The sequence below is a fragment of the Kitasatospora sp. NPDC028961 genome, from assembly GCF_055564815.1.
On the sequence record NZ_JBVHVO010000016.1, the window covers coordinates 42,269 to 96,562 of the forward strand.

Annotated in this window: 38 protein-coding genes and 1 pseudogene; 31 read left to right on the forward strand and 8 right to left on the reverse strand. The window is 74.0% G+C overall.

The window, feature by feature from the left end:
- Positions 1–158: 158 nt before the first annotated feature.
- Entirely contained in the window at positions 159–857 is a 699-nt protein-coding gene (locus ACZ4UX_RS24790) for a class III extradiol dioxygenase subunit B-like domain-containing protein (RefSeq protein WP_329489826.1), read from the forward strand.
- 49 nt (positions 858–906) lie between these two features.
- On the opposite strand, the gene ACZ4UX_RS24795 is transcribed toward ACZ4UX_RS24790, so the two are convergent.
- Entirely contained in the window at positions 907–1,176 is a 270-nt protein-coding gene (locus ACZ4UX_RS24795) for an antitoxin (RefSeq protein ID WP_380393505.1), read from the reverse strand.
- Between the two features lie 169 nt (positions 1,177–1,345).
- Here ACZ4UX_RS24795 and miaA point away from each other — a divergent pair, with 169 nt between their 5' ends.
- From miaA to hflX, 5 genes are all read left to right on the forward strand, one after another.
- Entirely contained in the window at positions 1,346–2,296 is a 951-nt protein-coding gene (miaA, locus tag ACZ4UX_RS24800; protein WP_465708271.1) for a tRNA (adenosine(37)-N6)-dimethylallyltransferase MiaA, read from the forward strand.
- A 246-nt stretch (positions 2,297–2,542) separates the two neighbouring features.
- Positions 2,543–3,052, forward strand: coding sequence for a hypothetical protein (locus ACZ4UX_RS24805; protein WP_329489829.1), 510 nt, complete (start codon positions 2,543–2,545; stop codon positions 3,050–3,052).
- Positions 3,053–3,124: 72 nt separating this feature from the next.
- Entirely contained in the window at positions 3,125–4,045 is a 921-nt protein-coding gene (gene dapF / locus ACZ4UX_RS24810; RefSeq protein ID WP_465708272.1) for a diaminopimelate epimerase, read from the forward strand.
- A gap of 180 nt (positions 4,046–4,225) precedes the next feature.
- Complete coding sequence (locus tag ACZ4UX_RS24815) at positions 4,226–6,601, forward strand: RelA/SpoT family protein (protein WP_465708273.1); 2,376 nt, start codon at positions 4,226–4,228, stop codon at positions 6,599–6,601.
- Between the two features lie 151 nt (positions 6,602–6,752).
- Entirely contained in the window at positions 6,753–8,261 is a 1,509-nt protein-coding gene (gene hflX, locus ACZ4UX_RS24820) for a GTPase HflX (protein WP_329489832.1), read from the forward strand.
- A 78-nt stretch (positions 8,262–8,339) separates the two neighbouring features.
- Here hflX and ACZ4UX_RS24825 read toward each other — a convergent pair whose 3' ends face one another.
- Together ACZ4UX_RS24825 and ACZ4UX_RS24830 are read right to left on the reverse strand one after the other, a co-directional pair.
- Positions 8,340–9,479: a trypsin-like serine peptidase gene (locus tag ACZ4UX_RS24825; protein WP_465708274.1), complete on the reverse strand. Its 1,140-nt coding sequence runs from the start codon at positions 9,477–9,479 to the stop codon at positions 8,340–8,342.
- Between the two features lie 38 nt (positions 9,480–9,517).
- Positions 9,518–10,714, reverse strand: coding sequence for a trypsin-like serine peptidase (locus ACZ4UX_RS24830; protein WP_465708275.1), 1,197 nt, complete (start codon positions 10,712–10,714; stop codon positions 9,518–9,520).
- 331 nt (positions 10,715–11,045) lie between these two features.
- Between ACZ4UX_RS24830 and ACZ4UX_RS24835 the strand changes: the two genes are divergently transcribed.
- From ACZ4UX_RS24835 to ACZ4UX_RS24855, 5 genes are read left to right on the forward strand one after another with little or no spacing between them, the layout of a single operon-like run.
- Positions 11,046–12,881, forward strand: a complete 1,836-nt coding sequence (locus ACZ4UX_RS24835; RefSeq protein ID WP_465708276.1) for an IucA/IucC family protein — start codon at positions 11,046–11,048, stop codon at positions 12,879–12,881.
- Positions 12,878–13,585, forward strand: coding sequence for a GNAT family N-acetyltransferase (locus ACZ4UX_RS24840; protein ID WP_465708277.1), 708 nt, complete (start codon positions 12,878–12,880; stop codon positions 13,583–13,585). Before ACZ4UX_RS24835 ends, ACZ4UX_RS24840 begins: the two co-directional genes overlap by 4 nt.
- 57 nt (positions 13,586–13,642) lie before the next feature.
- Complete coding sequence (locus ACZ4UX_RS24845) at positions 13,643–15,097, forward strand: lysine N(6)-hydroxylase/L-ornithine N(5)-oxygenase family protein (protein ID WP_465708278.1); 1,455 nt, start codon at positions 13,643–13,645, stop codon at positions 15,095–15,097.
- Complete coding sequence (locus ACZ4UX_RS24850; RefSeq protein ID WP_465708279.1) at positions 15,075–16,898, forward strand: IucA/IucC family protein; 1,824 nt, start codon at positions 15,075–15,077, stop codon at positions 16,896–16,898. Before ACZ4UX_RS24845 ends, ACZ4UX_RS24850 begins: the two co-directional genes overlap by 23 nt.
- 12 nt (positions 16,899–16,910) lie before the next feature.
- Positions 16,911–19,031, forward strand: coding sequence for an ATP-dependent DNA helicase (locus ACZ4UX_RS24855; protein ID WP_465708280.1), 2,121 nt, complete (start codon positions 16,911–16,913; stop codon positions 19,029–19,031).
- 102 nt (positions 19,032–19,133) lie between these two features.
- Here the strand turns inward: ACZ4UX_RS24855 and lexA are convergent.
- Positions 19,134–19,805 (reverse strand): annotated as a pseudogene (gene lexA / locus ACZ4UX_RS24860) (transcriptional repressor LexA); the annotation flags it as partial.
- 551 nt (positions 19,806–20,356) lie between these two features.
- On the opposite strand from lexA, the gene nrdR reads away from it, so the two are divergent.
- The 15 genes from nrdR (at position 20,357) to ACZ4UX_RS24935 (ending at position 40,120) form a co-directional block, all read left to right on the forward strand.
- The gene (gene nrdR / locus ACZ4UX_RS24865) at positions 20,357–20,854 is read left to right on the forward strand and encodes a transcriptional regulator NrdR (protein WP_329489838.1); all 498 of its coding nucleotides are present in this window, start codon (positions 20,357–20,359) and stop codon (positions 20,852–20,854) included.
- A 235-nt stretch (positions 20,855–21,089) separates the two neighbouring features.
- Positions 21,090–23,981 (forward strand): vitamin B12-dependent ribonucleotide reductase, encoded by a 2,892-nt coding sequence (locus ACZ4UX_RS24870; protein WP_352294728.1) that lies wholly within the window; start codon positions 21,090–21,092, stop codon positions 23,979–23,981.
- Between the two features lie 223 nt (positions 23,982–24,204).
- Positions 24,205–24,450 carry an RNA polymerase subunit sigma-70 gene (locus tag ACZ4UX_RS24875; RefSeq protein ID WP_329489840.1) on the forward strand — a complete coding sequence of 82 codons (246 nt, stop codon included), beginning with the start codon at positions 24,205–24,207 and terminating at the stop codon, positions 24,448–24,450.
- A 3-nt stretch (positions 24,451–24,453) separates the two neighbouring features.
- Positions 24,454–25,020: a Clp protease N-terminal domain-containing protein gene (locus tag ACZ4UX_RS24880; protein ID WP_465708281.1), complete on the forward strand. Its 567-nt coding sequence runs from the start codon at positions 24,454–24,456 to the stop codon at positions 25,018–25,020.
- 229 nt (positions 25,021–25,249) lie between these two features.
- Positions 25,250–27,034, forward strand: a complete 1,785-nt coding sequence (locus tag ACZ4UX_RS24885) for a sensor histidine kinase (protein WP_465708282.1) — start codon at positions 25,250–25,252, stop codon at positions 27,032–27,034.
- Entirely contained in the window at positions 27,034–27,486 is a 453-nt protein-coding gene (locus ACZ4UX_RS24890; RefSeq protein ID WP_352294721.1) for a roadblock/LC7 domain-containing protein, read from the forward strand. Before ACZ4UX_RS24885 ends, ACZ4UX_RS24890 begins: the two co-directional genes overlap by 1 nt.
- Positions 27,483–27,851: a DUF742 domain-containing protein gene (locus ACZ4UX_RS24895; protein ID WP_329489844.1), complete on the forward strand. Its 369-nt coding sequence runs from the start codon at positions 27,483–27,485 to the stop codon at positions 27,849–27,851. Before ACZ4UX_RS24890 ends, ACZ4UX_RS24895 begins: the two co-directional genes overlap by 4 nt.
- Entirely contained in the window at positions 27,832–28,542 is a 711-nt protein-coding gene (locus ACZ4UX_RS24900) for a GTP-binding protein (protein ID WP_329489845.1), read from the forward strand. Before ACZ4UX_RS24895 ends, ACZ4UX_RS24900 begins: the two co-directional genes overlap by 20 nt.
- Positions 28,539–29,783, forward strand: a complete 1,245-nt coding sequence (locus ACZ4UX_RS24905; protein ID WP_329489846.1) for a cytochrome P450 — start codon at positions 28,539–28,541, stop codon at positions 29,781–29,783. Before ACZ4UX_RS24900 ends, ACZ4UX_RS24905 begins: the two co-directional genes overlap by 4 nt.
- Positions 29,784–29,953: 170 nt before the next feature.
- Complete coding sequence (locus tag ACZ4UX_RS24910) at positions 29,954–31,159, forward strand: cytochrome P450 family protein (protein ID WP_465708283.1); 1,206 nt, start codon at positions 29,954–29,956, stop codon at positions 31,157–31,159.
- Positions 31,160–31,404: 245 nt separating this feature from the next.
- Entirely contained in the window at positions 31,405–32,787 is a 1,383-nt protein-coding gene (locus ACZ4UX_RS24915) for an ABC transporter substrate-binding protein (protein ID WP_465708284.1), read from the forward strand.
- Positions 32,788–32,926: 139 nt separating this feature from the next.
- Positions 32,927–33,934 carry a carbohydrate ABC transporter permease gene (locus ACZ4UX_RS24920; RefSeq protein ID WP_359806465.1) on the forward strand — a complete coding sequence of 336 codons (1,008 nt, stop codon included), beginning with the start codon at positions 32,927–32,929 and terminating at the stop codon, positions 33,932–33,934.
- Complete coding sequence (locus tag ACZ4UX_RS24925; protein WP_465708285.1) at positions 33,931–34,965, forward strand: carbohydrate ABC transporter permease; 1,035 nt, start codon at positions 33,931–33,933, stop codon at positions 34,963–34,965. The genes ACZ4UX_RS24920 and ACZ4UX_RS24925 overlap by 4 nt, the downstream gene beginning before the upstream one ends.
- 97 nt (positions 34,966–35,062) lie before the next feature.
- Positions 35,063–38,209: an Ig-like domain-containing protein gene (locus ACZ4UX_RS24930; protein WP_465708286.1), complete on the forward strand. Its 3,147-nt coding sequence runs from the start codon at positions 35,063–35,065 to the stop codon at positions 38,207–38,209.
- A 198-nt stretch (positions 38,210–38,407) separates the two neighbouring features.
- Positions 38,408–40,120, forward strand: coding sequence for a DUF4153 domain-containing protein (locus tag ACZ4UX_RS24935; protein ID WP_465708287.1), 1,713 nt, complete (start codon positions 38,408–38,410; stop codon positions 40,118–40,120).
- 240 nt (positions 40,121–40,360) lie between these two features.
- Here ACZ4UX_RS24935 and ACZ4UX_RS24940 read toward each other — a convergent pair whose 3' ends face one another.
- Positions 40,361–41,908, reverse strand: a complete 1,548-nt coding sequence (locus ACZ4UX_RS24940; RefSeq protein ID WP_380390945.1) for an MFS transporter — start codon at positions 41,906–41,908, stop codon at positions 40,361–40,363.
- Positions 41,909–42,068: 160 nt separating this feature from the next.
- On the opposite strand from ACZ4UX_RS24940, the gene ACZ4UX_RS24945 reads away from it, so the two are divergent.
- The 3 genes from ACZ4UX_RS24945 (at position 42,069) to ACZ4UX_RS24955 (ending at position 44,560) form a co-directional block, all read left to right on the forward strand.
- The gene (locus tag ACZ4UX_RS24945) at positions 42,069–42,887 is read left to right on the forward strand and encodes a TetR/AcrR family transcriptional regulator (protein WP_465708288.1); all 819 of its coding nucleotides are present in this window, start codon (positions 42,069–42,071) and stop codon (positions 42,885–42,887) included.
- Between the two features lie 178 nt (positions 42,888–43,065).
- Positions 43,066–43,776: a ribonuclease HII gene (locus ACZ4UX_RS24950; RefSeq protein WP_465708289.1), complete on the forward strand. Its 711-nt coding sequence runs from the start codon at positions 43,066–43,068 to the stop codon at positions 43,774–43,776.
- Positions 43,777–44,032: 256 nt separating this feature from the next.
- Entirely contained in the window at positions 44,033–44,560 is a 528-nt protein-coding gene (locus ACZ4UX_RS24955) for a hypothetical protein (protein WP_329489855.1), read from the forward strand.
- A 145-nt stretch (positions 44,561–44,705) separates the two neighbouring features.
- On the opposite strand, the gene ACZ4UX_RS24960 is transcribed toward ACZ4UX_RS24955, so the two are convergent.
- Together ACZ4UX_RS24960 and ACZ4UX_RS24965 are read right to left on the reverse strand one after the other, a co-directional pair.
- The gene (locus tag ACZ4UX_RS24960) at positions 44,706–45,314 is read right to left on the reverse strand and encodes a hypothetical protein (protein ID WP_465708290.1); all 609 of its coding nucleotides are present in this window, start codon (positions 45,312–45,314) and stop codon (positions 44,706–44,708) included.
- Between the two features lie 534 nt (positions 45,315–45,848).
- Positions 45,849–48,083 (reverse strand): RecQ family ATP-dependent DNA helicase, encoded by a 2,235-nt coding sequence (locus ACZ4UX_RS24965; protein ID WP_465708291.1) that lies wholly within the window; start codon positions 48,081–48,083, stop codon positions 45,849–45,851.
- Between the two features lie 228 nt (positions 48,084–48,311).
- Between ACZ4UX_RS24965 and ACZ4UX_RS24970 the strand changes: the two genes are divergently transcribed.
- The gene (locus tag ACZ4UX_RS24970; protein WP_465708292.1) at positions 48,312–49,880 is read left to right on the forward strand and encodes a DUF4192 domain-containing protein; all 1,569 of its coding nucleotides are present in this window, start codon (positions 48,312–48,314) and stop codon (positions 49,878–49,880) included.
- 76 nt (positions 49,881–49,956) lie between these two features.
- Here the strand turns inward: ACZ4UX_RS24970 and ACZ4UX_RS24975 are convergent, their stop codons facing one another.
- Positions 49,957–51,270, reverse strand: coding sequence for an alpha/beta fold hydrolase (locus tag ACZ4UX_RS24975; RefSeq protein ID WP_329489859.1), 1,314 nt, complete (start codon positions 51,268–51,270; stop codon positions 49,957–49,959).
- Positions 51,271–52,020: 750 nt separating this feature from the next.
- On the opposite strand from ACZ4UX_RS24975, the gene ACZ4UX_RS24980 reads away from it, so the two are divergent.
- The gene (locus ACZ4UX_RS24980; protein ID WP_465708314.1) at positions 52,021–54,162 is read left to right on the forward strand and encodes an amylo-alpha-1,6-glucosidase; all 2,142 of its coding nucleotides are present in this window, start codon (positions 52,021–52,023) and stop codon (positions 54,160–54,162) included.
- The last annotated feature ends 132 nt before the right edge of the window (positions 54,163–54,294 follow it).

Sequence of the window (54,294 nt, forward strand, 5' to 3'; positions counted from 1 at the left end):
CCATTGCGACTTCATCTCTTGGTGGGTGGCCCGGGGGGGGGGGAGGTGGGGATGGGGCTAGGCGGGCTTTTTTGGGGTTGATGCGGGGCCCCCCCCCCCCCCCCGGCCCGCCGTCGTCCCCGGCCGAACGGCCGTCCTTCTTCGTTAGAGTGATCCACATGCTGGTTGCCGCCGCCGTCTGCCCCTGTCCGCCGCTGCTCGTCCCGGAGGTCGCCGCCGGCGCCGCCGCCGAGCTGGAGCCGCTGCGCGCGGCCTGCGACGAGGCGCTCGCCGCGCTGCTCGCGGCCGGACCGGAGCTGGTCGTGGTGGTCGGGACCGGTCCCGAGCCCGAGGTCTGGACCGAGGGCGGCGCGGGCTCCTTCCACCGGTACGGCGTGCCGCTGGTGGCCAAGCTGCCGTCCGGCCGGGTCGAGGGGCCGGAGCTGAGCCCCGCGCTGACCGTCGGCGCCTGGCTGCTGGAGCGGGCCGGGGCCACCGTGCCGACGCACGCCTGCGCGGTGCCCGCCGACGCGCCCGCCGACCGGATGCTCGGGCTGGGCCAGGGGCTGGCCGGGCTGGCCGACCGGGTCGGGCTGCTGGTGATGGGCGACGGCAGCGCCTGCCGCTCGCTGAAGGCGCCGGGCTACCTGGACGAGCGGGCCGAGGGTTTCGACGCGGTGATCGCGGACGCGCTGGGCTCGGCGGACACGGCGGCGCTGGCCGCCGTCGACCCGGGCCTGGCCGGCGAGCTGCTGGCCGAGGGCCGGGCCCCCTGGCAGGTGCTGGCCGGCGCCGCCGGGGGCGCCGGCCTCACCGCGCGGCTGGGCTACCGGGACGCGCCGTACGGGGTCGGGTACTTCGTCGCGTCCTGGAGCTGAGACCGGGCCCGGGGAGCGGGCCGGCGAGCGGCCCGGGAGCGGGCCGGGATCAGGCGGACGGGCCGCCGGCACCGGGAGCGCCGGGAGCCCCTGGAGCGCCCGGAGCGCCCGGGTCGCCGGGCTTGTGGGCGAAGTCGTCGACCGCCCCCTTGGCCTTGCTGGCGCCGTGCTCGATCTTGTCGCTGTACTTGCCCTTGGTCGCCTTGTCGATCGCGCCGCCGGCCTTGTCCACCACCTGCTCGATCTGCTCGCTGTGCTTGCCGGCCAGTTCGCTCGCCTTCCCCTTGAGCTCGCCGGCCTTGCCCTTGAGGTTGTCCATCAGACCCATCGTGGTCTCACCGTTCCTCTCTGTTTCCTGCTCAACGTCCGTCGTGGCCGAACCGTTCGCAGCCCGGTGAAAACGGCCGGAACCGCTCATATCGTCGCCCGGTGGGGCCGGACGGACGGGGAGGTCACCGGCGCGGCGACGGTTTTGCGAGACTGGTCCGGTGAGCAGCTCCCGTACCGTCCAGCCCCATGCCGCCCCGCCGCGCGTCGTCTCGGTGGTGGGCGCGACCGCCGCCGGCAAGTCCGACCTGGCCGTCGCCCTCGCCCGGGCCCTGGGCGGCGAAGTGATCAACACCGACTCGATGCAGCTCTACCGGGGCATGGACATCGGCACGGCCAAGCTCACCCTGGCGGAGCGCGAGGGCGTCCCGCACCACCTGATGGACATCTGGGACGTCACCGAGGCCGCCAGCGTCGCCGAGTACCAGCGGCTGGCCCGGGCCGAGATCGACCGGTTGCTCGCGGCCGGCCGGACCGCGGTCCTGGTCGGCGGCTCGGGCCTGTACGTCCGGGCGGCGATCGACGAGATGGAGTTCCCCGGCACCGACCCGGAGGTCCGGGCCCGGCTGGAGGCCGAGCTGGCGCAGGCCGGCCCGTACGCGCTGCACCGGCGGCTGGCGGAGCTGGACCCGGCCGCCGCCGAGGCGATCCTGACCGGCAACGGCCGGCGGATCGTCCGGGCGCTGGAGGTCATCGAGATCACCGGGCAGCCCTTCACCGCCAACCTGCCGAGCAACACCGCCGTCTACGACGCCGTCCAGATCGGCGTCGCGGTGCCCCGGCCCGAACTGGACGAGCGGATCGCCCTGCGGGTCGACCGGATGTGGCGGGCCGGACTCCTGGACGAGGTGCGGGAGCTGGAGGGGCTCGGCCTGCGTGAGGGCCGGACGGCCTCCCGGGCGCTCGGCTACCAGCAGGTGCTGGACCACTTCGCCGGCGAGTGCACCGAGGACGAGGCCCGTGCCGAGACCGTCCGGGCCACCAAGCGGTTCGCCCGCCGCCAGGAGTCCTGGTTCCGGCGCGACGACCGGATCCACTGGCTCTCCCGGCCGGCCGGCGCCGACCCCGCCGAGCTGCTCTCCCGCTCACTGGAGCTGATCGGGCGTCAGTAATCGGACGGCCCGTGGACGGGATCCGGCCAATCCGGCGGTGCAGCTGCGCGCGCAGGTGGGCGTGCAGGACGAACCCGCGGTTACGGCCGGATCACGTCATGGCCACGGATCACCCGATGGCCCCGGTCAGGCCCGGAACGCCCTCCTGGACATGCCATCATCGATGCCATAAGGGTCGGCCCCGGGCGGGTCGACCGTTGCCCGGCCGCGAGTCCGCACTCGTGTCGAACTGTCAGGGGAGGCCGCGTGTCGACGGGTACCGGCCCCGAAAGCGGTCAGAGCGGGAGCGCCACGGCTCAGGCCGACGGCCCCGACGCCTCCTCCCTGCCGGACCTGCCGGTGCTGGCGGGTCTCGACGGACCGACCTCCTACGCGCTCGCGCTGCCCGCCCTGGACACCAGCGCCCCGGCCGGCGCGGTGCACGAGCGGGAGATCCGGCCGCGCCGCCGGCTGCGCTGGTGGCAGACCCTGCCGATCGCGCTGCTGGGCACCGCCGGCTCGCTGATGTTCGCCTTCCCGCTCGCCTTCGGCTCGGCCGGGGCCGGCTCCGCGATGGTCGGCATGCTCGGCCTGCTGCTCACCGCGGCCTCGGTCGGCTGGGGCGCGATGGCCGCCCGGCACGCCGGGTACAAGTGGCCGGGGCTGCCGCGTCGCGGCTCGGGCCGGCGGGCCGGGTGGAAGGCGATCGTGATCTACACCCTGGTCGCCCTGGTCGCCTGCGCGCTCGCGCTGTGGCGGGTCGTCCACCTGCGCTGACCCACCGCCCGCCGCCTCGGCGGGCGCGGTCCGCCTGCTGGTCCGCGGCGCTGCGGAGCGGGCCCGCTCAGTATGATCGGGAGGGTGAGCGAATCCTCCGTGACCCCCGCCGGCCTGCCCTTCCTGAAGGGGCACGGCACCCAGAACGACTTCGTCATCGTGCCCGATCCGGACGGCCTGCTGACGATCGGCCCCGAGGCGGTCGCCGCGCTCTGCGACCGCCGGGCCGGCATCGGCGGGGACGGACTGCTGCGGGTGGTGCGCTCGGCCGCCGACCCGGTCGCGGCCGACCAGGCGGAGCGGGCCGAGTGGTTCATGGACTACCGCAACTCCGACGGTTCGATCGGCGAGATGTGCGGCAACGGCGTCCGGGTCTTCGCCCGCTACCTGGTCGAGGCCGGGCTGGCCGAGCCGGGCGAGCTGGCGGTGGCCACCCGGGCCGGCGTGCGGCGGGTGCGGGTGGGCGCGGACGCCGGGGACGGCACGCCCGGTCAGGTGACCGTGGACATGGGCCGCGCGGTGCTGCCCGGACCGGACGGCATCGAGGTGGCGGTCGGCGAGCGGCGCTGGCCGGCCCGCAACGTGAACATGGGCAACCCGCACGCGGTGGCCTTCGTGGACAGCCTCGACCAGGCCGGCGACCTGCTGAGCGCGCCGCTCACCAGCCCCGCGAACGCCTACCCGGAGGGCGTCAACGTCGAGTTCGTGGTGGACCGCGGTCCGCGCCACGTCGCGATGCGGGTGCACGAGCGCGGCTCGGGCGAGACCCGCTCCTGCGGCACCGGGGCCTGCGCCGTCGCCGTGGCCGCCGCCCGGCGGGACGGTGTCGACCCGGCGGTCACCGGTGAGGCCGTCACCTACACCGTGGACGTGCTCGGGGGCCGGCTGATGATCACCGAGTACCCGGACGGCCGGGTGGAGAAGACCGGTCCGGCGGTCATCGTGGCCCGCGGCGAGCTCGACCCGGGGTGGCTCGCCACCGCCCACCGGTAGGTCCGGTTCGAACAGGCCCTGGCAGTGCGGCCGGTTTGCCCATTTCGTGCGGTGATGAATCCCCCCGTTCGGGTGATCCCGATGACCGACGGGGAGCAGGGCGTCGCGGAACGTGCTCTGCTCGGTAGCATGGACCACCGGGTCGGCCAATGCTCCCGGTGACCGCTGCCGGAGGTGCCGATGACCATCGAAGCCGGGCAGCCCCTGGCGGGGCAGCCGACGTCCGCACGGCAGGCCGGGCCCAAGCGGCCCCTGGGAGGCCTCGGCCGGGCCGCCCTCGGCCGGGCCGGTCGCGCAGCCCTGCTGGCCACCGGCCGCACGCCGGTGCCGGACGCGCTCGAACCGCTGGTGCAGGCCCACCGCCGCCACCACCCGCAGGCCGACCTCGGCCTGCTCGGCCGGGCCTACCGGCTCGCCGAGGCCAGCCACCGCGGGCAGAAGCGCAAGAGCGGCGAGCCGTACATCACCCACCCACTGGCCGTCACCATGATCCTGGCCCAACTCGGCGCCGGGACGACCACGTTGGTCGCCTCGCTGCTCCACGACACCGTGGAGGACACCGAGTTGACGCTGGACCAGGTGGGGGCCGGCTTCGGGCCCGAAGTCGCCTACCTGGTCGACGGGGTGACGAAGCTGGAGAAGGTCGACTTCGGTGCGGCGGCCGAGGCGGAGACCTTCCGCAAGATGCTGGTCGCCACCGGGGACGACGTCCGGGTGATGGTCATCAAGCTCGCCGACCGGCTGCACAACATGCGCACCATCCGGCACATGAAGCCCGCCAGCCGGGTCCGGATCGCCAAGGTCACCCGGGACGTGCTGATCCCGCTGGCCGAGCGGCTGGGCATCCAGGTGCTCAAGGCGGAGCTGGAGGACATCGTCTTCGCCACCCTGCACCCGGAGGAGTACGCCCGGACCAGGGCGCTGCTGGCCGGCCGCGAGGACCACCCGGACGCCCTGCTCGCCCCGTTCGCCCTGGCGCTGGGCCGCCAGCTCGCCGAGGCCGGGGTGGCCGCCGAGGTCACCGTCCGGCCGCGGCACTGCGTCTCGCTGCACCGGGTCCTGCTCAAGCGGGACGCCGCCGCCGGGCCGGACGGGCGGCCGCAGGGGCCCCAGCCCGCCGACTTCGGCCGGGTGCTGGTGGTGGTCGAGGAGAACGCGGACTGCTACGCCGTGCTCGGCGAACTGCACACCTGCTGGACACCGCTGCCGGGCGAGTTCAAGGACTTCGTGGCCGCTCCCAAGTTCAACCTCTACCAGTCGCTGCACACCGCGGTGGCGCTGGAGGGCGGCGAGGTGGTCGAGGTGCTGGTCCGCACCCGGCGGATGCACGAGATCGCCGAGACCGGGGTGGTGGCCCTCGGCGACCCCCGCCAGCCCGGCACCGAGCCGGGCGCGGACGAGCTGGACCGCACCGACCCGGCCAGACCCGGCTGGCTCAGCCGGCTGCTGGAGTGGCAGCAGGAGACGCCCGATCCGGACGCGTTCTGGTCCGCGCTGACCGCCGACCTCGCCGGGGACCGCGAGATCACCGTCGTCACCGAGGCCGGCGAAACGCTTCAGCTGCGGGCCGGTGCCAGCTGCGTCGACGCGGCCTACCTGCTCGGCGAGGAGACCGGCCACCGATGTATCGGCGCCCGGGTCAACGGCCGGCTCACCGCGCTCTCCACCGTCCTCCAGGACGGCGACCGGGTGGCCATCCTCACCGAGCAGGGCGATCCGGCCGCCCGCCCGTCCGGCCCGGCGCCCGAGTGGCTGGCGCACGCCCGTACGCCGGCCGCCCGGCTGGCCATCGAGCGATGGCTGGCGGACCACCCGCCGCGCGTCCCGGTGGTCCGCACCGGGCCGTCGGCCGGCCAGCCGGCACCGCCCGCGCACCGCACCGCCGAGCGCGGCGAGGCCCCGGTCACGGTGGTCGGCCGGCCCGGGGCGCCGGTCCGGCTGGCTCGCTGCTGCACCCCGGTGCCACCGGACGAGGTCAGCGGCTTCGCGATCCGCGGCGGCGCGGTCGCCGTGCACCGCACCGGCTGTCCGGCCGGCGAGCGGATGCGGGCGGACGGGCGGGGCACCCCGGAGGTCCGCTGGCGGCCCGGCGCCGCGCCGCCGTCCGGCTACCGGGCCACCCTGCGGGCCGAGGCGCTGAACCGGCCCCGGCTGCTGGCGGACCTCACCGCGGCGATCTCGGGGGAGGGCGTCGGGATCGTCTCGGCGGAGGTGGAGCCGCCGCAGGAGCTGCGGGTGCGGCACACCTACACCGTGGAGCTGCCCGAGCCGGGCGCGCTGCCCGCCGTGCTGCGGGCGATGCTCCGGGTCTCCGGGGTGTACGACGTGGGCCGGCCGTACGCCCCGGCGGGGGGCGGCGCCCGCACCCCGGCGGCCGCGGCCGGGGCGGCGACCCGCCCGGCGCCGGGCCCGGCGCCCGAGCCGGTCTCCGGCGCGGTGTCCGCACCGGTGTCCGCGCCGGTGTCCGCGCAGGGAAATGGGGATGACCCGTCGGCGCCCGGCGTGCGACCATCATGGGGAATTCACGGCCGGTCCGCGGCGTTCACTGGACACTGAACACAAGAGTCCCAGTGGGCTCCGTGGCCCTGAGGGGTAGCTCACGACTCGCCCGAGCGGTAGACGGGGCGGCAGCTGGGCAGACTCCGGGTGAGACCGTTGTGCACGGTCGCGCCCACAGGCCGTCCCACTCCTGCAGCCAAAGGACAGAATGACCTCCACGTCAGACACCCGCGACCACGCCGACGCCCCGCGCCGCTTCGACGGTCTGCGGGCGGAAGCCCTCATGGACGAGGACCTCGCGGCCATCGACGAGGACCTCGACCACCACTACGACGGCGACCAGTACGACCGCAGCGAGCGAGCCGCCCTGCGCCGTGTCGCCGGCCTCTCCACCGAACTCCAGGACGTCACCGAGGTCGAGTACCGCCAGCTCCGTCTGGAGCGCGTGGTGCTCGTCGGCGTCTGGACCGACGGCACCGTCGAGGAGGCGGAGAACTCGCTGGCCGAGCTCGCCGCCCTCGCCGAGACCGCCGGTTCCGAGGTGCTGGACGGCGTCATCCAGCGCCGCGACAAGCCCGACGCGGCCACCTACATCGGCTCCGGCAAGGCCAAGGAGCTGCGCGACATCGTCGCGGCGACCGGCGCCGACACCGTGGTCTGCGACGGTGAGCTCACCCCGGGCCAGCTGATCCACCTGGAAGACGTCGTCAAGGTCAAGGTCGTCGACCGGACGGCCCTGATCCTGGACATCTTCGCCCAGCACGCCAAGTCCCGTGAGGGCAAGGCGCAGGTCTCGCTCGCGCAGATGCAGTACATGCTGCCGCGCCTGCGGGGCTGGGGTCAGTCGCTCTCCCGGCAGATGGGTGGTGGTGGCTCCGGCTCGTCCGGCGGCGGCATGGCCACCCGTGGTCCCGGTGAGACCAAGATCGAGACCGACCGTCGGCGGATCCGCGAGAAGATGGCGAAGCTCCGCCGTGAGATCGCCGACATGAAGAAGGGCCGCGACACCAAGCGCCAGGAGCGCAAGCGCCACCAGGTGCCGTCCGTGGCCATCGCCGGTTACACCAACGCCGGCAAGTCCTCGCTGCTCAACCGGCTCACCGGCGCGGGCGTGCTGGTGGAGAACTCGCTGTTCGCCACCCTCGACCCGACGGTGCGCCGGGCGCAGACCCCGAGCGGCCGGCTCTACACCCTGGCCGACACCGTGGGCTTCGTCCGGCACCTGCCGCACCACCTGGTCGAGGCGTTCCGCTCGACCATGGAGGAGGTCGCCGACGCGGACCTCATCCTGCACGTGGTGGACGGCTCGCACCCCGAGCCGGAGACGCAGCTGGCCGCCGTCCGCGAGGTGATCGTCTCGGTCGAGGCACAGAACGTGCCGGAGATCGTGGTGATCAACAAGGCGGACGCCGCCGACCCGCTCGTGCTGCAGCGCCTGCTGCGCCGCGAGCCGCACGCCATCGTGGTGTCGGCCCGCAGCGGCCTGGGCATCGAGGAGCTGCTGAAGCTCATCGACGACGAGCTGCCGCGCCCGGCGATCGAGGTGCAGGTGCTGGTCCCGTACACCCAGGGCGGCCTGGTCTCCCGGGTGCACGCCGAGGGCGAGCTGCTCTCCACCGAGCACACCGCCGAGGGCACCCTGCTGCACGCGAAGGTGCCGGCCGAGCTGGCCGCCGAGCTGGAGCGCTACGCGGTCGCGCTGAGCTCGCAGAGCTGAGCACCGGCAGCCGACGGGCCCCGGCCTCCCCCCGCGGGAGGCCGGGGCCCGTCGTCGTTCCCGGGGACCGGGCGCGTCCTACTTGGCGTTCTTGGAGAAGTAGTCGAAGGCCTGCTTCGCCTGGTCCTGGAGCGAGGGGCCGGCCATGTACTCGGACGGGTTGCGGTTGCCGATCGAGTTGACGCTGATCAGGTTCGGCTTGCCGTCCTTGGTGATGAACCAGCCGCCGCCGCTGGACCCGCCGGTCATGGTGCAGCCGATCACGTACATCGGCGGGCGGGCCTGGTCGAAGGAGAGCCTCACCGGCCGGACGGTGGAGTCGCAGTGGTTGAGCTCCATGCCGTCGAACGGCCGCTCGGCCGGGTAGCCGTAGGAGAAGGCCGAGGTGATCTGCTCGCGCGGGGCGTTGAACCAGATCGGGACGGAGCCGCCGACCGTCTCCTCCAGCGACTTGCCGGAGCCGTTCTCGTTGCGGACCCGGATGATCCCGTAGTCGAACTGGGAGTTGGGGCCGACGCCGGTCTCCTTCACCCAGGTCGGCGCGACCAGCGCGCGGACCGCCGTCCACCGCCCGTACGGGGAGACCTGCTGCTCGGTGTACTGCCTGCCCCGGCTGGCCTGGCCGTCGCGGTTGTAGCCGGGGACGAAGACGATGTTCTTCAGCCAGCCGCCGCCCTTGCCGTCGTGCAGGCAGTGCGCGGCGGTGTAGACGAGGTTGCTGCGGCCCGGGTTGGCCGGGTCGGAGACCACGGTGCCCGAGCACATCGAGTCGCCCTCGGGCGCGGTCATGAAGATCTTGCCGACCACCGCCGTCGCCGGACTGTACGGGTGCGGCTGCGGCCTGGCCGGGACGGCCGCCGGCGGGTCGTCCCGGACGACCGTGTTCCCCGGGCTCTTGTGCGAGTACTCCGGGGTGGGCCGGCCCTTGGCGTTCTCCATCTTGGCGATCGACCAGAAGCCCTGGGCGACCTCGTTGACGAAGGCGTTCTCGCTGACGAAGCGGGCCCAGTCGTCGAGCTTCCAGCCGGCGAGGTCCTGGAGGCTGCCGGGCAGTGCGCCCGGCTTGGCGGACGCGGCGGTGGCGGCGGCGGTCGTGGCCGGGGTGGACGCGGCGTCGGCGCTGCCCGCTTCCTCCGGTCCGCAGGCGGTCGCGGTGAGCGCGAGCGCGGCGAGTACGGCGGCGGCCGCCGGCGCGGTGCGGTGCCTGGTCTTCGGCATGGTGATCGGTCCCCGTGTGGTCTTCGGCGCGGTGGCGGCTACTTCTGCTTCCTGGAGATGTAGTCCAGGGCCTGCTTGGCGACCGTCTCCAGGTACGGGCCGCTCAGCGAGGTGTGGTCCTGGGTGCCGATGGAGGTGTTGCTGACCAGGGCGGTCCGGCCGTCCGGCATCGGGGCGAACCAGCCGCCGCCGCTGGAGCCCTGGGTCATGGTGCAGCCGATGGTGAGCATCGCCGGGCGCTTGGCGTCGAAGGAGAGCCGGGTGGGCTTCCCGCCGTCGCACTTGTACAACTCCTGCCCGTCGAAGGGCTTGTAGAGCGGGTAGCCCCAGGCCGAGGCGGAGATCCGGTCGCGCGGGGCGTCGAACCAGACCGGGACGGCCGCGCCGACCGTCTCCTCCAGCGACTTGCCGGTGTCGTTCTGGTTCTGCACCCGCATCACGGCGAAGTCGTACTGGTTGGCGGCGTCACCGGTGCCGCCGCCCTCGACCGTCCACTGCGGCGAGGTCACCACGTCCTTGGCCCACCAGGTGCCCAGCGGTGCCAGCTCAGCGAGCGGGGCCTTCTTGCCGCCGCTGGAGGCACCGGAGTTGTTGTAGGCGGGGACGAAGACGAGGTCCTTGTAGAAGTCGCCGCCCTTGCCCGGGTGCACGCAGTGCCCGGCGGTCCAGACCAGGTTGCTCCTGCCGGGGTGCGCCGGGTCGGCGATCACCGTGGCCGAGCAGTTGCCGCGACCGCCGTCGGCGCTGAAGAACACCTTGCCGGACGGCTGCTTGGTGTACGGGCGGGTCACCGGCGTGGCCTTGACCGGGGCCGGGTCCGGATCGGTCACCCCGGCGTCGCCGGTCGGCTTCGCGGTGGGCGGGGCCGGGTCGGCCGGCTTGGAGTCGCCCATCTTGTCCGGGTTCCAGAAGTCCTTCACCACCGGGTTGTTGAAGACGTGCTTGGAGGCCCAGTTGTCCCAGTCCTCGAACTTCCACTTCTTCAGGTCGTCCCAGCTCGTGGGCAGGCCCTCCAGCAGGCTGGTCGGGATGCCCGACGGCAGGGTCAGGCCGCCGATCACACCGCCGCCGATCACGCCGCCACCCCCGGCGGTCGTGGCGCTGCCGCTCGCCGGGGCCGGCGGCGGGGCGGCGGTGCCCCCGCCGGAGGGGCCGTCCGGCCCGCAGGCCGTCACGACGAGCAGCGTTGCGGCGGCGAGGGCCGCGGCCATGGCTGACCGGTGGATCGATGGCATGGTGTTCGCTTCCCCCTGCTGGTCCTGTGCGGCGGCGGCCGACCGCCTTGGAGTCTCCCACTGGCCACCAGGACGGCGCGGGCCGACCCCCGGGTTGCGACGGCGGCCGGAGGTCACCGATCTGTGACGAACGCCCGGTTGGCTCGTTGGCACGGCAGGTCCTCCCTCCTGAGTGTTGAACTCTCACCGCTCTTCACTCGGACGAGTGAGCAGCCCTTGTGATCACCCCTCAGGGATAGCTAACCCTTACCTGACGCGACGGTGCGAGCGCCCGCCACACCCTCTCCACCACCAGCGCGCGTCCGCACCCCACGCGCCACAAGGAGCAGCCTTGAGCACCGCCGTCACCGGAGCCCCGCCCGAAGCCCCGACGCGCCACCCCGCCCCGGTCCAGCCCGCCGGGGTCCGGCCGGCCGCGGCCCGCCCGGTGCCGCCCGACCCGCTGCTCCATCCGGACCCGGCCGTCGCCGCCGAACAGGCCGGTCTGGAGGCCCTGTTGCGGTGCTGGGCCCGGGAGACCGGGGCGGTACCCGGGGCGGACGGGCGGCTGCGGATCGCCGTACTCGGCGGCGCCGCCCGGCTGCTCGCCCCGGTCCGCTACTGGTCACCGGCCGGCTGGCACCGTTTCGGCCCCGCCACCCTCGCGGTCGGTGAGGGCACCGCCGCCGCCCCGGTGGACGCCGTCACCGCCGCCGCCCTGCTCGCCGCCGCGGCCGCCGCCCGCCCCGACCCCGGCCAGGTCGCCGACCTCGCCGCCCGGGTGGCCGACTCGGTGGTCCGCACCGCCGACATCCTGGCCCACCGCCGCACCGCCGCCGCCCCCGGCGGGCCGGAGGGCTCGCAGTTCCTGGCCGCCGAGCAGTCCCTGCTGCTGGGCCACCCGCTGCACCCGACGCCCAAGAGCCGCGACGGCCTCGGGCCCGCGCAGAGCGCCGCGTACTCCCCGGAGCTCCACGGCTCCTTCCGGCTGCACTGGTACGCCGTCGACCGTGACCTGCTCGCGGCCGGTTCGGCAGTGACCGAGAGCGCCGACCGGATCACCGCCCACCTGCTCGGCGACCCGACCCTGGTGCCGCCCGGGACGGCCGCCCTCCCGCTGCACCCCTGGCAGGCCCGCGAGCTCGCCCTGCGCCCGGCCGTCGCGGAACTGCTCGCCGCCGGGCGGCTGCGCGACCTCGGCCCGGCCGGTGACCCCTGGTACCCGACCTCCTCGGTGCGCACCGTCTACCGGCCCGGCACGCCCTGGATGCTGAAGCTCTCGCTCGGCCTGCGGATCACCAACTCCCGGCGGGAGAACCTCCGCAAGGAGCTCCACCGGGGCCTGGAGATGCACCGGCTGCTGGAGACCGGACTGGCCGCCGAGTGGCGGGCCGTCCACCCCGGCTTCGACATCGTCCGCGACCCGGCCTGGATCGGCGTCGACCACCCCGCGCTCGGCGACCCCGGCGGCCTGGACACCGTGCTGCGCGCCCAGCCGTTCGCCCCGGGCGACCGCGCCCTCTGCGTGGCCGGGCTGGTCGCCGAACAGCCGCTCGGCACCGGCGACACCGTACCGTCGCGGCTCGGCGACACCCTGCGCGCGCTCGCCGCGCGCTGCGGACGCCCGCTGCCCACGGTGGCCGCCGAATGGTTCCTGCGCTACCTGGACGCCGTCGTCCTGCCGGTGCTCTGGCTGGACGGCCAGGCCGGCATCGCGCTGGAGGCGCACCAGCAGAACAGCCTCGTCCTGCTCGACGCCGACGGGTGGCCGCAGGGCGGCCGCTACCGGGACAACCAGGGCTTCTACTACCGGCAGAGCGCGGCCGACCGGCTGACCGCCCGGCTGCCCGGGCTCGGTGCCCGGAGCGACACCTTCCTGGCCGACGAGGTGATCGACCACCACTTCGCCTACTACCTCGGGATCAACCACGTCCTGGGCCTGATCGGCGCCTTCGGCTCGCAGCGGCTGGCCGACGAGTCGGTGCTGCTGGCCGCCCTGCGCGGCTTCCTGTCCGGACCGCGCGTCGCGGCCACCGGGTCCGCGCTGCCCGCGCTCCTGCTGGACGCCGCCACGCTGCCCTGCAAGGCCAACCTGCTCACCCGGATCAACGGCCTGGACGAGCTGGTCGGGCCGGTGGCCACGCAGTCCGTCTACGTCGACATCCCCAACCCGGTGGCCGGCGCGTGAACTCCCGCGCGAGCGGCTCCGACCACGGCTGCGGTACCGGTGAAGGCCTTGAGGACGTTTCCGGTGAGGGCTCCGACGGCGTGTCCGCCGAAGGCCCCGACGGGGTGACCGGCCGGGGCCCGATGGCCACCGGCGCGGGGGAGTTCCGGCTCCGCCCGGTCCGGCTGCCCGCCGACCTGGAGCTGCTCGCCGGGTGGATGAACGACCCCGAGACCGCCGCCTTCTGGGAGCTCGCCGGGCCGCCCGCCGTCACCGAACGGCACCTGCGGGCCCAGCTCGACGGCGACGGCCGCAGCCTGCCCCGCCTGGGGCTGCTCGACGGCGCCCCGATGAGCTACTGGGAGATCTACCGCGCCGACCTCGACCCGCTCGCCGCGCACTACCCGGCCCGGCCCCACGACACCGGCGTCCACCTGCTGCTCGGCCCCGCCGACTGCCGGGGGCGGGGCCTGGGCGCGACCCTGCTCGCCGCGCTGGCCGACCGCATCCTGCGGGCGCGGCCGCGCTGCCGGCGGGTGGTCGCCGAGCCCGACGTCCGGAACCTGCGCTCGATCCGTGCCTTCGAGCGGGCCGGCTTCACCCGGGCCGTCGAACTCGACCTGCCCGACAAGCGCGCGGCGCTGATGGTCCGCGACCGCGGTCCGGACCGGCCGGGCCGGGTGCCGCCGGACCGAGCCCCCGCCGCCCGGCCGCCCGCCGCCTGACCGCGCCCCCTCCGCCGCCCGCCCGCGACCGACCCCGCCGAGGACACCTCCGACTCCATGGACACCCCAGCAGCCCCGCCCGCGCCGTACGACCTGCTCGGCGTCGGCATCGGCCCGTTCAACCTCTCGCTCGCCGCGCTGGCCGAACCCGCCCCGGGCCTGCGCACGCTCTTCTGCGACCAGCGCCCGGAGTTCCGCTGGCACCCCGGGATGCTGGTCGACGGGGCCCGGATGCAGGTCCCCTTCCTCGCCGACCTGGTCTCCCTGGTCGACCCGACCAACCGCTGGTCCTTCCTCAACTACCTGCGCGAGCAGGACCGGCTCTTCCCGTTCTACTTCGCCGAGCGCTTCCAGCTGCCCCGCCGGGAGTACGACCACTACTGCCGCTGGGCGGCCGAGCGGCTCGGCAACTGCCGCTTCGGCACCGAGGTCACCGCGCTGCACCGGGACGGCGCGCTGTACCGGGCCGAACTCCGCGACACCGCCACCGGCCGGCGCACCGAGGTGCACGCCCGCAACCTCGCCCTCGGCGTCGGCACCCGGCCGGTCCTGCCCGAGGCCTTCACCGCCCTCGACGGCCACCCCCGGGCCTTCCACTCCGCCGACTACCTGGACCGCCGGGCGACCCTGGACGACGCGCGCGACATCACCGTGGTCGGCAGCGGGCAGTCCGGCGCGGAGGTCTTCCTCGACCTGCTGCGCCGGGTGGGGGAGGGCGTCCGGCTGCGCTGGCTCACCCGCACCCGGGCGCTGGCGCCGATGGAGTACTCCAAGCTCGGGCTGGAGCACTTCACGCCCGACTACACCCGTTACTTCCACGGCCTGCCCGGGCCCGTCCGGGACACCCTGGTCGAGGCGCAGTGGCAACTGCACAAGGCCGCCAGCGCCGAGACCCTCGCCGAGATCCACGACCACCTGTACGAGCGGACCATCGGCCGGCCGATCGACGACGCCCCGGTCGAGATCACCCCCGGCACGGCCGTCACGGACGCCCGGCCCGGCCCCTGCGGCGGTCTCGAACTCCGCTGCCGGCACGGTGACTCGGGCGTCGAGCACGTGCTGCGCACCGACGCCGTGGTGCTCGCCACCGGGTACCGCGCCGCCCGCCCGGCCGCCCTGGAGCCGCTCGCCCACCTGATCGACTGGGACGCGGCCGGGCGCTACCGGGTCGACCTCGACCACCGGGTCGCGACGCTGCCCGACCTCGTCGGCGGACTGTACGTACAGAACGCCGAGTTGCACACTCATGGCGTCGGCACTCCCGATCTCGGGCTCGGCGCCCACCGGGCCGCCGTGATCCTCAACGCCGTCGCCGGCCGGACGGTCCACCGGCTGCCCGAACGCACCGCCTGGACCGGCTTCGCACCACCCGTCACCCCCGCCACCCCCGCCACCCCCGGTGGCTCCACCGGCCCTGCCGCCCCCGCCATGGGCGACGTCCCCGCCACCGCGGACGTCCCCGCCGTTCCGCGACCCCAGGAGTGGACCCGTGCCGCAACCGCCGGCCGCTGAACCCCCGCTGTACCTGCCCCCGCAGCTCACCGCCGGGCACTGGCAGCGGGCCGGCCGCACGCTGCTGGCCAAGATGCTCGGCGAGTTCGCCTACGAGGAGCTGATCACCCCCGTCCCCGACGGCCCCGACGGCTACCTGCTCCGGCTGCCCGAGGCCGAGTACCGCTTCACCGCCGGCCGCGGCGCGTACGGCGGCTGGCAGGTCGTCCCGGACTCGGTGCGCTGCTCCCGGCCGGACGGCCTGGACCCGCTGCGCTTCCTCCCCTACGCCCGGCACACCCTCGGGCTGCGCGGCGACACCACCGGCCACCTGATCCGCGAACTCACCGCGACCCTGATCGCCGACGCCCACCAGCTCGCCACCGCGCTCACCGCCGCCGAGCTCGCCGACCTCGGCCACCCCGAGCTGGAGGGCCGGCAGGGCGGGCACCCCTGGATCGTCCCCAACAAGGGCCGGCTCGGCTTCTCCGCCACCGACGCCGCCCGCTGGGCCCCGGAGGCGCGCACCCCGCGACCACTGCCCTGGATCGCCGTGCACCGCCGGCTGGCGCAGTACCGAGGCGTTCCCGGCGTCGCCGAGCCCGAGCAGCTGTACGCGCGCGAGCTCGACGACCCCGCCGCCCTGCGCGCCGTCCTCGGCCCGGACGCCGACGACTACCTGCTGCTGCCGGTGCACCCCTGGCAGTGGGACGAGACCGTCGTCCCGCTGTTCGCCCCGTGGATCGCGAGCGGTGAGATCGTCCCGCTGCCCACCGACGGTGACCTGCGGCTGCCCCAGCAGTCCATCCGCTCCTTCTTCAACCGGAGCCGGCCCGACCGCTGCACCGTCAAGCTGCCGCTCGCCATCCTCAACACCCTGGTCTGGCGCGGCCTGCCCACCGAGCGCACGCTGGCCGCGCCCGCCGTGACCGCCTGGATCCACGGGATCCGGCAGGCCGACCCGTTCCTGCGCGACGAGTGCCGGATCGTGCTGCTCGGCGAGATCGCCTCCGTCACCGTCGACCACCCGCTCTACCGGGAGCTGCCGGAGGCGCCCTACCAGTACAAGGAACTGCTGGGCGCGATCTGGCGCGAGCCGCTCGGCCCCTGCCTGGACGGCGGCGAGCGCGCCCGCACCCTGGCGGCGCTGCTGCAGACCGGCTCCGACGGGCGGGCGCTGGCCGCCGAGCTGATCGCCCGCTCCGGCCTCACCCCCGCCGCGTGGACCGCCCGGCTGTTCGCGGCGATGCTCCCGCCGCTGCTGCACTTCCTCTACCGGTACGGCCTGGTCTTCTCCCCGCACGGGGAGAACGCCATCGTGGTGTTCGACGAGCGGGACGCCCCGGCCCGGCTCGCGGTCAAGGACTTCGTCGACGACGTCAACCTGAGCGACCAGGACCTGCCCGAGCTGCGCGAGCTGCCCGCCGAGGTGGCCGGGGTGCTGCTGCGCGAGGACCCGCAGGGCCTCTGCCAGTTCCTCCACTCCGGCCTGTTCATCGGCGTCTACCGCTACCTCGCCCCGCTGCTGGAGGCGCAGACCGGACTGCCCGAGGCCCAGTTCTGGGCCCTGCTGCGGGCCGAGATCCTGCGCTACCAGGAGCGCTTCCCCGAGCTGCGCGAGCGGTTCGAGCTCTTCGACCTGTTCCGCCCGCGGATCGACCGGCTCTGCCTCAACCGGAACCGGCTGCTGCTGGACGGTTACGGGGACCGCCCGCACCGCCCGCACGCGGCCCGGCACGGCACCGTGCCCAACGCGCTGGCCGCCGCGGGAGCCGCGGTGCCGCACGGCCGGCGGGACCGGATTGTCACCCCCGCCCCGTAGGCTGGGTGGGTCATGACGAACGACTCCGAATCCCAGCTCCCCGCCGACGACGAGGCCGACGGGTCGGCCGCCGCCGGCGCGGTCGAGGCCGTCCCGCGGGCCCAGCTCCCCGAGCTGCTGCACGCCGCCGTGGCCGCCGTCGGCGGCGTCGAGCGCCCCGGCCAGGTCAGGATGGCCGAGGCCGTCGCCGACGCCGTCGACAACGGCGAGCACCTGCTGGTGCAGGCCGGCACCGGCACCGGCAAGTCCCTCGCCTACCTGGTGCCGGCCCTCGCCCACGGGGACCGCGTGGTGGTCGCCACGGCCACCCTGGCGCTCCAACGCCAGCTGGTCGAGCGGGACTTGCCGCGGACGGTGGAGGCGCTGCACCCGGTGCTGCGCCGCCGCCCGCTGTTCGCGATGCTCAAGGGCCGCTCCAACTACCTCTGCCTGCACCGGGCCAACGAGGGCACCCCGAGCGAGGAGGGCGAGGGCCTCTTCGATCCGGTGGACGCCCTCGGCGGCCCCACCGGCAAGCTCGGCCAGGACGTCCTGCGGCTGCGCGAGTGGGCGGACGAGACGGAGACCGGCGACCGGGACGACATGAGCCCCGGCGTCTCCGACAAGGCCTGGGCCCAGCTCTCGGTCACCTCCAAGGAGTGCCTGGGCGCCACCCGCTGCGCGTACGGGCAGGAGTGCTTCGCCGAGAAGGCGCGGGAGCGCGCCAAGCTGGCGGACGTCGTGGTCACCAACCACGCCATGCTGGCGATCGACGCCATCGAGGGCGCGCCGGTGCTGCCGGAGCACGAGCTGCTGATCGTCGACGAGGCGCACGAGCTGGTCAACCGGGTCACCGGCGCGGCCACCGCCGAGCTGACCGTCGGCGCGGTCAACCGGGCGGTCAAGCGCGCGGCCAGGCTGGCGAACGAGAAGGCGGTGGACGCCCTCCAGGGGGCCGCGGAGAACTACCACGGCCTGATGGAGACCGCCCAGCCCGGCCGGGTCGAGGAGCTGCCCGAGTACCTGGCGTACGCGGTCACCGCGATCCGGGACGCCAGCCGGCAGGTGATCACCTCGCTCGGCGAGACGCGGGACAAGGCGCTCACCGACGAGGACGCGGTGCGCAAGCAGGCGATGGCCTCCGCCGAGGCGCTGCACGAGACGGCCGAGCGGCTGCTGGCCGACTCCGAGTACGACGTGGTCTGGATCGAGCGCAGCGACCGGTACGGCCTGGGCACCGCCTCGCTGCGGGTCGCCCCGCTGAGCGTCTCCGGGCTGCTGCGGGAGGGCCTCTACAAGGAGCGCTCGGTGGTGCTCACCTCCGCCACGCTGAAGCTCGGCGGGGACTTCACCGGCGTCGCCGCCTCGGTCGGCCTGCCCTCGGAGACCCGGCTGCCGGACCAGCGCACCGAGGGCGACGCCCCCGAGGCCGCCTTCGGCGAGGACGCGGTGCCGCACTGGCGCGGCATCGACGTCGGCTCGCCGTTCAAGTACCCCAAGCAGGGCATCCTCTACGTCGCCCGGCACCTGGCCGACCCGGGGCGGGACCCGGAGCGCCCCGACATGCTGGACGAACTCGCCGAGCTGATCGGCGCGGCCGGCGGGCGCACGCTCGGCCTGTTCTCCTCGATGCGTGGCGCCCAGGCCGCCGCCGAGGCGATGCGCGAGCGGCTGGACAACCGGATCCTGCTCCAGGGCGAGGACACCCTGGGTGAGCTGATCCGCGAGTTCGCCTCGGACGCGACCACCTGCCTGTTCGGCACGCTCTCGCTCTGGCAGGGCGTGGACGTGCCCGGCTCGGCCTGCCAGCTGGTGGTGATGGACCGGATCCCGTTCCCGCGCCCGGACGACCCGCTGATGAGCGCCCGCCAGCGGGACGTCGAACAGCGCGGCGGGAACGGCTTCATGGCCGTCGCGGCCACCCATGCCGCGCTGCTGATGGCGCAGGGCGCGGGCCGGCTGGTCCGCGCGGCGGACGACCGCGGTGTGGTGGCGGTGCTGGACCCGCGGGTGGAGACCAAGCGGTACGGGAGCTTCTTCCGCTCCTCGATGCCGGAGTTCTGGTACACCACCGATCGCAACCAGGTGCGCCGCTCACTGGCGGCGATCGACGCCTCCGCGGCGCCGGTGCGGCCGGTGGTCAAGCGGGGCTGAGGCGTCGGTCGCCCCGAGAGGCGGCCGCCGCCCGGGCACACCGGAGGGGCTCCCCGCACCGTGCGGTGGAGCCCCTTCCCGGTGGGCGCCGTACCGGGCGGCTCAGAGGCGGCGCAGCACGGCGACGACCTTGCCCAGGATGGTCGCGTTGTCACCGTTGATCGGCTCGTACGCCGGGTTGTGCGGCATCAGCCAGATCCGGCCGTCCTCGCGCTTGAGGCGCTTCACGGTCGCCTCGCCGTCGATCATCGCGGCCACGATGTCGCCGTTCTCGGCGACCGGCTGGCGGCGGACGGTCACCCAGTCGCCGTCGCAGATGGCGGCCTCGATCATCGAGTCGCCGCGCACGGTCAGCGCGAACAGCTCGCCCTCGCCGACCAGCTGGCGCGGCAGCGGGAAGACGTCCTCGACCGTCTGCTCGGCCAGGATCGGGCCGCCGGCGGCGATCCGCCCGACCAGTGGCACGTACGAGGTGGACGGACGCCCGGCCGTCTCGGCGGTGTTGGGGCGGGCCACCTCGACGCCGCGGACCTCGTAGGCGCGCGGGCGGTGCGGGTCCCGGCGCAGGAAGCCCTTGCGCTCCAGGGCCATCAGCTGGTGGGCGACCGACGAGGTGCTGGACAGGCCGACGGCCTGGCCGATCTCCCGCATGGACGGCGGGTAGCCGCGGCGCTGGACCGAGTCCCGGATGACCTCGATCACCCGCCGCTGGCGCTCGGTCAGCCCGGCCTCGTCCGTCCGGATGCCGGGGGGGCGGCCGGGCAGCGAGCGCGCGGGGACCGGGTGGCTGTCGTCCAGCACGGCGGCGTGCTCGATCGGCTGGTCGGGAACGCGGCCCGGATGGGAAATGGCCTGGCCGGAGAGGCGGTGTTCTTCGCTACGGTCCATGCTGTCCACACTCTGCTGATTCGTGGTGCGCTGCCCCACCTTGAGCTGGGAGTGTTCCTGCACCGGGATGGTGTTGCTTTCGATCGTGTTCACGGCGGCCCCTCTCGACGGCTGTCCTCTCCCCTTTTCCAGCCCAACGGCACCTCCTATCGAAAGGTTGCGCCAAACACACGTTCGAGTGAATTATTCGGGAGTTGGCTGACTCGATCAAGGCTTTGTTGTACATCGCTTAAATGTTCGACTCGAACGCGACTCCGGCAGTCTAATCGGCGCCGACACGCCAGGGGTGTCGCCTCCCCCGTGGACCCACATGTAGTGGTTACAGTCCTCTCCGGGCCCAGTACTAGTGGTCGCGTCGCATGATCCGCTTGGCGGTGCCGGGTCCTCATCGCATAGACTCGACCAGTCCGCACGTCCTGCCCGGGAGGGATCTTCAGGTGCACTGCCCCTTCTGCCGGCACTCCGACAGCCGCGTCGTCGACAGCCGGACCACCGAAGACGGCAGCTCGATCCGCCGTCGCCGGCAGTGCCCGGACTGCGGCCGCCGTTTCACCACGGTGGAGACGGCCGCACTGATGGTCATCAAGCGCAGCGGCGTCACCGAGCCGTTCTCCCGGGAGAAGGTCATCTCCGGAGTCCGCAAGGCCTGTCAGGGTCGCCCGGTCACCGAGGACGCGCTCGCCCAGCTCGGTCAGAAGGTCGAGGAGTGCGTGCGGGCCACCGGCAAGTCCGAGCTGACCACCCACGACGTGGGGCTGGCCATACTCGGACCGCTCAAGGAACTCGACGTCGTCGCCTTCCTGCGCTTCGCCAGCGTCTACCAGGCGTACGACGGACTGGAAGACTTCGAGGCCGCCATCGCGGAGCTCCGCGCCGAGCGGCCCGTCCCCGAGGCGGACGGCGCCTGCGTGCCCGTCGCCGCCGCCGCGCCCTAGGAGGCCGGCTCCGCACCACCGGCCCCTCGGGGCCTTTCGTCCCACATCAGCCACATCAGCCACATCAGCCATACCGGCCCCTCGGGGTCGAGGCGTGCCCGGAAACGGTGCACAGAACACCACAAACCGTGCGGGTACAGGCAGGTCGTCGCCTGTCCGCACACCGGAAGACGAACCAGCGGTGCCCGGACTTTTCGGGGCACTTTGGGCGTTTGCCCAGGAGGAGGAGCGAGAAGTGACAGACACCACGAGCGGTTCCGCACGCGGGTCGAAGTCCGACAAGACCGTGACCAAGGGCGCCGGCAAGGCCCCCAAGGGCGGCCTGCGGATCGAGCGCATCCACACCACCCCTGGCGTACACCCCTACGACGAGGTCCGCTGGGAGCGGCGTGACGTCGTCATGACCAACTGGCGCGACGGCTCGATCAACTTCGAGCAGCGCGGCGTGGAGTTCCCCGACTTCTGGTCGGTCAACGCCGTCAACATCGTCACGTCCAAGTACTTCCGCGGCGCCGTGGGCACCCCGCAGCGCGAGTGGAGCCTCAAGCAGATCATCGACCGGGTGGTGCTCACCTACCGCGCCGCCGGCGAGAAGAACGGTTACTTCACCACCCCCGGTGACGCCGAGACCTTCGAGCACGAGCTGACCTACGCCCTCCTCCACCAGGTGTTCAGCTTCAACTCGCCGGTCTGGTTCAACGTCGGCACCAAGCAGCCCCAGCAGGTCAGCGCCTGCTTCATCCTGGCCGTCGACGACTCCATGGAGTCGATCCTCGACTGGTACAAGGAAGAGGGCATGATCTTCAAGGGCGGCTCCGGCGCCGGCCTGAACCTCTCCCGGATCCGCTCCTCCAAGGAACTGCTCTCCTCCGGCGGCAACGCCTCCGGCCCGGTCTCCTTCATGCGCGGCGCCGACGCCTCCGCCGGCACCATCAAGTCCGGTGGCGCCACCCGCCGGGCGGCCAAGATGGTCGTGCTGGACGTCGACCACCCGGACGTCGAGGCCTTCATCGAGACCAAGGTGAAGGAGGAGGAGAAGATCCGCGCCCTGCGCGACGCGGGCTTCGACATGGACCTCGGCGGCGACGACATCGCCTCCGTGCAGTACCAGAACGCCAACAACTCGGTCCGGGTCAACGACGAATTCATGACCGCCGTCGAGAACGGCACCGAATTCGGCCTGCGCGCCCGGATGACCGGCGAGGTCATCGAGACCGTCGACGCGAAGAAGCTCTTCCGCAAGATGGCCGAGGCCGCCTGGGCCTGCGCCGACCCGGGCATCCAGTACGACACCACCATCAACCGCTGGCACACCTGCCCGGAGTCCGGGCGCATCAACGCGTCCAACCCCTGCTCCGAGTACATGCACCTGGACAACTCCAGCTGCAACCTGGCCTCGCTCAACCTGATGAAGTTCCTGCGCGACGACGACTCGTTCGACGCCGAGCGCTTCGCCAAGGTCGTCGAGCTGGTCATCACCGCGATGGACATCTCCATCTGCTTCGCCGACTTCCCGACCGAGAAGATCGGCGAGACCACCCGCGCCTACCGCCAGCTCGGCATCGGCTACGCCAACCTCGGCGCCCTGCTGATGGCCACCGGCCACGCCTACGACAGCGAGGGCGGCCGCGCCCTGGCCGGCGCCATCACCTCGCTGATGACCGGCACCGCCTACCGCCGCGGCGCCGAACTCGCCGGCGTGGTCGGCCCGTACGACGGCTACGCCCGCAACGCGGCCCCGCACCGGCAGGTCATGAAGCAGCACGCGGACGCCTCGGTCGCCGCCGTCGCGGTCGACGAGCTGGACGCCCCGGTCTGGGCCGCCGCCACCGAGACCTGGCAGGACGTGCTGCGCCTCGGCGAGCAGAACGGCTTCCGCAACGCCCAGGCCTCGGTGCTCGCCCCGACCGGCACCATCGGCCTGATGATGGACTGCGACACCACCGGCGTCGAGCCCGACCTGGCACTGGTCAAGTTCAAGAAGCTCGTCGGCGGCGGCTCGATGCAGATCGTCAACGGCACCGTGCCGCGCGCCCTGAAGCGCCTCGGCTACCAGGACGAGCAGATCGAGGCGATCGTCGCCCACATCGCCGAGCACGGCAACGTGGTGGACGCGCCCGGTCTGAAGACCGAGCACTACGAGGTCTTCGACTGCGCGATGGGCGAGCGTTCCATCTCCCCGATGGGGCACGTGCGGATGATGGCGGCGATCCAGCCGTGGATCTCCGGCGCCATCTCCAAGACCGTCAACATGCCCGCCGCGGCGACCGTCGAGGACGTCGAGGAGATCTACTTCGAGGCCTGGAAGATGGGCGTCAAGGCGCTCGCCATCTACCGCGAGAACTCGAAGGTCGGCCAGCCGCTGTCGGCCAAGAAGAAGTCCGGCGACGCGAAGGCCGAGACCGAGGCGGCCCCGGTCGCCGCGGTCGAGAAGATCGTCGAGTACCGCCCGGTCCGCAAGCGCCTGCCCAAGGGCCGCCCGGGCATCACCACCTCCTTCACGGTCGGTGGCGCCGAGGGCTACATGACGGCCAACTCCTACCCGGACGACGGCCTCGGCGAGGTCTTCCTGAAGATGTCCAAGCAGGGCTCGACCCTCGCGGGCATGATGGACGCCTTCTCGATCGCCGTCTCGGTCGGCCTGCAGTACGGCGTGCCGCTGGAGACGTACGTCTCGAAGTTCACCAACATGCGCTTCGAGCCGGCCGGTCTGACCGACGACCCGGACGTGCGGATGGCGCAGTCGATCGTCGACTACATCTTCCGCCGCCTGGCGCTGGACTTCCTGCCGTTCGAGACCCGTTCCGCGCTCGGCATCCACTCCGTCGAGGAGCGCCAGCGCCACCTGGAGACGGGCTCCTACGAGCCGCTGGAGGCCGAGGAGCTGGACACCGAGACGCTGGCGCAGTCCGCGCCGGTGGCCCCGGCGGCTCCGGCCGCCCCGGTGGCCAAGCCCGCACCGGCCGTCGAGGCCCCGCGCAGGGCCCACAACTCGACGGAGCTGATGGAGATCCAGCTCGGCCTCAACGCCGACGCGCCGCTCTGCTTCTCCTGCGGCACCAAGATGCGCCGCGCCGGCAGCTGCTACCTCTGCGAGGGCTGCGGCTCCACCAGCGGCTGCAGCTGATCCGGACGCCGTGCCGGCCCGGTGCCGGATGACAGCCTGAGCGGCTGAGTTCCGCGAGGCGGGGCGAGGACCTTTTCGAGGTCCTCGCCCCGCCTTTTGCGTTGCCCGGACACCCGGGGTGGCCCGGTCGGGCGCTCGCTGCTCGTGCGGTGGAGCGCCGCGGATCCCGGGGCAGCTGTCAACCAGGGTTGACACGCGATGGGTGTCAACCTAAGTTGACGGTATGAGCGAGAACGGAGAACTCGCGGCGGCCGCGAGCAGTCGGGATCCCGCGGTGGGGCTCCGGGCGGTGCGGGCGCTGCGCGACCTGGCCGATCGCCTGGAGGGCCTGCAGGTCGGGAACGCCCGCGAGCAGGGGTGGTCCTGGCAGGACATCGCGGTCTGTCTCGGGGTGACCAGGCAGGCGGTGCACAAGAAGTACGCCCGGCGGGGTGCCGGGGGTACCGCGAGCGAGAAGGACGGAGGCTGAGCGATGTTCGAACGCTTCACCGACGATGCGCGGCAGGTGGTCGGCCAGGCGGGCCGGGAGGCGGCGCAGCTCCGGCACGGGCAGATCGGCACCGAGCACCTGCTGCTGGCCGTCGTGGCGATGCCGCACGATCCGTCGGCGGCCGTGCTGGTCGAGGCGGGGCTGGACCACGCCGCCGTGCGGCGGGCGGTGCGCCGGCTGCTCGGCGGGGCCGACGACGCGGAGGCGCTGGCGGCGATCGGGGTCGACCTGGACGCCGTCCGGGAGGCCGTCGAGTCGGCGTTCGGGGAGGGGGCGCTGGACGCTCCGGCGGAGGGCCCGGAGGCGAGGCGGCGGGGCTGGTTCCGGGCCGACGCCAAGGGCGGGCGGGTGCCGTTCACGCCCCGGGCGAAGAAGGTGCTGGAGCTGTCGCTGCGCGAGTCGCTCCGGCTGAAGTCCGGCCGCATCGGCGTCGGGCACCTGCTGCTCGGGGTGGTCCGGGAGGGGGAGGGGCTCGGCGCCAGGATCATCGCCGATCACGGGCTGGACTTCGCGGCACTGCGCCGGGCGGTGGATGCCACCTTGAGTTGATCGAGGTGCGACGGTGAGGTCGCCAATCGGTGCACGAGCCGTGAACGAATGATACTGGCCGTCAACTTGCCCATTGAGGGCAGGAGCTGAATGGATATGATCGGCCGAAAGCGTGAACCGATCAGCCGCCCGGAGACGTTTCACTACGTCGGCCGGGCGGTCGCGCGTTCGCCCGCCCCCGCTGTCGGCGTCCGCCCGTCGACGCCCGCCGCTGCCGAGGACCGCATCGATGAGAGAACGCACCAGCCCCGACGGCACGGCGCTCCGGCGCCCGGCCCCGCGCACCGCGGCCCTCACCGCGGCGGCCGTACTGCTGGCGGGCATCGCCGCCCCGGTGGCCGCGGGCCGGGCCCTGTCGGCGCACCAGCCGCTGACCGTCGCCGCGGTCTGCGCGGTCGCGGTGCTCTGGCTGATCGCGGTCGGACTGGCGGCGACCGCCACCGAGCGCGCCCGCCGACTGGCGGAGGAGCTCGCCGCGCAGCGGGAGGAGACCGGGGCGGCCCGCGCGCTGACCGCCGCGGCCGACGCCGCCGGGGCGAGCGCCCGCGAGCGGGCCGCCGCCGCCGAGACGGCGCGGGAGGTGGCCCGGACCGCGCAGGCGGACGCCGAGGCCGAGGTGCTGGCCGCGCAGGCCGAGCTGGCCCGGGTGCGGACCGAACTGGAGGCCGAGCGGGCGGAGCGAGCCGCACTGGACCGGCTGGCCGGGTCCGTCCTGCCCGAGGTGGTGAAGAAGCTCCGGGACGGCGCGTCCGTGGACAGCGCGCTCGCGGCGCACCGCACGCACCCCCAGTACGCGCTGCTGCGGGCCCTCGCCGAGGAGATCGGCCGGGGCGAGCGGCTGCGGGCCGCCGCCCTCGCGGTCTGCGCGACCGCCGCCGGGCGGGTCCAGGCACTCGCCACGAGCATGCACGCCGAGCTGCGCGAGATGCAGCACCGGCACGACGAGGAGGTCCTCGGCGACCTGCTGCGACTGGACCACTCCACGGCCCAGGCCGGCCGGATGGCCGACAGCATCGCCGTGCTCACCGGCGCCCGCTCGGGCCGGCGCTGGGCCAAGCCGATCGCGGTGGAGTCGGTGCTGCGCGGGGCGCTCGGCCGGATCGGCGCCTACCAGCGGGTCCGGCTGCACAACGCCAGCACGGCGGCCGTGGCCGGGTTCGCCGCCGAGGGCGTGATGCACGCGCTGGCCGAACTGCTGGACAACGCCACCAACTTCTCCGCCCCGCCGGCCGAGGTGCACGTCTACGTCGAGGAGGTGCCGGCCGGACTGGCGGTCACCGTCGAGGACAGTGGCCTCGGGCTGAGCGAGAGCTGGCTGCGCCGGGCCGAGCGGGCCGTCTCCGCCGAGCCCCTGGACCTCACCACGCTCACCGCGGGGACGCGGCTCGGCCTCGCGGTGGTCGGCGCGCTGGCCCGCAAGTACGGGTTGCAGATCTCCTTCCGGCCGTCGGCGCGCGGTGGCACGGGGGTGGTGATGCTCATCCCGCAGCAGCTGGTGACGCACGCCGCACCGGCGCCCGCTCCGGTGCCCGCCGCGGCCCGGGCGGCGGCGCCCGCTCCGTCGCGCCCGGCGCTCACGCATGCCGGCCCGCCGGCGCTGCTGCCGGCCAGGCCCGCCGCCGCGCCGGCGTCCGCTCCGGCGACCTCGCCCGCCCCGGTACCGGTGGAGGTCGCCGACAGCGGTCTGCCGCAGCGCCGCCGCGGGCAGACGCTCGCCGCCACCGGTACCACCACCGCGGCACCGGCTCCGGCCGCCAAGCCCGTCCGCGCCGACGCGGTGAGCGCCGCCGCCCGGTTCGGCGCCTTCCGGCGCGCCGCCCAGCAGGCCGGGAACGGCAGCGCACCCGCCACGCCCCCCGCACCGGCCACGCCCCCCGCACCGGCTGCGACCCCCACACCGGCCACGCCCCCCGCACCGGCCGCGACCCCCGCAAAGACCACGGACACCACGCCGACCGCACCGACCACGGACACCACGCCCGACGCCTCCCCCGTCACCGAGAAGGACTCCTGATGAGCAGCGTTATCGACCGTGACCTCGACTGGCTGTTGGAGAACCTGCTGACCGCCACCCCCGGCGCCCGGCACGCCCTGGTGCTCTCGGCCGACGGCCTCAGGCTCTGCCACACCGCCGGGCTCGGCGCCGATCAGGCCGACCAGCTGGCCGCGATCGCCTCCGGGATGCAGAGCCTGGCGCACGGCGCCTCGATCGAGTTCGGCGACGGCAGCGGCGGCGTGCGGCAGTCGATGACCGAGTTCCACGGCGGCATCCTCTGCATCGTGGCGGCCGGCGAGGGCGCCCACCTCGCCGTGGTCACCGACGACGAGGCGGACGTGGGCGTGGTCGGCCACAACATGCACGGTCTGATCGAGCAGATCGGCGTCCACCTCAGTGCTCCGGCCCGCGACGACGCGGGTGCCGGGGCGGATACGGACGCGGTGGTCCAAGAGAGCGCCCGGGTATGAGCGGGCGGCCGGTCCTGCCGGGCCGTGACGACGACCCGGACCGCCTCTACACCATCACCCGCGGCCGCAGCCGTTCCCCGGAGAACGCCTTCGACCTGGTCACCCTGATCGTCGCCGAGCGGGAGCCGGACCCGGGCATGCAGTCGGAGCACGCCCGCATCCTGCGGATGTGCGAGGCCCCGACCGCCGTCGTGGAGGTCGCCGCCGAGCTGGCGCTGCCGGTCTCGGCAGTGAAGATCCTCCTCGGGGACCTGCTGGAGTCCGGGGCGGTCACCGCCCGGCACCCCCGGTTCGCTCCCAACAAGGCCCGGCTGCCCGATCTCGACACGCTGAAGCAGGTGTTGCATGGACTCCAACAGCTCTGAGGCCCCCGGGCCCCGGCGCACCCCGCTGCGCGGTACCGCCGACAACGCGCTGAAGATCGTCGTGGTCGGCGGGTTCGGCGTCGGCAAGACCACCCTGGTCGGTGCGGTCAGCGAGATCCGTCCGCTGAACACCGAGGAGACCATGACCAAGGCGGGCGAGGGCATCGACGACCCCTCGGGCTCCTGGGGCAAGCGCTCCACCACGGTCGCGTTCGACTTCGGCCGGATCACGCTCTCCGCGAGCCAGGTGCTGTACCTGTTCGGCGCGCCCGGGCAGGAGCGCTTCTGGTTCCTCTGGGACCGCCTGTTCAGCGGGGCGCTCGGCGCGGTCGTCCTGGTGGACACCCGGCGGCTGGAGGAGTCCTGGTACGCCATCGACCGGCTCGAACACCACGGCACGCCGTTCATCGTGGCCCGCAACAACTTCGGCGATCCGAGCCACAGCCTGGAGCAGGTGCGCGCGGCGCTCGACCTGCCCGCCGAGGTGCCGCTGGTGGACTGCGACGCGCGCGACCGGGAGTCGAGCAAGCAGGTCCTGATCGAGCTGGTCCGGCACCTGGCCGCCCGGGTGGAGGCCGGCAGCGGTCCGGCTGCCCGTCCGGAGGCCGCCCCGGTCGCCCCGGTCGCCGTGTCCGCTGTCGCTGTCGCCGGCGCCACCCACCCGTCCCCGTACGAGGAGAGCACCCCGTGACCGAGCCCGCCGCCACCCCGCCGCCGGGCTGCCCGGCGCACGCCGGTGCCACCCCGCTGTACGGGCCGCGCTTCCAGACCGACCCGTCCCAGCTGTACCGCGAGCTGCGGGCCGCGCACGGTCCGGTGGCTCCGGTCGAGCTCGCCGGGGGTGTCCCCGCCTGGCTGGTCATCGGCTACCGGGAGCTGCAACTGGTGACCGGCCAGCCGCAGTTGTTCGGCCGCGACTCGACCCGCTGGAACGCCTGGGAGAGCATCCCCGAGGACTGGCCGCTGAAGCCGATGATGGCGCCGGTGCCGTCGATCCTGTACGCCGAGGGTGAGGAGCACGTCCGCCGCTCGCGGGCCGTCACGGACGCGCTGGCCGCCGTCGACCCGTACGAGCTGCGCAAGCACTGCGAGGAGATCGCCGACCGGCTGATCGACGGGTTCGCCGGGCGCGGTGAGGCCGAGCTGGTCGCCGAGTACGCGCACCGGATGCCGCTGCTGGTGCTCTGCCGGCTGCTCGGGCTGAGCGAGGAGCAGGCGCCCGTCCTGATCGACGGGCTGCTGGCGATGCTGGACGGCGGGGCGGACGCCCCGGCCGGCGCGCAGCGGCTGCTCGGCGTGATGCTCGACCTGGTCCGGGAGAAGGCCGAGCGGCCGTCCGACGACCTGGCCTCGCGGATGCTGCTGCACGAGGCGGGCCTGGACCACGACGAGGTGATGCGCGACCTGCGCGTCCTGCTGATCGCCGGCCACCAGCCGTGCTCGTACTGGATCTCCAACGCGCTGCGGCTGATGCTCACCGACGAGCGGTTCGCCGCCTCGCTCTCCGGCGGCCGGCGCAGCATCAACCAGGCCCTGAACGAGGCGCTCTGGGAGGACACCCCGACGCAGATCTTCGCCGGGCGCTGGGCGGTCCGGGACACCCAGCTCGGCGGCCAGCGGATCGCCGCGGGGGACATGCTGCTGCTCGGCTTCGCGGGGGCGAACGCGGACCCGGCGGTGCGGCAGGCCGACGGCAGCCCGGCGGAGGGCAACCGGGCGCACATGAGCTACTCCTACGGCGAGCACGGGTGCCCGTTCCCGGCGCAGGAGGCGGCCGAGGTGATCGCCACCACGGCGATCGAGGTGCTGCTGGACCGCCTGCCGGACCTCCGGCTGGCGGTGGCCGAGCACGCGCTGGTGTGGCGGCCGTCGGCGTGGGTGCGCGGGCTGGTGGCACTGCCGGTGTCGTTCACCCCGGGCTACGCGGTCTGACCCCCGGGGCCGCGCGGCCCCGGGCCCGCCGCGCCCGCCGGAACCCGCACCCCGGACCCCGCACCCCGGAATCCGCACGCCGGACCCCCGCCGCAGCCCGGCAGCGAGACGCCGGAGCCCGCCGGCAAGAACACCGGACAGGAATCAGGAAGCCAAGGAGAGTTGTGCCGATGACCGCCCCGATAGCCCTCGACCCGCTGGCGCGCGACAACGCCGCCGAGGGCGCGCTGCTGCGCGCCGCCGGCCCGGCGGTGGCGGTGGAGCTGCCCGGCGGCGTCGCCGCCTGGGCGGTGACGCGGCACGCGGCCGCGCGCGACCTGCTGACCGACCCCCGGCTGGTGAAGGACGCCGCGCACTGGGCGGCCTACCAGCGCGGCGACGTGCCGAAGACGTGGCCGCTGATCGGCCTGGCCGTGCCCGGCCCGAGCATGGTGACCACCGACGGCGCCCGGCACCGGCGGCTGCGGACGCTGGTGGCGCAGGCGTTCACGCCGCGCCGGGTGGAGCTGATGCGTCCCCGGGTGCGGGAGATCACCGACGGCCTGCTGGACGTCCTGGCCGCGGGGGAGCGGGTGGTGGACCTCAAGTCGGTCTTCGCCTTCCCGCTGCCGATGACGGTGATCTGTTCGCTGCTGGGCGTTCCGGAGTCCGACCACGCCCTGCTGCGGGGGCTCTACGAGGAGTTCTTCGGCATCCGGCCCAACCCCGACGGCATCCAGGCGACCATCGCCGGGCTGAACGCCTTCGTCGACGAGTTGGTGGCGAAGCGCCGTTCGGAGCCCGGTGACGATCTGGCCAGTGCGCTGCTGGCGGCGGACGCCGAGGGCGGGGCGCTGAGCGACGCGGAGGCGGCGGCCACCCTGCGGGTGATCATCGCGGCGGGCCACGAGACCACGGTGAACCTGATCGGCAACGCCGTCCGGGCGCTGCTCGCCCACCCGGACCAGCTGGAGCTGGTCCGGGCCGGCACGGTGTCCTGGGACGCGGTGGTCGAGGAGTCGCTCCGGTGGACGCCGCCGACCAGCAACTTCCTGTTCCGGTTCGCCGCCGAGTCCATCGAGGTCGGCGAGGTCGTGATCCCGCGCGGCGAGCCGGTGCTGATCTCCTACAACGCGATCGGCCGGGATCCCGCCCAGCACGGGGTGACGGCCGAGCTGTTCGACATCACCAGGGACCCGAGCCGTCATCTCTCCTTCGGCCACGGTCCGCACGTCTGCCCGGGCTCGCCGCTGGCCCGGCTGGAGGCGGGGGTCGCGCTGCCGGCGCTGTTCGAGCGGTTCCCTGAGCTGTCCCTGGCGGTGCCCGACGAGGACCTGCGGCCGAGCCCCTCGCTGGTGGTCAACTCGCTGCGGGAGCTGCCGGTCCGGCTCTTCTGAGCGCGCCCGGCGCCGGCCGGTTCCCCGCCCGCCCGGACGGGGAACCGGCCGGCGGCCGGGGCGGATCTCCGGGTCACAACTGGGGCACGTGCCGATGAAGGTCGAACGCGGACCTTGGCGGAGGGGGGCTGCTGCGTTAACGTCGTCAAACCGGCGGCCCGCCGCGTCCATGTCGATCTCCGGTACAGCGCAATGTCGTTCTGTCGTACTGCCGGCGCTCGTGCGCCCTGGCGAGGAGGACCGCATTGACCCCCACCCCGACCACGCCGTCCGCGAGGTCCCGCCGTCTGGTCGCCGTGCCCGCCCTGCTGGCGGCGCTGGCCCTGACCGCGGCCTGCTCCAACAGTTCGAGCTCCGGCGGCGGTTCGGGCGGCGGGGGCGAGACCCTGGCCGGTGACTGCGCCAAGTACCAGCCGTACGCCGGGCATTCCGGCACCACGGTGACGGTCTTCGCGTCGATCCTCAGCCCGGAGTCGGACAACCTGGAGAAGTCCTGGGCCGAGTTCGCCAAGTGCACGGGCATCAAGATCAGTTACGAGGGTTCCAACGACTTCGAGTCCCAGCTGCCGGTCCGGGTGACCGGCGGCAACGCCCCGGACTTCGCGATCATCCCGCAGCCCGGCCTGCTGGCCCAGATGGTCAAGAGCGGCAAGGTGGCCAAGCCCCCCGCGCAGACCGTCACCAACCAGGACAAGTGGAGCCCGGTCTGGAAGACCTACGGCTCGGTCAACGGCACCTTCTACGCGGCGCCGATGAGCGCCAACATGAAGTCCCTGGTCTGGTACTCGCCCAAGGCCTTCAAGCAGGCCGGCTACGAGGTGCCGCAGTCCTGGGCCGACCTGATGGCGCTCAGCGACCGGATCGCCAAGGCCGGTGCCGCGAAGCCGTGGTGCGGCGGGATCGCCTCCGGGACGGCCACCGGCTGGCCGGCCACCGACTGGCTGGAGGAGGTGGTGCTGGGCTCGTACGGCGGCGAGGTGTACGACCAGTGGGTGAACCACCAGGTGAAGTTCTCCGACGAGAAGATCACCACCGCGATGCGGACCGTGGCGGACTGGATGCAGAACCCCGCCTGGGTCAACGCCGGGTACGGTGACGTGAAGTCGATCGCCACCACGACCTTCCAGGACGCGGGGGCCCCGATCCTCACCGGCAAGTGCCTCATGCTCCAGCAGGCGTCCTTCTACAAGGCGCAGTGGCCCAAGGACACCAAGGTCGGCCCGGACGGCGACATCTTCGCCTTCCGCCTGCCGGCCGTGAACCCGCAGGTGGCCAGCCCGGTGGAGGGCGGTGGGGAGTTCGTGACGGCGTTCGCGAGCCGGCCCGAGGTGCAGGCCGTGCAGAACTACCTGTCCAGCCCGGACTGGGCGAGCAGCCGGGTGAAGACCGCCACCGGCTGGGTCTCCGCCAACCAGGGCGTGGACAAGAGCCTGTACACCGATCCGATCGACCGGCTCTCCGCCGACGCGCTCACCGACCCGGCGGCGACCTTCCGGTTCGACGGCTCGGACCTGATGCCGGCCGCGGTCGGCGCCGGGCAGGAGTGGAAGTCGCTGACCGCCTGGTTCGCCGAGGGCCAGTCCATCCAGAAGACCGCCGCCGACATCGACGCGGCCTGGCCGCAGTAACGGGTCCGACCGCTACCGCGGCCCGGCCCCGGTAGCGGTCTCCGACCGCCAAGGACCACCTGTCGAGGGCGGTGCGGGGCCACCCACCCGCACCGCCCGCCCCTCCTTCCTGCCCGTGGCAGGGAAAGGACGCGCAGCCATGTCCCTCACCGCCACCGCGCTCGCCGACGGCGCCTGGGGCGACGCCGCCGTCAAGTTCGGCAACAGCTTCGGCGCCGTCGCCGGTTTCCTGGGCATCCTGCTGCTGGTCTTCCTGGTGGCCGGTCGGGCCTCCGGCCGGATCGCCCGCCCGCTGGCCGTCGGGGTCTTCCTCGGCCCGGCCGTCCTGCTGCTGCTCGTCGGCCTGGTCGCCCCGCTGGTCCGCACCGTCTACCTGAGCCTCTACAACGACGACAGCAGCCGCTTCGTGGGCGGCGAGAACTTCGGCTGGGCGTTCACCACCGACTCGGTCCAGAAGATCCTGGTCACCACCCTGCTGTGGCTGGTGGTGGCGCCGCTCGCGGCCACCGGTCTGGGGCTGGTGCTGGCGCTGCTGGTGGACCGGATGCGCGGTCAGGCGGTCTACAAGTCGCTGATCTTCATGCCGATGGCCATCTCGCTGGTCGGCGCCTCGATCATCTTCAAGTTCGTCTACGAGTCCCGCGACGCCGCCCAGTCGCAGATCGGCCTGCTCAGCCAGCTCGCCATCACGCTGGGCTGGGAGCACCCGCCGAACTGGATGCTCTCCCAGCCGCTCAACACCTTCCTGCTGATGGCGGTGATGGTCTGGGTGCAGACCGGCTTCGCGATGGTCGTCCTCTCGGCGGCGATCAAGGCGATCCCGGACGAGGTCACCGAGGCGGCCCGGCTGGACGGGGCGGGCGGGGCGCGGCTGTTCTGGTACGTCACGGTGCCGATGATCCGCACCACGGTGGTGGTCGTGCTCACCACGGTCATGATCACCACGCTCAAGGCCTTCGACATCGTCCGCACCATGACCGGCGGCAACTTCGGCACCCAGGTGCTGGCCAACGAGATGTACTCGCAGTCCTTCGTGCAGTTCAACACCGGGCGGGGCAGCGCGCTCGCGGTGATCCTCTTCCTCGCGGTGCTGCCCCTGGTGGCCTACAACATCCTCCAGCTGCGGAAGGAGCGCGGAGTCCGATGAGCGAGCACCGTCCGACCACGGGCCGGCGTCCGACCGGCGAGCGTCCGGCCACGGGCGGCCGGCGTCCGGCCGGTGACCGGCGACCGTCGCGCGCGGGCCGGCGCGGCGGTCGCCGGCTCCCGGACGGGCGCCGGGGCCCGGTCCGGCAGGCGTTCACCAGCCCGCTCTCCTCGGTCTTCGTGATCGCGGTGACGGTGCTGTGGACCGTCCCGACCCTGGGGCTGCTCGCCACCTCGCTGCGGCCCAAGCAGGACGTCACCGCCGACGGCTGGTGGAACGTCTTCCTCCACCCGGACCTCGGCCTCTCCAACTACCACACCGTGCTGTTCGAGGGCGGCTCCGGTGTCTCCACTGGCCTGATGCCCTTCCTGGTCAACTCGCTGGCGATCAGCGTCCCGGCGACGCTCTTCCCGCTGGTGCTGGCCGCGATGGCCGCGTACGGCCTGGCCTGGGTGCGGTTCCGGGGCAGCGACACGGTGTTCTTCGTGGTGTTCGCGCTCCAGGTGGTGCCGATCCAGATGGCGCTGATCCCGCTGCTGCGGCTCTTCTCCGGCGGCGCGCACCTGGGTTCGCTGACCGTCGTCCCGGCGGTGGACTTCAAGGGCACCTACGCGCCGGTCTGGCTCGCGCACACCATGTTCGCGCTGCCGCTGGCGATCTTCCTGCTGCACAACTTCATCGCCCAGCTGCCGCGGGACCTGATGGAGGCGGCGGTGGTGGACGGCGCCTCGCACTTCAAGATCTTCCGGTCGATCGTGCTGCCGCTCTGCACGCCGGCGCTGGCCTCGTTCGCCATCTTCCAGTTCCTCTGGGTCTGGAACGACCTGCTGGTCGCGCTGACCTTCGCCGGGGGAACGCCCGAAGTGGCGCCGATGACCGTCCGGTTGGCCCAGCTCTCCGGCTCCTTCGGCGGCCGCTGGGAGCTGCTCACGGCCGGCGCGTTCCTGTCGATCGTCATCCCCCTGGCGGTCTTCTTCGGCCTCCAGCGGTACTTCGTCCGCGGCCTGCTGGCCGGTTCGGTCAAGGGATAGTCCCGATCGGCACGGGATGTGGCGGTTCCGTGGACACGGTCGGCGCCGAACCGGTACACCGATAGGGGCAGTTGGCCGAGGTGCGTGGGGGGCGGTCATGGCAGGTACAGGCATTCGGGCGGGCGTCGGACGGCGTGGCAGGCTCGGGGGCCTGCTGGCCGCCCTCACCACCGCCGTGGCGGTGGTCGCCGGCCCGGCGGCCGCTCCGGCGGTGGCCGCCACGGTGACCCTGGGCAGTACGGCGGTCGGTCCGTCCACCGATTCCGGAGACTCGAACCACCTCAACGCGTCCCGGTACGTCACCGGCGCGGCCGGCGGTACGGTCAGCAGCGTCAGCGTCTACGTGGGCGCGGTGGACGCGGCGCCGAACAACCGGTTCCAGGTGGCGGTCTACCGCGACAACGGGGGCAGCCCGGGCGCACTGCTGGCCGGCAGCGCCACGGCGACGCTCACCGCCGACAGCTGGAACACCGTGCCGCTGACGGCGGACCTCACCGCGAACACCGCGTACTGGCTGGCCTACAACAGCAACGGCGGCAGCGCCGCCGTCAACAACCTGCGCTACAGCCCCGGCGGTACCAGCGTGTACGGCAACGGCGGCCGGGCGTTCGGCAGTTGGCCCGCCGACTTCGGCGCGGTGACGTCCAGCGGTCTCAGCTTCTCGATCTACGCGACCTACACCGCGGAGCAGACCCCGCCGCCCCCGCCGCCGGGCGCCGGCCCGGGCGCCGAGGGTCCGATCCTGCTGGTCACCAGCCAGGCCAACCCGTACACCCGCTACCTGGCCGAGATCCTCAAGGCGGAGGGCCTCAACGACTACCGCACGGTGGACATCTCGGCGGTGACCGGCTCGGTGCTGGCCTCCGCCGACGTGGTGCTGCTGGGCGAGATGCCGCTCACCGCGGCGCAGGCCGCGCTGTTCACCACCTGGACCGACGGCGGCGGCCGGCTGGTGGCGATGCGCCCCGACAAGCAGCTCGCGCCGCTGTTCGGCCTCACCCCCACCGCCGGTACCCGCGCGGACGCCTACCTCAAGGTGGACACCTCCGCGGCCCCCGGCGCCGGGATCACCGGCGACACCATGGGCTACCACGGCGCCGCCGACCTCTACGCGCTCAACGGCGCCACCACCGTCGCCGCCCTGTACAGCGACGCCGCCACCGCGACCGCCAACCCGGCGGTCACCCTGCGGACGGCCGGCAGCGGGCGGGCCGCCGCCTTCAGCTACGACCTGGCCAGGTCGGTGGTGCAGACCCGGCAGGGCAACGCGGCCTGGGCCGGCCAGCAGCGGGACGGCACGGACGGCTACGAGGCCTCCGAGATGTTCTTCGGTACCGGAGGCCGGCCGGACTGGAACGACCTGGACAAGGCGCTGATCCCGATCGCCGACGAGCAGCAGCGGCTGCTGGCCAACCTGATCACCCTGCTCGACTCCGCCCGCAAGCCGCTGCCACGCTTCTGGTACTTCCCGCGCGACGTCAAGGCCGTGGTGGTGATGACCGGGGACGACCACGGCGTCGGCGGCACGGCGGGCCGCTGGGACGGCTACTCGGCGCAGAGCCCGCCCGGCTGCAGCGTCGCCGACTGGGAGTGCGTGCGCGGCTCCTCGTACATCTACACCGACGATCCGCTGACCCCGGCGCAGGCGCAGGCCTACACCGACCAGGGCTTCGAGGTGGGCGTCCACGTCACCACCAACTGCCGTCCCTGGGGCAGCGCCTCCGCCCTGCAGGGCTACTACGCCGACCAGTTGTCCAACTGGCGGGCCGAGTACCCCTCGCTGCCGAACCCTTCGAGCAGCCGTACGCACTGCGTGGAGTGGGACGACTGGGCGACGCAGGCGAAGACCAAGCTGGCCAACGGCATCCGGCTCGACACCGACTACTACTTCTACCCCTCCAACTTCACCAAGGACCGCCCCGGTTACTTCAACGGCACCGGTCAGATCATGCGCTTCGCCGACACCGACGGCAGCGTGATCGACGAGTACCAGGCCACCACCCAGCTGACCGACGAGTCCGGCCAGTCCTACCCCGGCACCATCACCACGCTGCTCGACGCCGCCTACGGCGGCACGGGCTACTACGCGGCGCTGACCGCCAACATCCACACCGACTTCGCGGCCTCCGCCGCCTCGGACGCGATCATCACCGCCGCGAAGGCGCGCGGCGTCCCGGTGGTCTCCGGGCGGCAGATGCTCACCTGGCTGGACGGGCGCAACGGCTCGGCGTTCACCAAGCTGGCCTGGAACGGCGGCAGCCTGACCTTCGACATCACCGGCGGGGCCAACGGGCTGCGGGCGATGCTGCCCGTCTCCGCCGCCTCCGGCACGCTGACCGGCATCTCCTCGGGCGGCCGGAGCGTCCCGTACCGGATCGAGACGGTCAAGGGCGTGGCGTACGCGTTCTTCGACGGGGCGGTCGGCTCCTACACGGCTTCGTACGGCCGGGACACCACCCCGCCCGCCGTCACCGGGACGACCCCGGCCGGCGGTGCCACCGGGGTGGCGGCGGGGACGGCGGTGCGCTTCTCGTTCGGCGAGCCGCTGGACCAGGCGAGCGTGACGGCCTCCACGGTGACCCTGCGGACCGCCGCCGGCGCCGCCGTGGCCGGCTCGGTGGTGTACGACGGCGCCGCCAACGGCGTGGTCTTCACACCGAGCGCCCCCCTGGCGCTGACCACCGGCTACACCGCGAGCGTCCAGGGGGTGCGGGACACCTCCGGCAACGCGCTGGCGAGCCCGTACGCGATCTCCTTCACCACCGGGGGAGCGCCGCCCAGGACGCTCGGCAACCCGGTCGTGGGCTCGCTGATCGACGACACCGACTCCCACCACCTCAACGGCAGCCGGGTCACCACCGGGGCGTCCCCGGTGCCGCTCACCGCGCTGAGCGTGCACACCGGCCCGGTCAGCGCGGCGCCGAACAACCAGTACCAGCTGGCGGTCTACACCGACGCGGGCGGCTCACCGGGCACCCTGGTCGCGGCGACCGGCAGCGGCACGCTGACCGCCAACGCCTGGAACACCGTGCCGCTGACGGCGGACCTCACCGCGAACACCGCGTACTGGCTGGTCTACAACAGCAACGGGACGGGTGCTTCGGTCAACAACATGAACTACTCCACCGGCCCGACCGGCTCGGGCGCCTACAGCAACGCGGTGGTGCCCTTCGGCACCTGGCCGGCTGAGTTCGGACCGGCGGTGAAGGACACGCTGCGGTACTCGCTCTACGGCTCCTACTGACGACCCGACCCGCCCGCACCCGCGGCACGGCGCCCCCGGGGCGCCTCTGTCACAGCCTTGTGACGGAGGCGCCCCGGGGTTTTTTGAACCTGTTCAGAATGGTCTACAGTCGGCGTCAGTCGCGGCGCCCAGGCGCCTGCCGGCGGACTGCCCCGTGGGCTGCTTCCGCATGCCCGCAGACCCTTCGAGGGGGAACTCATGCCCGGTCACTCCACACCCGCCCCGGCCGGCGGACCGTCCGGATCCGACCCGTACCGCGCTCCCGGCGGCCCGGGGCAGCAGGCGGGCCCCCAGCATGCCGAGTCCGCTCCCGGACCGGCCGCTCCCGGCGCGTCGTGGCCGGGAGCGGCCGACGGCACGAACCCCTACCGCGCACCGGGCCGCCCCGCCCCGTCGCCCTTCTCGTGGCTGCGCCCCAGCGACCCGGGCCCCAAGGCCCCGGCCACGCCCCGGGTGCTCGCGGCCGCCCTGGTGACCGGCCTGCTGGTCTCCCTGCTGGTCAACCGCGGACTCGGCGTCAACCTGCTGATCTGCGGCGTGGCCGCCGCCGTCGGGGCCGGCCTGGCGGCCCGCTCGGCCGGTCGCCGGGTGCGCGGCTGGACGCTGCTCTGGAGCGCGCTGGCGCTCGCCCTGCTCGCCGTCCCGGCACTCTCCGACGCCGGCTGGCCGACGATGCTGTCGACGCTCTGCGCCCTGGGCCTGGCCTCGCTCGCGCTGCACGGCGGACGCCGCTGGGCGGGCGTGCTGCTCGCGCTGCCCGGCATCCTCTGGCAGCTGGTGCCCGGTCTGGGCTGGGCCGCCGCCGCCGTGCGCCGCATCAGCCCGGCCGGCCGGGGCAGGGTCGCCCCGGTCCTGAAGGCGGTCCTGGTGGCCGGGGTGCTGCTGGCCGTCTTCGGCTCGCTGTTCGCCAGTGCCGACGCCGCCATGGCCGACGTCCTGGAGGCGCTCATCCCGGACCTGGACCTGGGTGAGTTCCCGCTGCGCGCGGTGCTGTTCGTCCTCGGCACGGTCGTCGCGCTGGGCTTCGCCCACATCGCGGCGGGCCCGCGCCGCTGGGACCGCACGGTGGTCCGGCCGGGCCGCGAGCGCGGCCGGCTGGAGTGGGCGCTGCCGCTGGTCGCGCTCAACCTGATGTTCGGCGCGTTCGCGCTGATCCAGGCCGTGGTGGTGCTCGGCGGCCGGGACTCGATCGTGCGGAACACCGGGATGAGCCGGTCCGAGTACGCCCGGCAGGGCTTCTGGCAGCTGACCGCCGTCACCGTGCTGACCCTGGTCGTGGTGGGCATCGCCAAGCGCTGGGCGCCGCGCAGCACCGCGGCGGACCGCCGGCTGGTCCGCATCCTGCTCGGCGCGCTCTGCCTGCTCACCCTCGTCGTGGTCGCCTCGGCCCTCGGCCGGATGTGGTTCTACGTCGACGCCTCCGGGCTGACCAGGCTCCGGCTCTGGGTGCTGGTGGTCGAGGTCTGGCTGGGCGTCGTCTTCCTGCTGCTGATCACGGCCGGGCTGGTCCGCTCGGCGGCCTGGCTGCCGCGCGCCGTGGTGCTCAGCGGCATGCTGACGGCCGCGGTGTACGGACTGATGGGGCCGGACGCGATCATCGCCGAGCAGAACGTGGCCCGCTTCGAGCGGACCCAGCAGATCGACCTGCGCAACGTCCGGGACCTCTCGCTCGACGCCGTCCCGGCCCTGGACCGGCTGCCGAAGGACTACCGGACCTGCGCGCTGGAGCTGATGCGGACCCAGGCCGAGGAGGCCGTGCCCTGGTACGCGACCAACCTCGGGGCCTCCCGGGCGCGGGACATCCTCGCCGAGCGTCCGCTGGCGGACGAGGTGTCGGCGGCGGGCGACGCCTGCGCCCGGGCGGGCCTGTGGGACGGGTACCGGGAGGGCGAGGCCGCCGAGCGGCACTGAGCCGGCCCGGTGGGCCGTGCCGCCGTGCCGCCGTGTGGCGCGGGGGCGGAGGTGGCCCGACGCGCGAGGGCCGGCCGGGAGCGGTGAGCTCCCGGCCGGCCCTCGTGGTGTTCCGCGGTCGGTGCGGCATCCGGACGGTCCCGCCGTCGGCGGCCGCTCCGACCGGTGTCGCGTCGGCGCCGCGTCGCTGCGGTGTCGGGCTCGGTGTCGCGTCGGCGTCGCGTCGGTGTCGGTGTCGCGTCAGTGCATCGCGATGCCGGAGGTGTTCGACGCCAGGTCCTCCGCCTTGGCCCTGATCACGGTGACCGCGACCACCAGGGCGAGCCCGGCGAGCACCGCGCCCACGATGAAGCCGTGCGAAATGCCATGAGCGAGTACCTGGTTGGCCGCGTCGGTGCCCTTGGGGAACTCCTTCTTCTCCAGGAACGCCGCCTTCTGCTCCGGCGTGGCCGAGGCCATGAAGCCGGGCAGCTGCACCTTGGCCTCCGCGGTGGCGTAGTGCGCGAACACCGTGGTGAGGATCGACAGGCCCAGCGACCCGCCGATCTGCTGCATCGAGTTGAGCAGGCCGGACGCGGCGCCGGTGTCCTCGCCGGCCACCCCGGCGACCGCGAGCAGCATCACCGGGACGAAGGTCAGACCCATGCCGAAGCCGAACACCACCGTGGGGCCGAGCACCCCGTCGATGTAGCCGCTGTCCGCGTTCATCTGGGTCAGCCAGGTGAGCCCGATGGTGACGAACAGCGCACCCCCGGCCATGAACGGCTTCGGGCCGTACTTGGCCTGGAGGGTGGAGGCGACCTGCGCGGCGATGATGATCGACACGCTGATCGGGAGGAAGGCGAAGCCGGCCTTCAGCGGGCTGTAGCCGAGCGGTCCCTGCACGAAGAGCGTGACGTAGAAGAAGATGCCGAACATGGCCGCGGCCAGGCAGAGCATCATCACCAGGCCGCCGGTGCGGTTGCGGTTGGCGAACAGGTGCAGCGGGGTGATCGGCTGCGCGGTGCGGTTCTCGATCACCAGGAACGCGGCCACCAGCAGCACGCCGGCCGCGAAGGAGCCGAGCGTCACCGGGTCCGTCCAGCCGTCCGAGGCGGCCCGGATGAATCCGTAGACCAGGCTGACCAGCCCCAGCGTGGAGGTGAGCGCACCGGGCAGGTCGAAGCGGCCGGCGCGGCGCTCCGACTCCGCGATGTAGCGCGGCGCGGCGACGGCGATCAGGATCGCGATCGGCACGTTGACGAAGAACACCCAGCGCCAGTCGAGGTACTCGGTCAGCACGCCACCGGCCAGCAGGCCGATGGCCGCACCCGAACCGGCCACCGCCGAGAAGACCCCGAAGGCCTTGTTGCGTTCGGGCCCTTCGTCGAAGTTGGTGGCGATCAGGGCGAACGCGGTCGGCGAACATATCGCGCCGCCGATGCCCTGGAGCGCGCGGGCGGCGAGCAGCATGCCGCCGTCCTGCGCGAAGCCGCCGAGCAGCGAGGCCAGCCCGAACAGCAGCGTGCCGGCGATGAACACCCGGCGACGGCCGAGGATGTCGCCCGCGCGGCCGCCGAGCAGCAGCAAGCCACCGAAGGTCAGCGTGTAGGCGTTGATCACCCACGACAGGTTGGTGGTGGAGAAGTTCAGCGCGTCCCTGATCTGCGGCAGCGCGATGTTCACGATGGTGGCGTCGAGGACGACCATCAGCTGCGTCGCGGCGATGACGGTCAGGGTGATGCCCTTGCGCCTGCCCTGGCTGCCTTGCGGTGGAGAGTTCTTGCTGAGCGTGTCGGAGATAGCCAAGTTAGTGCCCCCTGCTGGCTACTGCTTCGTATGCTGTGGACCCGAGGTCCAGTGCGTTCCCGCGGCGTCCCGCGGGCTATGAAGGAACGGGATCGTTCACTAGCCTGGACGATATCCTGGGCGAGATTGTGAACGCAAGCGTTCCCTAAGGTTGGTGACGATGGATCAGTTGGTACGGCGCCAGGCGGCAGAACGGCCGGGCGGCCGGGCGGCCGAGCGGCCCGTCGAGCGGCCGCGCGACCAGGTCGCGGACCGGGCCGGCGAGCAGTTCCCGGGGTCTGCGGAGGGAGCCGTGGAGTGCCCGGCGGAGGGCGGTCCGGCCGTGCCCGTGCCGAGGATCGTCGTCCCGGTGGCCGGGCCGGCGTCGCACTGTCCGATGAAGGTGGCCGCCGAGGTGCTGTCCCGGCCGATGCGGCGCCGGGGCAAGGAGCTGGAACGCGCGATCTTCGAGGCCGTGCTCGACCAGCTCACCTCCGGCGGATTCGCACGGCTGACGATGGAAGGCGTCGCCGGGGCCGCGCGGACCGGGAAGGCCGCGTTGTACCGGCGCTGGGCGTCCAAGGTCGAACTCGTCATCGACGCCCTGGACTCCACTCTGCCACGGCCCTCCGACACCCCCGACCTCGGGTCCGCCCGTGCCGAATTGCTGCTGCTCATCCAGGGTTTCACCGAGGCGATGACCTCCCGGTCGGGCGGTGCCATGCACGCGTTGATGGCCGAGCTGGAGCACGAGCAGGCGGAGCTGTTCAAGGACTTCATCGTCCAGCGGGTGGTCGAGCCGACCAAGGACACGATCCTGGAGATCCTGCGGCGGGGAGCGGAGCGCGGCGACGTCCGGCCCGGCGCGGTCAGCCCGCTGGTCGCCGACGTGGCGCCCGCGATGCTGATGTACCGGGTCAAGGTCTGCGGCCGGCAGCTCGGGCGCGGATTCGCCGTCGAGCTGGTGGACGAGGTCCTGGTGCCGCTGATCCGCCGCTGACGCGCGCTGCCGGGGGCGGGGGGCGGGTCCGGGTGGTGTGCCTGGCGGCCGGGGCGCCAGGTCGCCGGGGGCGGCTGGTCGGGGCGGTTCCGGGCGGCGAGGTCACCGGGGGCCGGCTGGTCGGGGCGGTTCCGGGCGGGGCTTACGCTGGAGGTTGCCCCAGCCGAAGGACTCCGCGATGCCCATCGTTCCGCCGACGCACTCCGTCGAGCGCTCGCTGCGCCGGGCCGGCGCCAAGATCGTCGTCGGTCTCGACGAGGTCGGGCGCGGCGCCTGGGCCGGACCGGTCACCGTGGGTGCCGCCGTCACCGGACTGCGCAAGCCCCCGGAGGGCCTGACCGACTCCAAGCTGCTCACCGAGCTGCGCCGCGAGGCGCTGGCCCCCGTCCTCGCCGACTGGGTCACCGCGTACGCGCTCGGTCACGCCTCCGCGCTGGAGTGCGACGAGCTGGGGATGACCGCGGCGCTGCGGCTGGCCGCCGTGCGCGCCCTGGAGGCGCTGCCGGTCGAACCGGACGCGGTGATACTCGACGGCAAGCACGACTACCTGGGCGGCCCGTGGCGGGTACGCACGGTCATCAAGGGCGATCAGTCCTGCATCTGCGTGTCGGCGGCCTCGGTGCTCGCCAAGGTCCACCGCGACGGCCTGATGGCCGAACTCGGCGAGACCTGCCCCGAGTACGGTTTCGCCGACAACGCCGGCTACCCCTCCCCGGTGCACCGCACCGCGCTGGCGGAGTTCGGCCCGACCGAACAGCACCGGCTCTCCTGGGCCTACCTGGACGGGCTGCCCCGATGGCGCCACCTGAAGCGGACCAGGGCCGCCGTCGGTGTCGGCGCACCGGGCTCGGCGGGTCCCGCGGACGAGCAGTTGACGCTCGGTTTCTGACGTTTCGTCGTCCCTTGACCCGGGTGGGGGCGGAGGGCTTCCGTGCCCAATGGGTGGGGCGCCCGTGCGCGCCCGACCGGCATTTGATAGATATCCGGGTATGCCTGTCTTCCCCGAGGAGCCGGAGATTCACGAGAGCCTCCCGGGCCCCGGCGTTCCCTTCCCCCGCGAGTCGGACGCACAAGCCCCCCGTACGCCTGCCTCCGGCAGCGCGACTCCTTCCGCACCGTCGACCGTCACCGCAGCCCCGGCCCCGGTGCCGGGCCAACGACCCGCACCCGCGCGCCCGGCGCCGCCGGGTGCCGGGCGCCCGGGGCCGCAGCCCCGGCCGGGTGGGATCCCCAAGCCCGGTCCGCGCCGTCCGGCGCCCGCGGCACCGCAGGTCGCGGTCCAACTCCTGTCCGCCACCGCCGCGCAGGCGCTGGAGCGCGCCGACGAGGCGGTCGACCGGCTGCTGGACTCCGGCCGCGACCCGGGCGCCGTCCTGGTGCTGACGGTCGGCGAACCGCACCCCTGGCAGCGGCACGAACTCTCCTTCGGCGAGGAGCGCTACTGGGCGCAACTCGCCGAGGGGGGAGACGTGTTCTACGCGGACGCCGCGCTGACCCGGCCGGCCCGCCGTGCCGTGGTCGTGCTGGTGGTCAACGGCGGCAGCGCCGACCGTGCCGCCAAGGCGTTCACCGAGGCGCGCGGCCGGGCGGCCGAGCTCCTGGTGGTCTGCGGTGACGCCGGCCCCGCCGCCGAGGCCGCCGGTGTACCGGCCGGCCGCCCCGTGTCCGCCTGACACCCGTCGACCCTCGGGCCCGGCACCACCAGGTGCCGGGCCCGACCCGTGCCGTTCCGACCCGTGCCGCCACCTGTGGGCGTGCCCGTGGTGCCCGGGCCCCGAAGCACGGGTGGGCGGCGGCCCGTTGCCCGAGGGCGTGGCCTCAGTAGGTGCCGGTGCGCCGGCCGGGCTCGATCGCGCTGACCCGTGCGCCGGTCCACGGGCGCTCGGACTGGCGCAGGGGGCGCTGCCCCCGCGCGCTCTCCAGTGCCGGGCGGGGCGGCAGCTCGGTCACGGTGCGGACCGGCCCGTCCGCCCACGAGCCCGAGTGCGGATTGCGTCCGCTCCGGCCGTCGGCGAGGATCTGCCAGCCCGCCGGGGTCAGCGTGAGGTACGAACCGCAGCGCAGTCCGTGCAGGGCGGCCGCGTCCTGCAGGGCCCACATCCAGGCGCCGTCCTGGGCCGTCCAGCCCGCCGAGCCCTCCCGGCAGCGCAGCAGCACGGCCGTTCTGGCCGGAGTGGTCCGGCGCAGGTCGTGCGGGGTGACCTGCCGCAGGTGCGCCAGGAGGGCGTTGCGGTGCTCCCAGCCGTCGGTGTGGCGCGGCCGGGGAACGAAGGACGCCGAGGCGTTCAGCCGGTGCGAGGCGTCCAGCACGGTGACCACGACCGTGCCGGGCTGCGGCAGGTGGCGCCGGTGCAGTTCCAGGACGAACTCGCGCGGGTCGCGCAGCGACGGGATCCCCGAGGCAGCCCACGTCTCCAGGTCGCACACCCGTCTGGGCTCCGAACCCCGGGCGAGGGGATACTGACCTCGGCCGATACCGTTGATCACGATCCTCCTTCCCGACCCACGGATGCGCGGGTACGTGTGTACGTCGAAGCCCTGGTCCAGCGGACCGGGTTCCGGGTACGGTCCAATTCTCAGGGCAGCGGGGGTGGAGCGGCAATGATGAAATGATGAACGCCGCCCGAAAGCCAACGTTCTGCCGGATATATTCCCCCTCGGCGTGACCGTCACCCACGGCTCGCGAGGCGGTGATCCGGAGCACCCGAAGGCCGGTGCGGAGTACTTTTCGCATGGTCGCCCCTCCCTTTGCCCGGTCGGTGCCGCCGGTTCCCGCAGATCGTCCGCACTGCGGCCGCATTACTCCATTCGGGTGTAGGTCAGTGCCGGAACCCCAGGCTCCGTCACCGTCTTCCCGCCGATCACGAGCGCAGTCCCACCTCCCTCCGCTCGTTCCGGCCCGCTTCGCACCTCCCGGTTGGCCCCGGCTCCCCGCTCGCCGGAGCCCCGCGTACCGCCGGCTCAGCCCTGTACGGCCAGGACCAGCGGCAGGACGGCGCTCGCCCCGGCCTTGCGCAGCAGGCGGGCGGCGACGGTGACCGTCCACCCGGAGTCGACCAGGTCGTCGACCAGCAGCACCGGCCCGCCCGCCGCGGCCACCGCCGCCTCCACCTCCGGCGGCAGCGCGAGCGCTCCGGCCAGTGCGTGCAGGCGCTGGGCACTGTTGCTGCGCCCGCCCTGCGGCGACCGTCCGGCCGCGTACTCGATGTGCCCGAGCAGGGGCAGCCGGCCGATCTCGGCGATCCGGGCCCCGAGGCTGCCGACGAGCTGCGGTCGGCGCGACGAGGCCATGGTCACCACGCCGACCGGCCGGTCGAGCCGGACTCCCTCGGTCGTCGCGGGCCCGGCCCAGCCGCCGGGGCCGCGCGCCCAGTCGCTCAGCACCGCCACCAGGGCGTCCACCGCCTCCCCGGGCACCGGAACGTCGGGCGCCTGGTCGGCCAGCAGCGTCCGCAGCCGGTTGCCCCAGCCGATGTCGGAGAGCCGGCCCAGCGCCCGGCCCGTCTCGGCCTGCTCGCCCGCCGGGATGCGGCCCTTGAGCGGCACGCCCAGCGCGTCCATCCCGGTCGGCCAGAGCCGGCGAGGCTCGAAGCTGACGCCGGGCCGGCCGAGCGCGGCCCGCGCCGCGTCCAGCGCCGCGGCGGAGACCTCCGGGGTGTGCAGCGGTCCGGCGCAGTTGTCGCAGCGGCCGCACGGCTCGGCCTGCTCGTCGTCCAGCTGCCGCCGCAGGAACTCCATCCGGCAACCGGTCGACGCCGCGTACTCGCGCATCGCCGCCTGCTCCGCCTCGCGCGAGGCGGCGACCTTGGCGTACCGGGCGGTGTCGTACGCCCAGCTCTGCCCGGTGGCCGTCCAGCCGCCCTTGACCCGGTGCACCGCGCCGTCCACGTCGAGCACCTTGAGCATGGTCTCCAGCCGGGCGCGGCGCAGGTCCACCCGGGGCTCCAGGGCGGCGGTGGAGAGCGGCCGGCCGGCCTCGGCGAGGGCGTCGATGGTGCGGCGGACCTGCTCCTCGGGCGGGAAGGCCAGGGAGGCGAAGTAGCGCCAGATCGCCTCGTCCTCGCGCCCGGGCAGCAGCAGCACCTCGGCCCGGTCGACGCCACGGCCGGCCCGGCCGACCTGCTGGTAGTAGGCGATCGGCGAGCTGGGCGAGCCCAGGTGCACCACGAATCCGAGGTCCGGCTTGTCGAAGCCCATGCCGAGCGCCGAGGTGGCGACCAGCGCCTTGACCCGGTTGGCCAGCAGGTCCGCCTCGGCGGTGCGGCGCTCGGCGTCCTCGGTGCGGCCGGAGTACGAGGCCACCGGGAAGCCCCGCTCGCGCAGGAAGGCCGTCACCTCGTCGGTGGCGGCGACCGTGAGGGTGTAGATGATGCCGGAGCCGGGCAGCCGGTCGAGGTGGTCGGCCAGCCAGGCCAGCCGGTGCGCCGGGTCGGGCAGGGCGAGCACCCCCAGGGTGAGGCTCTTGCGGTCCAGCGGGCCGCGCAGCACCAGGGCGTGCTCGTCGGTGGTGCCGGTGCCGAGCTGCTCGGCGACGTCGGCGGTGACGCGGGCGTTGGCCGTGGCGGTGGTGGCCAGCACCGGGACGCCCGGCGAGAGGTCGGCGAGCATGGTGCGCAGCCGGCGGTAGTCGGGGCGGAAGTCGTGGCCCCAGTCGGAGATGCAGTGCGCCTCGTCCACCACCAGCAGGCCGGTGGAGGCGGCGAGCTTGGGGAGTACCTGGTCCCGGAAGTCGGGGTTGTTCAGGCGCTCGGGGCTGACCAGCAGGATGTCCACCGCGCCCGCCGCGACCTCGGCCTGGACGGCGTCCCACTCGTCGGTGTTGGCCGAGTTGATGGTGCGGGCGTTGATGCCGGCCCGGGCGGCCGACTCGACCTGGTTGCGCATCAGGGCGAGCAGGGGGGAGACGATCACCGTCGGACCGGCGCCGCGGGCCCGCAGCAGGGCGGTGGCGATGAAGTAGACGGCGGACTTTCCCCAGCCGGTGCGTTGCACCACGAGGGCCCGGCGGTGGTCGACGACCAGGGCCTCGATGGCCGTCCACTGGTCCTCGCGGAGGGTGGCGGCGGGCCCGGCGAGTTCGCGCAGGACGGCCTCGGCCCGCGCCCGGACCTCGGCGCGGTCGGCGGCTGTCGCGCTGCCGGTGCCGGCCGTGGTGGTGGCGTCGGTGGCGGTGGTGTGGTTCTGCGGCTGCTGCATGCCGTCCATGTAACCCCGAGCTGCCGACAATGGGCGAACGGCGCTGCTCACGGGTGGGTGGCCGGCGGGTGCAATTCATCAGCTCTTCCGCTGAACGGGTGTCGAATGTCCCCCGGGAGAGTGGCTCCGAATGGCCCGAACGAAGGACGTTTTATCCACAGGCGGGCTTTATCCACAGGGAAAAGGAAAATCCGGGGGCGGCTCGTGGATTGCGGCAGTCTTCCGGTCATGAACAACGAACGCGTCGCACTCCCCTTCCACCCGGCCTCCGGCGGGCGTCCGGTCACCATGCGCGGCCCGGCCGACATGGCCGAGCTGCTGCCCTACCTGCTGGGCTTCTTCCCCGACGACAGCATCGTCGCCGTCGGCCTCCAGGGGCCGGACCTCCACCAGGGCGGGGTGATCCGGCTGGACATCCCCGAGGCGCCGCAGCAGTGGTCGGCGGCCGCCGACGAGACGGCCTCGCTGCTCGTCGGCCTCTCCGAGCGCCGGGACCGCCGACCGGTCCAGGTCCTCCTCTACCTCTGTCAGGACCCCGACCGGGAGCACGGTCCGCCGGTGCTCGACCGGCTCGAACCGCTCGCGGAGGAGCTGCGGGCGGCCTTCGAGGCCAGGGGAGTGCGGGTGAAGGAGTCACTCTGCGTGTCCGCCGGCCGCTGGTGGTCCTTCCTCTGCCGTCGGGAGGGGTGCTGCGATCCGGCCGGCCACCCGGTCCGGCACAGCCCCGCCCCCGGGCCGGTGGCCGCGGCGGCCACGTTCGCGGGACTCGCGCCGCGGGGCAGTCGCAAGGCGATCGTGGCGGCGGTGGGCCCGATCGGTCCGCCCGAGGCGGACGCCCAGCGCCTGGCACTGGCCCGGGTACTGGACAGCCGGGCGCCGTCGCCCTCCCGGGAGCAGGGCGGCGCGCTGCTCGACCAGGCGGTGGCCGAGTTCATGGCCGGCGCGCGCGTACTCGACGACCACCGGACGGCCCGGCTGCTCGTCGCCCTCCAGGACCGGCGCACCCGGGACCGGGCTGCCGAGTACATCCGGCCCGAGGAGCTCGCGCCCACCCAGCGGCTCTGGCGCTTCCTCGCCAGGCGGTGCGTGCCGCCCTACACCGGCTACGCCCCGCCGCCGCTCACTCTGCTGGCCTGGGCCTCCTGGGTCGCGGGTGACACCGCGACGGCCCGCGTGGTGCTCGCCCACACGCTCCGGCTCGCCCCCACCTACCTGCTGGCCCAGCTGCTCTACGAGTCGTTGAACGGCGGGCTCTCGCCCGAGGAGCTGTTGGCGAGCGTGGCGGCCGAGCGCAGCCGCCGCTCCGCCGGAGAGCGGGGAGCGCCGGCGGGCGGCCCGGGCCGCCCTGCTCCTGAGCGGGGTCCGGACCCCGAGCGGTCGCCGGAGGAGCCGTCGCCCCCGGTCCCGGCGAAGCCTCGCCGTCGGCGCGCCCGCAAGGGGGAGGCCGAGGCGGAGCCGTCGGGTGAGTCGGGTGCCGCGAGCCCGGGGGCGGTGCCCGGCGAGGCAGGTGTGCCAGGTGTCGCCGGTACGCCGGGGCGGCGCCCCGACCGTCCGGCCAGGGGCACGGCGAAGGCCCGCGAGGGCGGTCGGCCCGACGAGGGCCCGAGGGCAGGGCCGCCGGTTCGGGCGTCTGACCGCGAGGCGCGACGGCCGTCCTCCCGGGTGCGCTCCGCCCGGAGGGTGGGGTCAGGCCGCGCCTCGCCCTGGGCGTCGGTGGAGGCGGGGGCGACGGCGGGTGGGCGCGGCCGGAGTCGCGGCGCCCGCGGTGCGACGGGCAGGTCCCGGCATGCGCCGTGACACCCCGGCGGTCGGGGGCCCCGGTTCCTCCGTCGGCCGGCTCGGGCCGCCGACCCGAGCCGGCGGCCCTAGGCGGCTACACCTCGCCGCGGGCCATCGCGATCAGACGGTCCAGCACCTTGCCGCCGCTGACCCGGAGCCCGTCGTGCTCCCACTCGTTGGTGACCCACGTCCGCAGGCCGCGTACGGCCCGGGCGGTCTCCAGCGAGTCCGCGGTGTCGACGTACATGTCGTCGTGGTAGACCGCCGCCACGACGGGCACCTCGTTGACGGCCAGTCGGGCCGGGTCGTACAGGTCGGCCCAGTCGGTGCGGGCGGCGAGCAGCTCCGCCGTCTCCTTCAGCGGGCGGAGCGCCGGGTCGGTGTCGAACAGCCAGGGGTAGATCATCTCCCCGGTGAACAGCACCGGGGCCCCCGATTCCAGCGCAGCCCCGGCGTCGAACTCGGGGAACTCCTTGCGGACGCGCTCGGCCGCCCAGCCGGTGCCCGCCCCGTCCACCGACCGCTGACCGTAGATCGATTCGTGCAGCACGGCGTACAGCGGCCCCTCGGCGAAGGAGACCTTCGCCTGGACGCCGGCCAGGAAGGTGTCGGACAGCTCGGGCCCGGCGACGCCTTCCACCCAAGCCTCCTCCAGCAGGTAGTGCAGGCTCCCGGAGCCGCTGCCGCCGCCGAGCATCATGCCGAGGCCCTGGAACGCCTGGACGGTGAGCAGCCCGCCGTCGGGCAGCGTGGCGGGGGAGTCGGCGAGGTGGGCGGCGATCCGCCGGACCGCTTCGACGTCCTGCGGGAAGCGGGCGTAGTGCTCCTCGTTCTTGCGGACCACCCGGGGGTAGGCCGCCCGGTACACGTCGTCGGCCGAGCTGCGCAGGCCCGCGAGGCCGCCCGTGACGAAGGCCTCGTGCAGCCCCTCGGGCGCGATCGACAGGTAGGTGAGGAGGCAGAAGCCGCCGAAGCTCTGGCCGAGCACGCTCCAGCGCCGGTCGTCGCCGAGCAGTCGGCGCCGGATCAGCTCGGCGTCCCGCACGATCGAGTCCGCGCGGAAGCACGCCAGGTAGTCGGCCTGCTCCTGGGCGCCGCCGCGCCGGGCGAGGGTCTGCCGGTTCGCGGGCGTGGACCGCCCGGTGCCGCGCTGGTCGAGCAGGAGCACCCGGTAGTCGTCCAGGGCGCGCTCCAGCCAGCCGTCGCGGCCGAGCGGGCGCCCCGCCTTGCCGCCCGGTCCGCCCTGGAGGAAGAGCAGCCAGGGCAGGTCGTCCTTCTCACGGCGCGCGGCCACCACCTCGCGGGCGTACACCTCGATCTGCTCGCCCTGGGGGGCGGAGTGGTCGAGGGGCACGCGGAAGACGTGGTCGGTCGTGACAATCCCGGGCAGCCGGCTGGCGGTGGACATACAACTCCTCGGTATGTGTCTGGTTCACAGCCGTCACGCCGCCGCTCACGGTGTTGCCGGTGCGGGCGCCGCAACCCCCGCACCGTATCCTGACGGCGGTCGGACACGGGTTCGACGGTTGCCGTTCACGACCGTCCGCCCGAGGAGCCGCGCGAGGCTGTACGACAGCCGCGGCACCCGTGGGTGCGGGCCCGTCACGGCACCGGCCCGGAGCGCCGGCGGCCCGGCGGCGGCACGACTGCCCGGTACCCCGGTGCGGCAGGCCGAAGTGACGGTTCGGGCGTTACCTGCGGCCGGTCCGCGGCGTTCACCCCGGGGGCACTGTGCCCGGACGGACACCGGGCTCCCGTAGCCGGACGACGCCGCGCCGCGCCGAGTACCGGGGTGCGGCCCGCCGACGGTGCCCGGCGCACCGCCCGGCCGACGGGCGGCCGGCAGAAGGTGGCCGCCCCGCGCCCGTCCACGGCGGGACCGGGGCGCCGATCGGGACACGGCGTCACCGGTGCGACCGGGCAAAGGCCGTGACGAAGTGCCGGGCACCAGCGGGTGCCCGGGAAAGGCGAACCCGGTACCCCGGCGGCACCGGGCACCGCATGGCACGGCCCGGCGACGGGTACGGCCAGACACGGCAGACACGCCGGCGGGAACCCCCGCCGGCCAGGCATCATCAGCACGCGATCGAGCGTGCTCGCGGCCCACCGGCCCCACCGGCCACCGGACCGCCGAGGGGAGGAGAGTCCGGTGACCGCCATGAGGCCACCACAGGCCATGCCGGCCGAGAGCGTGGTCGGTGCGCCGAGACCGGTCGGGCGCCCCGACCAGGTACCGCCGGGCATGCCCGGCGGCGCACCCGCCGGCCCGGCCCGGTCAGCGGCGCCGCCGCGTCCGCAGCCCGCCGCCGTCCACCACGCGGTGCTCTGCGTCAACGCCCCCTCGATGGCCGCCTCCGGTCCGGACGGACAGCTGCGCGGTCACGGCCTCCACGGCTTCTACCGCTCCGGAGTCCGGGTCCTGGCCCGGATGGAGCTGCGGATCGGCGGTATGGAGCCGCTGCCGCTCCAGGGCACCCTGACCTCGGCGGCGCAGGCCCGCTTCCTCGGCGCCGTCCGGATCCCCGGCGACCTCGACCCCGATCCGGCGCTCACCGTCGAACGGCTGCGCCATGCCGACGGGATCGAGACCGTCACCGTCCGGAACACCGGCAGCAGGCCGGCCCGGCTGCCGCTGGAGATCGCGCTCGGCACGGACCTCGGCCCGGTCGGCGAGATCGCCGCCGGGCACCGGCCGCCGGACCTGCCCGGACAGGTGCAGTCCGCCGGGCTGCGCTGGGCCGGGCCGACCCACAGCGCCGTCGTCAGCGCCAAGCCCTCGCCGCACGCCGTGCTGGCCGGCGCCGGAGTACTGCGCTGGGATCTGGAGGTGCAGCCCGGCGCCCGGTGGTCGGTCGAGCTGCGCACCGAGCTGGAGAGCACCACCCCCGGTCCCCGGCCGCCGGGCGGCCGCGGCACCGGGGTCCCGCTGCCGTGGGCGGAGCCGGAGGTCCGCAGTGACGACCCCCGGGTCCAGTCGCTGGTGCCGCGGGCACTGGACGCCCTCGGCGGCCTGCTGTTCGCCGACCCGGACCGCCCGACCGACCTCTACCCGGCCTCCGGCGCGCCCTGGCGCTTCGGACTCGCCCCGGCCGACGCGCTCTGGGCGGCCCGGCTGATGCTCCCGCTGGGCACCCGGCTGGCGGCCGGCACCCTGCGGGCACTCGCCCGCCGTCAGCAGCTCGCGCCCCCGGCCGGCCAGGGCGGCCCCGGCCAACGCCCCGAGGGGCTGCTGCCCGGGGCGCTGCGGCACGGCGGTCCGGAGCTGCCGCCCACCTGCACGGCCACCGAGGCGACCCTGCTGTTCGTCACGGTGCTCGCCGAGGCCTGGCGCTGGGGCCTGCCCCGGCACGAGGTGGCCGAGCTGCTGCCGGCCGCCGAGCGGGCGCTCGGGGCGCTCCGCGACGGCCTGGTCGACGGCTTCGTCACCGACCTGAGCCGTCCGGTGGAGGAGCGCGCCGCCCATCCGGTGGCGGCCCGCGCCGAGGTCCAGGCCCAGGCGCACCGGGCCGCGCTGCACGGGGCCGAGCTGCTGGACGCCTTCGGCCGCCCCGGCGCCGAGGAGTGGCGCTCCTGGGCGGCCGGTCTGCGGGGGCGCTTCCGTGAGCGGTTCTGGATCGACGACCTCTCCGGCGGCCGTCCGGCGGCGGGCCTCGTCCCGGGCGGGCAGCAGCTCCCCGCCGTCGCCTCCTCCTTCGTCCACCTCCTCGACCCGGGGCTCTGCGCCGACGGCGGCCGGCACGAGAGCCTGCTCGACCGCGAGCAGACCAGGGTGCTGGCCCAACGGCTGGCCGCGCCCGAGCTGGACAGCGGCTGGGGCCTGCGCACGCTCAGCTCCAAGTCGCCCCGGTTCAATCCGCTCGGCCACCGCAGCGGGGCGGTGCGGGTCCATGAGACCGCCCTCGCGATCGCCGGGCTGGCCGAGGCCGGCCACGAGAACGAGGCCGGCGCGCTGCTGGAGGGCCTGCTCGGCGCGGCCGCCCACTTCGAGGGCCGGCTGCCCGAGATGTACGCGGGGGAGCAGCGCGTCCCCGGTTGCCCGCCGGTGCCGCACCCGGCCGCGTGCCACCCGGCGGCGGTCTCGGCGGCCGGGGCCGTGCACGCGGTGTTCGCCCTCGCCGGGGTGCGCCCCGACGTACCGGGCGGGCGGGTGCTGGTCCGGCCGGCCAGCACCGCTCCGCTGGGCGAGTTGCAGCTGACCGGGCTGCGGGTGGCGGGCGAGCCGTTCTCGGTGCGGGTGAGCCGGATCGGCGTGGCGATGGTCGAGGAGGCGTCCGCGGAGCTCCAGCTGGTCGCCCGCTGACCCCCGAACCGCGCCCCGGGGGGGGGGGGGGGGGGGGGGGGGGGGGGGGGGGGGGGGGGGGGGATGGCGGGAAGGGGGGGGAGAGGGGTAATTAAAAGGAAGGGCCTGCTCGAAACAGACGACCTTGCCAAT

What these genes read in the sequence shown, in the direction of transcription:
- ACZ4UX_RS24885 (WP_465708282.1), top strand. Translation starts at nt 25,250, where the DNA reads ATGAGAGAACGCACCAGCCCCGACGGCACGGCGCTCCGGCGCCCGGCC.
- ACZ4UX_RS24970 (WP_465708292.1), top strand. Translation starts at nt 48,312, where the DNA reads ATGAACAACGAACGCGTCGCACTCCCCTTCCACCCGGCCTCCGGCGGG.
- ACZ4UX_RS24795 (WP_380393505.1), bottom strand. Translation starts at nt 1,176, where the DNA reads ATGGACAACCTCAAGGGCAAGGCCGGCGAGCTCAAGGGGAAGGCGAGC.
- ACZ4UX_RS24790 (WP_329489826.1), top strand. Translation starts at nt 159, where the DNA reads ATGCTGGTTGCCGCCGCCGTCTGCCCCTGTCCGCCGCTGCTCGTCCCG.
- ACZ4UX_RS24890 (WP_352294721.1), top strand. Translation starts at nt 27,034, where the DNA reads ATGAGCAGCGTTATCGACCGTGACCTCGACTGGCTGTTGGAGAACCTG.
- ACZ4UX_RS24825 (WP_465708274.1), bottom strand. Translation starts at nt 9,479, where the DNA reads ATGCCGAAGACCAGGCACCGCACCGCGCCGGCGGCCGCCGCCGTACTC.
- ACZ4UX_RS24965 (WP_465708291.1), bottom strand. Translation starts at nt 48,083, where the DNA reads ATGCAGCAGCCGCAGAACCACACCACCGCCACCGACGCCACCACCACG.
- ACZ4UX_RS24920 (WP_359806465.1), top strand. Translation starts at nt 32,927, where the DNA reads ATGTCCCTCACCGCCACCGCGCTCGCCGACGGCGCCTGGGGCGACGCC.
- hflX (WP_329489832.1), top strand. Translation starts at nt 6,753, where the DNA reads ATGACCTCCACGTCAGACACCCGCGACCACGCCGACGCCCCGCGCCGC.
- dapF (WP_465708272.1), top strand. Translation starts at nt 3,125, where the DNA reads ATGATCGGGAGGGTGAGCGAATCCTCCGTGACCCCCGCCGGCCTGCCC.
- ACZ4UX_RS24880 (WP_465708281.1), top strand. Translation starts at nt 24,454, where the DNA reads ATGTTCGAACGCTTCACCGACGATGCGCGGCAGGTGGTCGGCCAGGCG.
- ACZ4UX_RS24815 (WP_465708273.1), top strand. Translation starts at nt 4,226, where the DNA reads ATGACCATCGAAGCCGGGCAGCCCCTGGCGGGGCAGCCGACGTCCGCA.
- ACZ4UX_RS24910 (WP_465708283.1), top strand. Translation starts at nt 29,954, where the DNA reads ATGACCGCCCCGATAGCCCTCGACCCGCTGGCGCGCGACAACGCCGCC.
- ACZ4UX_RS24845 (WP_465708278.1), top strand. Translation starts at nt 13,643, where the DNA reads ATGGACACCCCAGCAGCCCCGCCCGCGCCGTACGACCTGCTCGGCGTC.
- ACZ4UX_RS24855 (WP_465708280.1), top strand. Translation starts at nt 16,911, where the DNA reads ATGACGAACGACTCCGAATCCCAGCTCCCCGCCGACGACGAGGCCGAC.
- ACZ4UX_RS24930 (WP_465708286.1), top strand. Translation starts at nt 35,063, where the DNA reads ATGGCAGGTACAGGCATTCGGGCGGGCGTCGGACGGCGTGGCAGGCTC.
- ACZ4UX_RS24935 (WP_465708287.1), top strand. Translation starts at nt 38,408, where the DNA reads ATGCCCGGTCACTCCACACCCGCCCCGGCCGGCGGACCGTCCGGATCC.
- ACZ4UX_RS24950 (WP_465708289.1), top strand. Translation starts at nt 43,066, where the DNA reads ATGCCCATCGTTCCGCCGACGCACTCCGTCGAGCGCTCGCTGCGCCGG.
- ACZ4UX_RS24875 (WP_329489840.1), top strand. Translation starts at nt 24,205, where the DNA reads ATGAGCGAGAACGGAGAACTCGCGGCGGCCGCGAGCAGTCGGGATCCC.
- ACZ4UX_RS24975 (WP_329489859.1), bottom strand. Translation starts at nt 51,270, where the DNA reads ATGTCCACCGCCAGCCGGCTGCCCGGGATTGTCACGACCGACCACGTC.
- ACZ4UX_RS24945 (WP_465708288.1), top strand. Translation starts at nt 42,069, where the DNA reads ATGGATCAGTTGGTACGGCGCCAGGCGGCAGAACGGCCGGGCGGCCGG.
- ACZ4UX_RS24900 (WP_329489845.1), top strand. Translation starts at nt 27,832, where the DNA reads ATGGACTCCAACAGCTCTGAGGCCCCCGGGCCCCGGCGCACCCCGCTG.
- ACZ4UX_RS24895 (WP_329489844.1), top strand. Translation starts at nt 27,483, where the DNA reads ATGAGCGGGCGGCCGGTCCTGCCGGGCCGTGACGACGACCCGGACCGC.
- ACZ4UX_RS24925 (WP_465708285.1), top strand. Translation starts at nt 33,931, where the DNA reads ATGAGCGAGCACCGTCCGACCACGGGCCGGCGTCCGACCGGCGAGCGT.
- ACZ4UX_RS24830 (WP_465708275.1), bottom strand. Translation starts at nt 10,714, where the DNA reads ATGCCATCGATCCACCGGTCAGCCATGGCCGCGGCCCTCGCCGCCGCA.
- ACZ4UX_RS24980 (WP_465708314.1), top strand. Translation starts at nt 52,021, where the DNA reads ATGAGGCCACCACAGGCCATGCCGGCCGAGAGCGTGGTCGGTGCGCCG.